The sequence below is a fragment of the Flagellimonas lutaonensis genome (assembly GCF_000963865.1).
GTDB lineage: Bacteria > Bacteroidota > Bacteroidia > Flavobacteriales > Flavobacteriaceae > Flagellimonas_A > Flagellimonas_A lutaonensis.
Map to the genome: position 1 here is coordinate 1,276,201 of NZ_CP011071.1, position 56,416 is coordinate 1,332,616.

A 56,416-nucleotide genomic window follows, 5' to 3' on the forward strand; every position below is an offset into this window, starting at 1 on the left:
AACGCAGAGAGATCGCACCGACCATCAAAATCGGTAATGGCACTCTTTGATTTGTCTTTGTTGTAGATGGCCACATTGACGACAGGGTTGCCGTTTCCGGCATCCATGACCACAATCTGCTGTGAAGAAACAGCCCAAGAAAAAAGTACAAAAAAAAGGAACGTCTTGGTCTCGCACATACTAATCGAACACTGCATTTAAAACGGCCAACGACTTGGGTTTTCTGAATCCGTGCAAATGTAGCCCAAAATACAGAATAACCACTTGAAGCAATTTTTGTCGGTTGGCACTGCTCATTTTTACCGTCAATAATGCATCAAAATTTATGCCCAAAAATTGTTTGAAGCATTCCAGGGTTTCACCCTCGATCACCGGATTGAGTGATGGCCGTGCCGAAAAGTTTCCTTCAAGCAAATCAAAATAGTCCTTCTCTTGATTCGAAGTATCGGGGTAGAACCCCAGATATTTCGTTAGGTTCAGCAGAAAAAGAATATGAAAATTGGAAATGTGGTCACTCTCGTCCATCCAGTTCAGGCTATATTCCAAGTAATTGAAAAGTGCCTCGTCCCTTTCTTCTTCTTGAATGCTGGAACCCAACATTTCGGCCAAAAATAGCACCAAACTGTTTTTGATCACATCAGAATGCAATGTCTTGTACGGACGAAGTACCTTGACTTCTCGAATAGTCTCCAGCGACCCCTTGTTTCTGTGGTTTACAACCATCTCTAACTGGGTAAGGGGCTGAAAATATGCTGGTTTCAGCTTACCTTTTTTTGAAGAAAGCACACCCTTGAGCAAATACGATTTGAGTCCGTCAGATTGGGTAAATGCCTTGACAATCAAACTGGTATCGCCATACTTGAGCGAAGAGAAAACAATGGCCTTGGTGCTTATTTGCATATGCCCCTATACTTCTGAAAAAGATGATGGACCTTTGGGTTGCATCACCCTAGGACTAAAGATAAAAAAGAAACCCGCTGTATTTTCAATACAACGGGCTCAGTGAATATTTGAATTAGCTATATTACTCCCTGGGCCAGCATGGCATCGGCCACCTTTACAAACCCAGCAATATTGGCTCCTTTTACATAGTTGCAATACCCATTGTCTTCTTTACCGTATTCGATGCACGAGTTATGGATATCGTTCATGATGCCCTTTAGGCGATCATCGACCTCTGAGCGGGTCCAACTGATTCGCAAAGAGTTTTGCGACATCTCCAAACCTGAAGTGGCCACGCCCCCGGCGTTGGACGCCTTGCCCGGTGCGAACAAGATTCTAGCCTCATGAAAAGCATGTATGGCCTCTGGAGTAGAGGGCATGTTGGCTCCTTCTGACACGCACATACAACCGTTTTTCAACAAGGTTTTGGCATGGTCACCGTTCAATTCGTTCTGTGTGGCACACGGCAGTGCGATATCGCAGGGCACCTCCCAAGGTGCCTTGCCCTTATGGTATTCTGCATTCGGGTACTGATCCACATACTCTGATATCCTTCCCCGTTTGTTGTTCTTCAGGTCCATGACCCAAGCCAACTTTTCTTCATCGATGCCCTCTTTGTCATAAATATATCCGCCTGAATCTGAAAGTGTCAACACCTTGCCTCCCAAGTGCAACACTTTTTCGGCGGCATATTGGGCAACGTTCCCTGAACCGGAGATGACCACATTTTTTCCTTCAAAAGACTCGTCTCGGGTCTTAAGCATACTATCGGCAAAGTATACCGTGCCATACCCTGTAGCCTCGGGACGTATCAACGATCCTCCCCAAGAAAGGCCCTTGCCGGTCAACACACCCGTAAACTCGTTGCGAATTTTTTTATAGGCCCCGAACAAGAATCCTATTTCTCGGGCACCTACCCCAATATCACCTGCCGGAACGTCTGTGTTGGGCCCAATATGGCGGCACAGCTCGGTCATGAACGCATGACAGAAACGCATTACCTCATCATCTGATTTGCCCTTTGGGTCAAAGTCAGAACCGCCTTTACCACCGCCCATGGGCAGCGTGGTCAAACTATTTTTGAACACTTGCTCAAACGCCAAGAACTTCAAAACACTGGCATTGACCGTTGGATGAAACCTAAGGCCACCCTTATACGGACCGATTGCCGAGTTCATCTGTATCCGATATCCTCGGTTAACATGTATCTCACCATCATCATCGACCCAGGCCACACGAAACGAAATCAACCGTTCCGGTTCTACCATACGCAACAAAATGTTCTTACCATTGTAAATCTCATGCTGTGCTATATAAGGAATTACCGTTTCGGCCACCTCTTGCACGGCTTGAATAAATTCAGGTTCATGACCGTTTCTGGCCTTGACCTCATCCATGAATGCTTTGATTTTCGCTTCCATATTTGGAGATGTGATTTTAGTTACCCTTTGCCACCGCTCAGGACAATTTTATTGAATTAGGAATATGGCGTCAAAATTATGCTATTTACATAATTTGGAGGTGCTTTTTTTAAAAATATTTCAAAATGAGGTCATCGCCCTATGGCCTGTTCAAGATCGGCGATAAGATCATCGATGTCTTCAATACCCACACTCAAACGAATCAGGGCATCGACAACCCCGCTTTTTTCCCGTTCTGTTTTTGGAATACTGGCGTGCGTCATACTTGCCGGGTGGCCAGCCAAACTTTCTACGCCGCCCAATGATTCTGCCAAAGTGAACACTCGCAGTTTTTCGACGATGTTGACAGCCTCTTTAAAGGTGCCGCCCTTTGGAACAAATGAAATCATGCCCCCAAAACCGTTCATCTGGCTTTTGGCAATTTCATGGTTCGGATGATCTTCAAAACCTGGCCAATAGACCTTTTCAATTTTAGGATGGTTTCTCAGATAATTTGCTATTGCCTCCCCATTCTCACAATGCCGTTGCATACGTACGTGCAGTGTTTTGATTCCGCGAAGGGTCAGAAAGCTGTCCATAGGCCCGCAGACGGCCCCACTGGCGTTTTGGATGAAGTACAATTTTTCGGCCAACTCTTTGTCGTTTACCACCAATGCACCCACGACCACATCGCTGTGCCCTCCCAAATATTTTGTGGCCGAGTGCATTACTATATCGGCACCCATTTCAAGCGGTCGCTGTAGATAGGGGGTGGCAAAGGTATTGTCAACGGCCAGTAGCAGTCCGTGTTTTTTGGCCAATGCCGCCATGGCCGCAATGTCTATTACGTTCATCATGGGGTTGGTAGGGGTCTCTACCCAAAGTAACTTGGTCTTGTCGTTTATCTTCCCTTCAACCGACTCCACATCTTGCATGGCCGTGAAGTGGAAAGTAATGCCATATTTCTCAAAAACCTGCCTGAAGAGTCGGTAACTGCCCCCATAAAGGTCATTGGTCGAGACTACCTCATCCCCGGGTTCGAGTAATTTTATTACCGCATCCATGGCCGAAAGCCCACTGGCAAAAGCCAATCCGTATCGGCCGTTCTCGATGCTTGCCAAGGCGTTCTCCAAGGCGGTACGTGTGGGGTTGCCACTTCGTGAATACTCGAAGCCCTGGTGCCCGCCGGGCGTGCTCTGTGCATAGGTCGAGGTTTGGTAGATGGGTGGCATCACGGCACCGTAGGCCTTATCAGGCTGTTGCCCCCCATGAATGGTCTTGCTATTGAACTTCAATTCCTTTTTTTCCATATTTTCTTTTGCTAATTTTTTGGTTATGATCAGTACATCGGGTTGTCGTTGACAGAAACGTCAGGTATTTTTTGAATGGCATCCCAGTGTTCCACAATCTTTCCATTGTTGTCAAATCGAAAAAAATCCATCGTCACATATTCTTCATTGCCCGGCCACGTCTGATGTGTGTGCAAGGCCACCAGGTCACCTTCTGCGATGCATCTGACAAATTCGATTGATTTTTTGGGATATTCCTTTTGCATTCTTTCAAAATAATCGATGAAACCTTCGGTGCCATCTGCCACATCGGGGTTGTGTTGTATATAGCTGCTGCCCACATAAAGTTCTACCGCCTTTTTAGGATTTCCCTCATAGGCAGTTTTGTAGAATGCGATGGCGTTTTCTTTGTTTTTCTCCAAATCCATGTTCCCTTTCAGCTAATTATGCCCCTACATTATAATTAAAGTCACAAATGTATCGTTAAGTTTTAGAGTATTCAATCAAATACTAAATTTGAAGTCCCTAACCCCTGTCATGAAAAAACCGATTGCACTTCTGGCGCTCCTTATGGCTTTCTTTGGTTGCGAAGAGACACACAAACTTACATTTGAACCCGTAGCGATTGAAAGTCCACGTTGTGCCGAATGTCCATCGGTTACGATCGAGATTCCCGAGGCATTGGACAACAGCGCTGTGGCCAAGGCGATAAACACCGCTTTGCGGGAAGAAATCATTTACCCCCTAAAATTCGACGAGGGCAAAGATGTGGCCACCATTGAAGAGGCAGTGGCCTCTTTTACCGAAGGCTTTCACCAAATACAACAAAAGTTTGGCGGGGAATCTGCCCCTTGGGAAGCGAAAATTCAAGGACGGGTAGTTTATGAAGACGAGCATATCATTACCCTATCACTGAACGCATACACTTTTACCGGGGGTGCCCACGGATACGGCTCGACCATATTTTTGAATTTTGACAAGGCCAAGGGCATTGAACTAATCCCATACCAATTTTTCAATGATGTGGAAGAATTCGAAGAATTCGCCGAGGCCAAGTTTCGGGAGCAAGAAAAGATACCCCGAGAAGGCAACATCAACCAGACCGGGTTCATGTTCGAAAAGAACCGTTTTCGATTGGCCGAGAACATTGCCTATACCGAAGAGGGGCTGCAGATCGTCTACAACCAATACGAAATAGCCTCATACGCCGATGGCCCCATTGTACTTACCATTCCCTTTGATGAGGCCAATACTTTTTTAAAGTATAAGGTGAAGTCGTAATACGTGGTTTGATCGCATTTATCGGCATCGTTTTAACGGAATTGAGTTTCTTTGCAAGAGGAAACCAAAAACGTGAAAATGAAAAAAATATACCACCTAGAGACCTGCAAAACCTGCCAGAAAATCTTGAAGGAACTTGAACCTTTGGATGGTGTCGAACTCCGCGAAATCAAATCAAAGGGCATCACGCAAGAAGAACTGGAAGAGATGCGGGCCCGCACAGACAGCTATGAATCGCTTTTCAGCAGAAGGGCCATGCTCTTTAGACAGCGAGGGCTAAACGACAAGCAGCTGTCTGAGAACGATTACCGTGATTTGATATTGGAGCACTATACCTTTTTAAAGCGACCTGTGGTCGTGGTGAATGACCAAATTTTTATCGGCAATGCCAAAAAGGCCGTAGAAGGTGCCAAAGCCGCCCTGCATTCATGAGCAAACGCACGTTGGCCTTTATGGCCGCCATTGGGGCCACCCTCATCTATGGCCTGAACCATACCATTGCCAAGGGGGTCATGCCCACATATGTTAAACCTTTTGGTTTCATTTTTTTACGGGTGGTGGGGGCCACCATTCTTTTTTGGGGCATCTCTTTTTTTGGTCCCAAAGAGAATATCGAGAAGAAAGATTGGGGTCGCCTGTTGGTCTGTGCCCTTTTGGGAATGTCTATCAACATGCTGTCATTTTTTAAGGGATTAGAGCTATCGACCCCGATCAACAGCTCGGTGCTCATCACCATCAGCCCGATCATTGTGGTATTGCTCTCTTTTTTCTTTTTAAGGGAACGGATCACCTTCAACAAGGGTTTCGGAATTTTCTTGGGGTTTGTGGGGGCCTTGGTGCTTATTTTGTTCGGGGCCGAGATACGCCAAGACGCCCCGAACATTCCATTGGGCAATACGCTCTTTCTTATAAATGCGACTGCCTACGGGGCCTATCTTATCATTGCAAAGAAATTGGTTGAGAAATACCATCCGTTCACGTTGATGAAATGGTTGTTCTTGATGGCCGTGGCCATCAATTTCCCCATCACGTTTTCAGAGTTTCTCGAAATCGAATGGACGACAATGCCTCTTTGGGTGTATGGCGTCATTGCTTTTGTGATTATTGGCACCACCTTTATGACCTACCTCTTCAACATTTTTGCCATGACCGAACTAAAGGCCAGTACCATTGGGGCCTTTATCTACGTTCAGCCCGTATTCGGTATTTTCTTTGCGATGGCCACGGGCAAGGATCAATTGACCCTGGTCAAGGTTTTAGCTGGATCACTGGTGTTGCTGGGGGTTTATTTGGCAAGTAAAAGGCTTAAACCAAGTCCTTAGGCACTTTTGCAAATTTTCGGGTATCCTCCTTGGTAAGGATTTTGAAGTCGTCTGCCTGTTCCATTTGGTCAAAGGCATCCAAAAAAACCTGTGGCAGAGCGGTCAGTTTTCGCTCTTTTAGGTTGATCCAAGCGCCCATCATCTCACAATGGGCAAAGTTCTTGCCATCGGCATCATAAAAATTATGGTGGAACTCGAAGAACATGCCGTCTTTGCTCATGCCCTTAAATTCCAAAGAAACCCGTACCGGTTTGCCCGGAAAGGCTTCCTTGAAATAGTAGACATGCTCATAAAAGACCACGGGGCCAATATTATGTGCCGCCATGCTTTTTTGGTTGAAGCCCAATCGGCCCAAATAAGCCATTCGCGTATGGGCCATAAAGTTTATGTAAGCGGTGTTCGCCAGGTGCCGGTTGGCATCAAGGTCGCTCCATCGAATTTCAAATTCCTTAAAAAACATAATTACTGTGCTTTTTTAAAAATAACCAAGGCCTTTTTTACTTCTCCTTGGAGAGAGGTCGATGCCGCAAATAGCGGTATCGGGTGTGGGTAAAACAATGGAGCACTATAGCTCAATTATTTTGTTATGCATGCATAATAATTTGTAAAAATAGCATAGTTTTGAAAAAGCACAGCACAGCTGAACAAAAATTTCAAAACAACACGAAATGAGCCAAAAAGCACCTTTTATTAACGACCTTTCACTCCCTGCCATTGCCGCGCCCATGTTTTTGATATCGGGGCCCAAACTGGTCATTGAGTGCTGCAAGAATGGTATCGTAGGTACCTTTCCGGCGTTGAACCAACGTACTAGTGAAGGGTTTGAGGAATGGCTCGTCGAAATTAAAACAGAGCTCAAACAATTTGAGGAAGAAACCGGCAAGAAACCAGCACCATTTGGGGTGAATTTGATCGTGCACCAGACCAATCCGAGATTGGAAGCCGACCTGAGGTTATGTGTCAAGCACCAAGTTCCGTTGATCGTTACCTCTTTGGGGGCGGTTCGCCAAGTGGTCGATGCCGTGCACAGTTATGGCGGGCTTGTATTTCATGACATCATCAAAAAAAGGCATGCCGAAAAAGCGTCCGAAGCGGGTGTCGATGGACTGATACTGGTTTCAGCCGGGGCCGGTGGCCATGCAGGCACCATCAACCCCATGACCTTGGTCGCCGAGGTGAAACAATTCTTTGACAAGACCATTATTCTTTCGGGCTGTATCAGTACAGGCCGTGATATTGCCTCGGCCATGCAGATGGGTGCAGACCTGGCCTACATGGGCACCCGGTTCATCAATGCCGAGGAGAGCAGGGCCCCATCAGCATATAAGCAGATGATCATTGAGGCAGGTGCCAGCGATGTTATCTACACCGCCGCAATTTCTGGGGTACACGCCAATTTTTTGGCGGCCAGTCTAAAAGCTGCCGGAATCACCGAAGAAGACCTTAAAAAAGACCGGAAAATTGATTTCGGCAAAGAACTCGATACCGAGGCCAAGGCCTGGAAGACCATTTGGTCGGCCGGGCAAGGCGTGGCCACCATACAGAACACCCTGCCCGTCAAAGATCTGGTGGCACAACTCAAAAAAGAATTCAAAACCGCAGTGGAAGAACAGTGTGCGTTGCTCAAGCGTTTTCCGAAAGACTGAGTGGTATGCTGATTCTTTGTACATTGGTGAAACCAAAATTTAGCAGGCCGCCATGTACATCAAAAGAAACATCAGCTGGGGCATCATTATGCGCTATGCATGGAAAAACTTGATTTTTTTCACTTTCTATGCCTCCCTTATTTTTAGCCTTTATTATTATTTGGATTGGACGCACATCGATATTCCGTTCCAGCCACTATCGGTCATTGGCATCGCCGTTGCTTTCTACATCGGTTTCAAGAACAGCCAGAGCTACGACCTTTTTTGGGAAGCCCGAAAAATTTGGGGCGGCATTGTAAACTATTCCAGAACCTGGGCCAACAACGTGCTCTGTTTTGTGCAGAACGACCGAAACGCCCAAATACAATTGATACACCGTCATATAGCATGGATCAACGCCCTGCGCATTCAACTGAGACAGCCCAATTCGTTTTCCATAAAGGAGAATGCGGCCGTTGAACGCCTCTTTGAAAAGCATGGCCAGCGCAACCCTGTTTGCAGCGGTATGGAGCTTTTGCTCGATCCAGCAGAGGTCGATGACCTTGAAAACCGAAAGAACGTGGCCACACACTTAGTAAAGAACCAAGGCCTACAGCTCAAAAAATTGTTGGATAAAGAAAAAATTACCGAATTCGACAAACAGGTCATGCACCACTGCCTCGAAGAGTTCTATAACCTTCAGGGAAAATGCGAACGCATCAAAAACACCCCTTTTCCTAGGCAGTATGCCTATTTCAGCACCGTGTTCACATGGATTTTTGTGCTGTTGTTGCCATTTGGGCTATTGAACGTGTTCGGGAACAAATTGGGCGAGGTTACGATAGGCAGCAATTGGTGGTACATCGTTCTTATGATTTTCTTTTCGGTTCTTATTTCTTGGATATTCACCACCATGGAAAAAGTCGGCAGCAATAGTGAAGATCCTTTTGAGGGTCGTATCAACGATGTGCCCATGACAGCCCTTTGCCGCACCATTGAAATTGATTTGCGCGACATACTCGATGAACAGAGCCTACCAGAGAAAACCAAACCCCTGCACAACATTTTGTACTGATGCCACTGGTCCCTGCCGATTACCGCCCACCGTTTTTGTTCAGAAATGGACATTTTTCCACCATTTACCATGGTCTTTTCAGAAAGGTCAATGGCCTAGTGCAACGCCGTGAACGACTGGAATTGCCCGATGGGGATTTTTTGGATTTGGATTGGAGCGAAAGTGCCGTCCCAACCCAAAAAGCGGTCGTTTTGCTGCACGGTTTGGAAGGCGACGCCCAACGCCCCTACATCACCGGAAGCGCCAAATACCTGAACCAGTATGGTTTCGATGCCTGTGCTGTCAATTTTCGGGGATGCAGTGGCGAACCCAACCGAAAATATAGGTCGTACCATTCCGGTGCCACCGAAGACTTGGTGACCATTGTGCACCATCTATTGAACCAAAAGCCATATTCAGAGATCTTTTTAATGGGCTATAGCCTTGGCGGCAACGTGGCATTGAAATATCTGGGTGAGGGCAACCCGGTGCCGAAGCAAATCAAAGGGGCTGTCACCGTTTCAGTACCCTGCGACCTGCATGATGCCTGTATTGAGCTATTGAAGCCCAAGAACATATTGTATGCCAGAAGGTTCAAAAAACATCTTATTGCCAAGTTGAAAGAAAAGCATCGAATGTTTCCAGAAAAGATATCAAAGGAGCAAATCAAGTCCATTGTAACCCTGAAAGATTTCGATGATGTCTATACAGGCCCTGCCCATGGTTTTAAATGCGCTCTGGATTATTACCGAAAATGCAGCTCAAAACAATTTTTGGTGCCTATTCAAATACCCAGCCTCATCATCAATGCAAAGAACGACTCTTTCTTAGGGCACGATTGCTATCCTTTCAGGGAGGCCGAGAAAAACCCTAACCTGCACCTTGAGATTCCTGATTTTGGGGGCCATGTGGGTTTTTGGGGGGCGCAAAATGTCACCTATGCCGAACGACGGGCGGTTGCGTTTTTTTCATCCATATGAGAATTCATTTGGTACTTGGTGTTATAGCGATCTGTTTTGGCCTAAAAAGATTGCCCCACTGCATTCGTCATGATGGCAGCTTTTATTTATATTAGTGGTTCTAATCGATTGAACAATGAAAAAACTGATTCTATTTATTGCATTGGGAACCTTTATCGCCAGTTGTGGTGGTAAAAAGGAGGAAAAAAAGGATGATGGTTTTCAAGTAAACCGTGCCAAAAAAGAAACCAAAAAAGAAGAGGCCAGTGAGGGCATACCCGTAGATTTGGACAATAAGGGTGTCGGGCCCATAAAAAATGTTGATTTCGACGATGAAATCAATGAAGAAATGGCTGCCCGCGGTGAAGAAAAGTTCAATACCATTTGCACCGCCTGCCATATGGTAGATCAGCGTATGATCGGCCCGGCAATGAAAGGGATATATGAGCGAAGAAGCCCTGAATGGGTAATGAACATGATCTTGAACCCTGATGGCATGCTCAAAGAAGACCCCATTGCCAAGGCCCTGTTGAAAGAGTATAACAATGCCATTATGCTCAACCAAAACCTGACAGAGGAAGAGGCGCGTGATATCGCAGAATATCTGCGGACACTATAAAATTTTATCACCAATTATGGAATATGCCGCTTCCGCTCCTCAGTTTGGATAGCGGCATTTTTGTAATACTTGAAAAACAACGCTCTATGAAAAAATACCTTCTGCCCTTCGCAATCATTTTTTCGATAAGTCTTCAAGCACAATCATTGATAGGCGCTTGGGAGGCCTCCACAGTCAAAGGCGGCAAACAGCTAAGAAATGTTGTCATCTTTGCCGATGGCTATCAGGCGGCCACGAATTACGATGCTGAAACGGGTGCTTTTGTCAGCACCAACGGCGGCACTTGGCAGTTAGATGGAAATACCTTGACCGAAACGGTCGAATTTGACACCAAAAATCCTGAAAGGGTGGGCAGCACATCTTCTTTCGAGATAACCGTGGACAACGATGAATTGCGTATCAACGATATGGACATGGTCTGGAAACGAATCGATGACGGCACCCCCGGCGAATTGGCAGGCGCATGGCTCATATCGGGCCGAAAACGCAATGGGGAAATACAAAAAAGAAACACCGGCCGCCCCAGAAAGACCATGAAAATATTGTCGGGCACCCGCTTTCAATGGATTGCCTACAATACCGAAACCAAAGAATTTATGGGCTCAGGCGGGGGAACCTATACGACCAAAGAAGGAAAGTACACCGAAAACATCGAGTTCTTCTCGCGTGACGATTCGCGCGTGGGGGCCAGCCTACAATTCGATTATGAGCTAAAAGATGGCGATTGGCACCATTCAGGGCTTAGCAGTAAGGGCCAACCCATTTATGAAATTTGGAGCATCCGTAAAAAGTAGTCGTTGCATGAAAAAAGTAGTATCAGCAGCTTTTTTTATTTTCACCTGTTTTACCATGAGCGCACAAGAACTCCCTTACAGGCAAATTCCCGACTATCCTTCAGAATACACAAGTGGCAATATCGTTTCGCGTATGGTTGACGGGCTGGGGTATCGCTATTATTGGGCTACCGAAGGATTAAGGCAGCAAGACCTCGATTACAGACCCTCTGAAGAGGGCCGTACCGTTTTGGAAACCCTTCAGCACATTTATGGCATGTCAGAAATGATTTTGAATACACCGAGTGCCACACCCAATGTTCGTCCAAAAGATTTCAGCGGCTATTCGTTTGAAGCGCTGCGCAAAATGACACTTGAAAATCTTCAGAAGGCCAGCGCCCTATACACCACAATGGCTTCAAACGATTTTGAATCGGCGAAGGTCATCTTTCTAAGGGGCGAAAAGCAATTCGACTTTCCGTTTTGGAACCTTTTGAACGGTATGCTATCCGATTGTGTTTACCATACCGGTCAAATTGTTCTCATGCGAAGGGCCAACGGTAATCCGCAGAACCCGAATGTGAACGTATTTTTGGGAAAGACCCGTGAGTGAACACTAGACCTTATCAACGACTACCTTATAAGTTGGGTCTTCCAGTACGTTCACTTCTATGATGTCATCGGCATTCTTCAACAGGCGACGGCAGTCTTTGCTCAAATGTCTCAAATGCACTTTTTTGCCCACTTTATGATAGCGTTCGGTGATTTTGTTCAAAGCCTCGATTGCCGACATATCCACTACGCGGCTTTCTTTGAAATCAATGACCACCTCATCGGGGTCGTTCAGCACATCAAATTTTTCTCCGAACAAGGTAGTGCTTCCAAAAAACAATGGCCCGTAGATTTCATAGTGTTTCACTCCGTTTTCATCGATATATTTTCGGGCACGAATACGCTTGGCATTGTCCCAGGCAAATACCAATGCCGAAATAATAACCCCGACCAGTACGGCCAAGGCGAGGTTGTGCAACAATACCGTTACCAAGGTAACCAGCACCATCACCAGCACATCTGATTTGGGCATTCGTCTAAAGGTGCGCAGACTGGCCCACTCAAAGGTGCCCAGGGCCACCATGATCATCAGTCCGGTCAAGGCTGCCATCGGTACTTTTTCAATGAGCTCAGAGCCGAACATGACAAACGCCAACAGCATCAATGAAGCTACGATGCCCGACAGTCTTGCACGGGCCCCATTGGAGATGTTGATGAGACTCTGCCCGATCATCGCACAACCACCCATGCCCGAGAAAAGTCCCGATAAAATATTGGCCGTGCCCTGTGCCACAGCTTCCTTGTTACCGCGGCCCCGCGTTTCCGTAATCTCGTCGACAATGTTGAGCGTTAAAAGGCTCTCAATGAGTCCAACGCCCGCCACCACTGCCGCATAGGGGAAAATAATCTGTAAGGTTTCCAGTGAAAACGGCACTTGGGGAATATGGAAAGGGGGAAATCCCCCTTTGATGGAAGCAATATCACCAATGGTTCGCGTTTCGACCCCAAAGAAAAATACGATACCGAACACCAACAATATGGCCACCAATGATGCCGGCACCACCCTGCTCAATTTTGGAAGCCCCCATATGACCAACATGGTCAACAGCACCAATCCAGAAAAGATATACAAGGTACTACCAGAGAGCCAATCGCCATCTGTGGTCTTGAACTGATCCAATTGTGACATGAATATGATGATGGCCAGACCGTTCACAAAGCCGAAAATAACGGGGTGGGGCACCAAGCGCATCAACTTGCCCAATCGAAGAAAGCCTGCTGTCATTTGCAGTATTCCGGCCAAGATCACCGTGGCAAATACGTATTCTACCCCAAAGTCTTTGGCCAGCGATACAATCACCACCGCCACGGCACCTGTGGCACCAGAAATCATGCCTGGGCGGCCCCCAAGAATCGAGGTAACCAAGCCCATTACAAATGCAGCATATAAGCCTGTCAATGGCGAAAGCCCTGCGATAAAGGCAAAGGCAATGGCCTCTGGCACCAATGCCAGGGCCACGGTGAGGCCCGAAAGTATTTCCGTTCGGTAATTTACTGGTTGTGAAAAATCGAAAAGGTTCAGGTACTTTTTCATGGCTTCGGTTTGAAGCCGGCAAAAATAGGGCTAATTAAGTTTCTGGCCTTAAAATGAACGATAAATGTGGCTTCTCTCCTTAGACAAGGGGAGGTGGATTCAAGCGTAGCGAAGAAGACGGAGCGGTCTGAAACAAATAAGAAACGTAGCCCACAATAGTATCGACCACCCCTTTCTACCGAAGTGCTTCGCTTTCGGGATTCATTCCCCTCCTCGATTGAGAAGGGGAGCTGTTAAAGATTACCAGTCTTTCAACCCCAATAACTTCTCGCCAAGAGGGCTCAGTTTGGCAGTTTCATAACGGTCACGTTCCCAATTTCTGGGATCACCGGGAAAAGCGTAGCCCTCAGGGGCGACCCTGTTTTTCCATGAATGGATGCGCCACTTGCGCAACTCTTCATTGTCTTCCTCGGCCGGCATCATTGAAATATACTGGGCAATACGCACCTTGTTCTTTGATTTGTTCGGTCGAATGCCATGCGGCTGAAGGCTGTTGAAAATGAGCAGGTCCCCTGCTTCCAAGGAAACTTTCACAATTTTGTCTTCCAACCCAGAAATATCGGGCTGAAAATGGTCGCGGTCTTTGGGTTGGGTCTGCTTCCATTTATCATAATTGCGGTAAAGCCATGGAATGCACTGAAAACCCCCCATATTTTCATCGAGCTGGTCGGCCAGTGCAAGAACCCCCTGCACATTTTGGGGCTTGGTCTCAGGGTCATAGTCCCAGTGGATAAAGCCTTTCTGTTCAAATCCCGGACGGTTGGGGAAATTTAGATTGGCCCTGTCAATGGTGACCCACAATTTTTCAGTGCCCCAGATATCGACAAAGGCATCATAGATTCGTTGGGTCTGGCGGTTGTTCCAGAGCAGCTGGTGGTTATAGACCTCGACCATCCCGGTACCTATCAATTCTTTCATCTGCATTTCTGCCCTTGGGGCCGTGTACCAAGTGCTTGGGTCGTTGGGGTCTTTTTCTTCAAACTCCCACAGAAAATCGGCCGTGGCCTTGGCCTGCTGCTTCGAAACGGCATTTTTGATAATGATGTAGCCGTTCTTGATCCAAAAATCCCAGTCCGCTTCAGAAAGTACGCGAAGGCGTTTGCCGTTTGAACGGTCGTTCAGTTTTTTCTTGCTGCTAGTGGCGGTTGAAGGGTTACCAGGTATTTCTTCATGGGCCTTGTTGGCCATTTCTATTTTCGAATTGGTCTGTTGCATAACATTGAGTATTGAAGATTTATAAGTAAAACTACTGGTACCAGTATGAAATCGCTACTGTAATATTGACCTATATTTGAATTATATTGACTTTTTTTGATTTTTTGGTAGTGTTTTGATTCAATATTGGTAAATTATAATCGTGAAAGTTCAACTTGAGACTATTGCTGAGAAAACAAATTCTCCCTTTCGACTGCTGCACAGTCCGAGGTTGAGCGATTTGTTCTATTGGCATTTCCACCCAGAATACGAGTTGGTCTACATTGAGGGGGCCAGCGCCACCAGACATGTTGGCAACCACATCTCACAATACAGTGAAAGTGACTTGGTGTTGATAGGCTCGAATATTCCGCACCTCAACTTTGATTATGGGGTGGCCACCGAATACACACATGAGGTGTTGCATATTAAGACGGATATAAAAAAGGAGGTCTTTGACAAGTATCCTGAAATGGGGGCTATCAAAAAGTTATTGCAAATGGCGCAATATGGCATTGCTTTTCATGGTGATACAAAACGCTGCATTGGGGCCCTTATGAAACAATGGCACCAGATGGACGGTTTTAGTTTTTTTACCAGTGTACTCGATGTATTGAACAGCCTTTCGAAAAGCACTGAATTTGAGCTCTTGCACACTTCGCCCTATATCAACAGGTTTAAGCAACGTGACCAAGAGCGGCTACGAACAATCCATACTTTTTTGGAAAACCGGTATGCCACCAAGGTCACCATCGATGAGGTAGCCGAAAAATGCAATTTGGGGCGGGAAGCCTTTTGTCGGTACTTCAAAAAAGAAACGGGCAGCACCTTTATCACGTTTTTGAACCAATATCGAATCAGCCATGCCAAGCGGCTATTGTTGGCGGGCAAAACGGTGACCGAGGCCTGTTTTGCCTGTGGGTTTGAAAGCCTGTCTTATTTCAACCGAACGTTTAAGGCCGTCAGCGAGGAAACACCCTCAAATTTCAAAAAACGGCATCGTTCTGTAAAAGTTTGAAAGAACCCACATATTGGGCAATTCGAGGCACTTGCCAAAATTAAAACTTCAAGGTAATTGCTGTTTACAAAGAGGTCACGTACTTTCGTAGGGGGTAAGTTCGATTATAAAATGAAACCTCGGACTAGGTGCATGTTTTGAAGATGTTCTTATGTGACCCCGACGCTTACGGTCGGGGTTCAATTCGATTACGCATCCGCCAAAATCGGATGCCATCTCATTGAAAAAGAAACCGCCCTGACGATAAATGTCAGGGTGGTTTCCAACTAAATAACCAACCAAAAAACTTATATAGATAGTCGATGACTACTGAATATCCTTACAATTTACGCTTCCGAACAACATTCATTTTCTTACCGCTCTTTTTTATCCTTTTCTTGCCCGTCTTGTGGTTTGACTTCAGGTACTGGATAAATCCTCTTCCGGTGAACTCATAGACCGTTTCACTGGCCACGTGGTAGAGCTCGATTGTTCTATCATCAATAACGTAGAGCTCAAAGTAATCATTGCCCAAAAAGTCATAATCGAGTGTTAAAGTTTTTAGGGTCTCATCATTGGTGTCAAAAATTTGATAGTCGCCTTCATAATCCCATTCCAAATTGGGCAGGGGCGTTGCGGGCGAATCTATTGATGATTGAAAATATCTGCCATTATCGGCAAAGAAGCGCAAGAAGTTCTCGTCATCAAAATCATTGATGGCCCCCATTTCACTGGTATAGGTTTTTTCCCAAGCTTCATACTCTTGCAGGAAATAATCGAGGTTGTCATAAAAAACAAGGTCGTAATCAAAGTTGTTTCGATGGTAGCCACGAAGAAAATAGGAGGTATCGCTTCTAGGGTCATACAGCTCCAATGTGCTTCCGTTCACGGCAAAAACATCCAAACGCCATAGCCCATCAACATCATGGTTGACCTCAACCGTTCCGGGCAAGGTGGCATACGAACCGACATCGATGCCCAAGCCATTTCCGTTCTTGCCAATTCCGGCAATATTGTTGTTGGCCCATAGTACCCCATTTTCAAAAGATACGGTGAAAGCCCGTTGCAAAAAAGGCACTTCACCATTACCCTTGGTGGCATTGATGTCGATGTACCAAAGTTCGTACGATTGCAATACCTGATCGGTATTGATGGCAGAGTCTACGATAAAATCATCGTCTAAAATCACTTCTGTATAACATGAGCTGGCCAATAGCCCTATACCCAATAATCCGAATAGTAACGTTCTTGCTCTCATAACTGTGTTGCTTCATGGTTCTGTTCTTGACAGACCAAGCACCGTGCCAAAAAACACAACTAGTTGAAAATCAATGCTTCATGCTGAATTTGATGATTTAGCTACTTTTGCGCAATAAATCAGTTTATGTCTCGAGAAGTAAAAATCGCTGTTTTAGGTGGCGGAAGTTGGGGTACGGCCATCGTGAAAATGCTGACCGAAAATCTGGATACGGTGTACTGGTACATACGAAATACCAATGCCATCGAATACATAAAAAAGGAAGGGCACAACCCAAATTATCTGACCTCTGTAGAATTACACACCGAATATCTCAAGCTGACCGACGACATCAACGAGGCGGTCAAGAATTCTGACCTTCTGATTTTTGCCATACCATCTGCCTTTCTCAGTGCCGAGCTCGACAAATTGAACAAGCCCCTGACAGACAAGATCATCTTTTCGGCCATTAAGGGCATAGTGCCTGAAACCGGATTGATAGTGGGCGAACACTTCCATGAAAAATACGGTGTTCCGTTCGAGAATATCGGGGTAATAACCGGCCCATGCCATGCCGAAGAGGTTGCCCTTGAGCGGTTGTCGTACCTTACGATTGCCTGTGCCGACAAGAGCAAAGCAAAACTGTTGGCCGAACATTTTGACAGCCATTATATCAAAACAAAGATATCAAACGATATCATCGGCACCGAGTATGCAGCCATGCTCAAGAACATCTATGCCATTGCCGCCGGCATTGCCCATGGCTTGGGGTATGGCGATAATTTTCAGAGTGTATTGATGAGCAACGCCATTCGAGAGATGAAGCGTTTTACAAAACGTATACACAATATCGATAGAAATATCAACCGCTCGGCCTATTTGGGCGACCTGTTGGTGACCGGTTATTCGACCTTTAGCCGTAACCGCCTGTTCGGCAATATGATCGGAAAGGGTTATACCGTAAAAAGTGCCATGATGGAAATGAACATGGTGGCTGAGGGCTACTATGCCGTGAAGAGTGCACACAAAATAAAATCGAAGTTCAAAAAGAAGGTTAAGACCCCCATTATCGACGCTGTTTACAGAATTCTATACGAAGGAAAGAACGCAAAGAAAACCATTAAGGAGCTCACCGATAAACTGGATTGACCCCCTTACACCTTCTCCAACGAAAAGTTGGAGTGCTTTTCCAGTTCTTCTTCCATTTTTTCTTTAAACATTCTCATCTGTTCCGCATCATAGGCATAGGCGTTTTTGATATCCTGAAGAACAGGTTCCATAAAAGTGCGCACACTGTCGATATCAAAATACAGGCGGCCCGTTCTTCGGATGAAGAAATCAATGGGGTTCAGCACCATTTCGTTTTCAATGGCGAATTTCAGCTCGGCCCGTATAAGTCGTACGTAATTGTCTTTGTTCTTGAAACCCGCATAGTGCTCCAATATTTGTTCGGTCTGCTTACCATAAGTGGTTACCAGATACCATGCGTCGTACTCTGAAAAACCATCTTTTTTGATACGGCCATACACCTCTGCGATGTATTTTTTCACGTGCTTTGACTTTTTGAAATCGCTGCCACAAAGCGGAATCTTATCGGTGGTACAGGGGCCAACTTCAATGCCATGATCTTCCTCAAGATTCTTGGCAACCCGGTTGACGACCCTTTCGGCCATTTTACGGTACCCCGTCAACTTTCCGCCCGCGATACTGATCAGTCCGGTATCAGAAGTAAAGATCTCGTCTTTGCGCGACAGCTCCGAAGCCGATTTGCCCTCTTCATGGATCAAAGGCCGCAGGCCTGCCCATGACGAAATAATGTCTTCAATCTCCAAGTTGATTTTCGGGAACATATTGTTCACCGCAGAAATCAGGTAAATGGCATCGGCCAAATCGGTGCGCACATCATCTTTGTCGGCATCATAGTTGGTGTCGGTGGTGCCGATATAGGTTATTTTTCCGCGGGGAATGGCAAACATCATGCGCCCATCGGGAATATCGAAATACACCGATTGCCTCACCGGAAGTTTTTCATGAGGAAACACTAGGTGCACGCCCTTGGTCAAGTGCAGTCGTTTTCCTTTTTTCGAATTGTTGACGCTGCGTAATTCATCTACCCAAGGCCCGGCCGCGCTGATGACGTATTTCGATTTGATCTCAAACTCATTGCCAGTGGGCACATCTTTCACTTTGACCCCGGCCACTTTGCCGTCCTGATATAGAAAATCGATCACTTGGGCATAGTTGAGTGCCTTGGCCCCGTATTGAAGGCTGGTCTTGATGTTTTCCAATGTAAGGCGTGCATCGTCGGTACGATATTCTGCATAATACCCTGCGCCGCTCAAAATCTTCTTGGGCAGTAAGGGCTCTAGCTTCAATGCCTGTTTTTTATCGAGCATCTGCCGCTTGTCTTCCCCTGATACTTGGGCCAGAATATCATATACCTTAAGCCCGATCGAGGTCAACCATTTGCCATACGAGCCGCCCTCTATCAGCGGCAACAGCATTTTTTCGGGAAGCACCAAATGAGGCGCCAGCTTATGCACTATGGCCCGTTCTGAACCGACTTCTTTCACTAGCCAAAAATCAAATTGCTTCAAGTAGCGGAGGCCTCCATGAATCAATTTGGTCGATTTGCTGCTTGTACCCGAGGCAAAGTCTCCTTTTTCGACAAGAGCGACTTTCATGCCGCGCGAGGCGGCATCCAGAGCTATGCCTCCTCCCGTGATGCCTCCACCAATAACGACCAGATCATAGCTTTCCTTTGACAGTTCTTCAATGGTTTTTTTACGGTCAAGGTTTGAAAATCGTACGGTTTTTTTCATTCAAAAGGCAATTATCTATAATACTCTCAAATGTAAGGGTTTGTAAAGCGCTTTCAAAAACCATGTGATTATGGTTTTGTAAACTCATATTCACGTTCTACCTTACAAACACGCACCTTGTACCAAGAGTACCATTCTTCAATACCACGCTTTTGTGCCAACTGGTGGTCTAGGTTTGCCTTCCAACGGGCAATGGCTTGGGTGCTCTCCCAATAGCTGATTGAAATGCCCAGACCGGATCGGGCACTCTCAAAACCGATGAACCCCGGTTGTTTTCGGGCCAAGGCCTCCATTTCTTCTGCCATTGCAGCGTATCCGTTGTCACCCTCGGTTCGGGTGTTCGTAAAGATTACGGCGTAATAGGGCGTGGTCTTCATTTATAAGATATATTCCTTTTCCATAAAATAATTGACCAAGGCCTCTTTCATCAATACCGATTGTTCACCTGCCTTCAAGGGGGGCAGTTGCTCTTTTACCTTGTAATGGGGCCAACCATCGTCATCAAAGAACTCAAATTCATAGTAGCCGTAAGGTTCCAACAACCGGCAGATGGCGATGTGCATCAAGTATAGCTTTTCGTCTTTTTTAAAAATGCGGTTCAATTGGCCAAGCTCTTGCACCCCCACAAGGTAAATGATGGTGTCTAGATCAAGTTTGTCGCCATCGGCGAATTGGGCCGAAAGCTTTTCAACCAATACCTGCCATCGTTCTTTTAAAAGTGTGTCCCGTGCCATGCCCCAAAGGTACAAATCAATGCCCTATATTTGGGGTGTGGACTTTTTAGATATTGTACTCGGTATCCTTTTGGCGTGGGGTCTCTACAAGGGGCTCAAAAACGGGCTGTTTGTTGAAATTGCCTCGCTCATAGCATTGATAGCCGGTATTTACGGTGCCATCCACTTTTCGTACAAAACTGCGGAGTATCTTTCGGATAACATGGACTGGGACGAACGCTATATCAAGATTACCGCTTTTGTCATCACCTTTATCATAATTGTAGTGGTGGTACACCTGGCCGGAAAGTTTTTGACCAAGATTGCCGATTTCGCCATGTTGGGACTGTTGAACAAAATTGCCGGCGGTATTTTCGGAACCCTGAAAGTGGCCGTGATTTTAGGAGCCTTGCTCATCTTTTTTGAGAGGGCCACCGCATCGGTCAATCTTATCAATGAACCTACCAAACAAGAATCCGTGCTCTATGGCCCCATCAAGGATATAGGTGCCCTTGTTTTTAATATAGTGCTCAAAAAAGAAGGTGATGAAGAGCATGAAATAGAGTAAATGACCGATGCTTTGTGCATTTCTTCCGCAAAATGATACCGCTTGTCGAGAAAGGCGACACTCAAAAAACAAAAAACAGTACTTTACACTTCTGCGAAATTTCGCTTTGAAGAACCCCCGAACTCTTCTTTGAACTGCCTTTTATTTGTAGAAGTTGAATATGATGAAAAAGACGGCAGTTGTTGTTGGCAAAATCAGTGTCCTGTTAATTTTGTTCTTATCAGGTTGTGCCCCAGAGGAGGTAGATTCCATCGAAAAGGTCGAATCTATCAATGTTACCGAGTTGGAAACGCACCTAATGGCCTCTGTCAACGACCATCGCCAATCTATGGGCCTTGCCACATTACATTTTAGTTCGGTAGCCTACGCTGCAGCCAACGACCACAACGACTATATGATATCAAAGGGCGACCTCAGCCATGACAATTTTGATTTGCGCGCTTCAAGAATATATGCCGAAGCAGATGCCAAAGAGGTGGCCGAAAATGTGGGAAAAAATTTTAGAACGGCAGAAGAAGCACTGCAATGGTGGCTCAACAGCCCCAACCATAAATCTTCGCTCGAAGGTGACTTTACCCATACCGGCATCAGCGTAAAAAAAGATAGCGACAACAATCTTTATTACACCCAGATATTCTTTAAATAGGCCGAATGTTTAGGTAGGTTGAACCTTCTTTTTTACCTTTATGTAAAGTAATCGAAGATGGCCATAGCTCCTCCTTTCAACTTGCATGAATGGATCGAAAACAACCGTGAAACCCTTAAGCCCCCGGTAGGCAATCGCAATCTGTACAAAAATGCCGATGATTACATTGTAATGGTGGTCGCCGGGCCCAATGCCAGAAAAGATTACCACTACAACGAGACCGAAGAGCTATTTTACCAGCTAGAGGGGCATATTGAAATACACATACAAGAAGACGGACAAAAAAAAACCATGAAATTGGGGCCGGGCGATATGTACCTGCACCCTGCAAAGGTGCCCCACTCACCGGTTAGGCACGAAGGCTCTATCGGATTGGTTGTAGAACGAAAGCGGGCCGATATGCATGTAGACGATGGCCTGTTATGGTTCTGCGATAACTGTAACCATAAACTGTACGAAGCCTATTTTACCCTCAACGACATCGAGAAGGATTTTTTGGCGCATTTCAAACATTTTTATGGTTCAGAAGAACTGAGAACCTGTGGTAATTGTGGTACGGTAATGGAAGCCGACGAACGCTTTGTTGCCGAAGATTGAATCTATGCTGATCGTTGCCAAAATAATCGTTGCCTTTGTGGCCTTATTGCATCTCTACTTTTTATGGTTAGAAATGTTTGCATGGACGACAAAGGCGCGAAAGGTATTCAAGAAATTTCCGCAAGACCTGTTCGAACCAACTAAAAACATGGCGGCCAACCAAGGTTTGTACAATGGGTTTTTGGCCGCCGGTCTTATTTGGTCGTTATTGATCGAAGACCCCAATTGGCAACGGAATGTGGCGCTCTTCTTTTTGGGGTGCGTAACAATTGCTGGAATCTATGGGGCCATCTCGGTATCTAAAAAGATCTTTACCGTACAGGCACTTCCGGCCCTATTGGGAATCTTACTGATCTTGGCCACATACTTTATAGAAGCATTGGGCATCAGCGTCATTCTTTGTAGCTTTGCTGCTCCATTTGTTATCAAAACAACAAAACATCTCAAAAAAGTTATAAATGTCAATCGTAGCAACAGATTTCGGAATAGAAAAAGCCCTACAACAATTAGGGGTGCAAGATATGAACCCCGGAACCTCAACAGGTTCGGAGAACTTTGGTTCAGGTGAACCCATTGCCTCGTACTCACCGGTTGATGCCCAGCTTATCGGCAAAGTGACCTCGACCACTGAAGAAGAGTATGGAATGGTAATGGAATCAGCGACCAAGGCCTTTCGCCAATGGAGAATGGTCCCCGCCCCCCAGCGCGGTGAAATTGTACGGCAGTTTGGCAACAAATTGAGGGAACTTAAAGAGCCCCTTGGCAAGCTGGTTTCCTATGAAATGGGCAAATCATATCAAGAGGGTCTTGGCGAGGTACAAGAAATGATAGACATCTGTGACTTTGCCGTTGGGCTATCGCGTCAGTTGCATGGTCTTACCATGCACTCTGAAAGACCGGGCCACCGCATGTACGAACAGTACCATCCACTTGGCGTGGTGGGCATTATCTCGGCCTTTAACTTTCCAGTGGCCGTTTGGGCCTGGAACACTGCCCTTGTATGGGTCTGTGGTGATGTTTGTGTGTGGAAACCTTCAGAAAAAACCCCACTGTGCGGCGTTGCCTGTCAAAATATTATCGCTGAAGTGCTAAAAGAGAATAAGCTTCCTGAAGGTATCTCTTGCCTTATAAATGGCGATTACAGAGTGGGTGAGATGATGACACACGACAAGCGCATTCCCTTGGTGTCTGCCACAGGATCTATCCGTATGGGTAAAATTGTCGCGCAGGCGGTTGCGGCACGATTGGGCAAATCATTGCTCGAATTGGGCGGAAACAACGCGATTATCGTCACGCCCGATGCCGATATCAAAATGACCGTTATTGGAGCTGTTTTCGGTGCTGTCGGCACTGCCGGCCAGCGTTGCACCTCGACCAGACGTTTGATCATACACGAATCCATTTACGAGAAAGTAAAAAATGCCTTGGTCGATGCCTACCAGCAATTGCGTATCGGCAATCCACTCGATGAAAACAACCATGTAGGGCCTCTTATCGATACCGACGCGGTGAAGATGTACGAAGCCGCTTTGGAAAAAGTGAAAAAAGAGGGTGGAAACATTGTTGTGGAAGGAGGCGTCTTGACCGGTGAAGGCTATGAAAGCGGGTGCTATGTAAAACCTGCCATTGCCGAGGCAGAGAATTCTTTTGAGATAGTTCAAGAAGAAACCTTTGCGCCCATTTTGTACCTTTTAAAATATTCAGGAAGCGTTGAAAATGCCATTGAATTGCAGAACGGCGTGGTACAAGGGCTTTCATCGGCCATCATGACCAACAACCTACGGGAGGCCGAGAAGTTTTTGTCAGTCGCAGGAAGCGATTGCGGTATTGCCAATGTGAACATAGGCACCTCTGGTGCTGAGATCGGCGGGGCCTTTGGCGGTGAAAAAGAAACGGGTGGCGGCCGCGAGAGCGGATCCGATGCATGGAAAATCTATATGCGCCGACAGACGAACACCATCAACTACACCACAGAACTACCATTGGCCCAAGGCATCAAATTTGATTTATAAAAACATAAAAGACCCATGGTCGCTTAGCTCCTCCATCCCATGTTAAGCGAAACTGGCTCAAGCGACCATGGGTTTTCTACAGCCAAATGGGCCCGACACTCCTTTGTTCCGGATGCAACAGAAGGTTCGGTTGGCTATTGGTCTTTGGCTTTTTTCTTTTGCACAGTAGCGGTATCGCCAACAGTCCAGCTGCCCCTCAATAGGTTCTGTGCCCCTAAAATGAGCAGCATACAGCCAAAGGTCAAAATAGTAAGCATCGTGGTCTTCATGATAGTGTTTTTTACTGTTCTACGGTTCTGGCAATCCAATCCGAAATAATCTATGGTCCGCATGGTAAAGCAATCCCCGTTCACCCTAAAGTCTTGGTGGGCCGATAACCCCATTTTTCAAAAAAGCTGTCATTGCTTTGATAAGCATGGAATTTAACGGGTCGTCTCTACTAAACTATGCCATAAAGAATTGTTTATAAGGAGTTTATCTGTGTGGGGAAGAAAAAACTGTGTGATTGATACGTTTTTATGTGCAGTAAGTAAATCGTGCTGTTTCTAAAAAACAAATACTTGCTCTTTGAAAAGTTTATGCATAAAAACCACCTCTCCTTTTGAAGTTCAGGAGAGATGGTTTTTAAACCAACTTAACTAACTCAAACTTAATGATTGAAAACCCTATTTCAGTGCCGGAACTTTGTCGGGAGAAATAGGGTCCTTACCTAATCTTACTGTAAAGCTCGGTATCTTCAAGCAAAGAATTAAGCAGTTCGTTGTACTTGGGCGAAAAAAATGTATGGTTGGCATTTTTTGGTTGATTGCCTGTTTTTTGACATGAAGAGAAAAGTGCCTCTAACTGTTTGAAAACTAAGATTAAATTGAAAAATTTTAACTTTTTTATAAGATTTTTAATATTTTGTATAGCTGAACACTAATTCTTTGACCCATGGGCAAGCGTTTGGCCTACTTAATCGGCATGGTAATAGCCATTTTGGCAGGCATATATTTTTACACAAACCATTGCAATTGTTGTGATGGCGGGGGCGTTGAAAACACAACCATCAACGAATAGTTTTCTAAAGCGTAAAACAGGGTTTTCACCGCCTAGTTTAATTTTTCACTTAAAGACTTGGAAATGGATTTTGGGAACATAAACATCTGGTGTTGGTTGATTCCGCTTTTGGTAGGGGCTATCTGTGGAATACTTGGCTATCTCTTGGGAAAAGGCAGCGGTACCGCCATTGACCAATCAACTGAGCTCACCACCCTGCAGAAGAAAAATACCCAACTGCGCTCAGAGCTCGATGCCTGTAACGAAAAAGTGTCCAAGCAATATCAAAACGCCCAAAATACCCCAACTGAAGCATCTTCCATGGCTGCCGCACCAACTGCGCACACCTTTGATGCAGAAGCGGCAAAGGTGGCCTTTGGAAAGAAAGTCAAGCAAGATGACCTCAAGATTGTGGAAGGCATCGGCCCAAAAATCGAGCAGCTTTTCCATTCATTCGATATAAAAACGTGGAAAGCACTCTCTGAAACCTCGGTGGCCAAATGTCAAGAGGTGCTTGATTCAGGAGGTGATCGCTATCGCATTCATGACCCCTCTTCATGGCCCATGCAGGCAAAAATGGCCTACGAGGGCATGTGGAAAGAATTGGTCAAGTGGCAAGATGACCACAAAGCAGGCAAGTTTTAACTAAAACCAACCCAAGGAAGAGCCGGCCAATAGGTCGGCTTTTTTAGTTTCTGCCATTTTCGTTGGTGTAAAGGGTATGAACGGGGTCGCTTTGCCAAAATTGCTTCGTTTCAACATCCATAATGGTCAGTGGGCCTTTGAACGCCGCCCCTGTGTCTACGTTCCAGACATTGGCCGCGTTTTTGGGTACGGCTGGTCCAGTCTTGGAAATAGGCGTATGCCCAATAAAAATTTCATGGTAATTCTTCAGCCGCTGTGGAAAATTCTTATTGTCCCTTTTAAGGTGCGGACCAACTGCCTGCGCCAATTCCCAAAGGGTTCTGTCCCAATAGAACATCTTCTCAAAATATTCATGTTCTATGCCCTTTAGATTGGTAAAACCGGCGTGCAGATAAAGTCTATTTTCGCCGTCTAGATAGGTGTTTTCCAAATCGTCGTAAAACCGTAAATGCCGCTCTAGTCTCTCACGGTCAATGCCGGAATAAGAATCTTTGGTCGCTTGCCCCCCGTGCATCAGCCATGTAGGGTTTTCTTCTCTTGTCAAAAGCCACTCTCGGCACAGATCATCATGGTTTCCCCTAATAAAGATGCAGTTGTGCGTCTTTTTTAGTCCAATCAAAAAATCAACGGTTTCGACCGCCTCGCTCCACCCGTCCACATAATCCCCTAGAAAGATGATCTTGTCACCGGTACTGACCGCTGCCCGATCAAGTACTTGACGCAGGGCCCTATTTGCCGAGTGTATATCACCTACCACCAAAGTCCTCATATTGCAAAAATCATAAATAGCGGGTTCATGTCAAACAGGTTGCCCCATTAGATTTCAACAAAATACAATACCGTTTACAACCATTTTCCCTTGTCTTGCACAACCATTCGGGTTTTTACTCAATTTCGTTTTACATCCTATTGAACATTTTCATTTTTTGTTAACTTTTTATTGTTGATATTTTTTTAATATTCTGTTTTTCAGTTATTTAATATGCTTTTCCTGTACACTTTATGATTGTTGTCATGTTCGAGGTTGCCATCATTTTCATACTTTTATCACACTTTTCCTCTTTTTCTTTTGAACAAAATTTTAGTACATGCAAACAAAAACTGCCCAACCATCAAAAAAAACATATTCGCAAGACGAAGCTTTTCAAGCCTCTTTGGCTTATTTCAAGGGCGATGAGCTTGCCGCCCAAGTTTGGATAAGCAAGTATGCACTCAAAGATTCAGAAGGCAATCTCTACGAGAAAGATCCAGACCAGATGCACCGTAGAATTGCGAAAGAGATTGCCAGAATAGAGACAAGGTATCCCAACCCGATGAGCGAACAGGAAGTGTTCGACCTTATCAAAGGGTTCAAGTACATTGTGCCGCAAGGAAGCCCTATGGCCGGCATCGGCAACCCTTTCCAAATCGCCTCACTATCAAACTGTTTTGTGATTGGCAACGATGGTATGTCAGATTCCTATGGGGGCATTATGAAGGTTGACCAAGAACAGGTTCAATTGATGAAGCGCCGAGGTGGTGTGGGCCACGACCTTTCACATATTAGGCCCAAGGGCTCACCAGTAAAAAATTCTGCCCTTACCTCAACCGGTTTGGTGCCCTTTATGGAACGGTACTCAAACTCGACCCGAGAGGTGGCACAAGATGGCCGAAGGGGCGCTTTGATGCTATCAGTGTCAATCAACCACCCAGATGCCGAAGATTTTATAGATGCCAAAATGGTACAGGGCAAAGTGACCGGCGCCAATGTTTCGGTTCGCGTCGATGATGCGTTCATGAAAGCCGTCGAGGCCGGTGAAAAATATACACAATGCTTTCCGATACATAGCGAGAACCCAAAATATTCAAAAGAGATCGAGGCCAAAAAACTATGGGAAAAAATCGTGCACAACGCATGGAAATCGGCTGAACCCGGGGTTTTGTTCTGGGACAGCATTATAAGGGAGTCGGTGCCCGACTGTTATGCCGATTTAGGCTACAAGACCATTTCTACCAACCCTTGTGGCGAGATCCCTTTGTGCCCCTACGATTCGTGCCGCCTGTTGGCCATCAATCTATTTTCGTATGTAGACCAACCGTTCACTGCCAAAGCCAGTTTTGACTTCGAGCTTTTCAAAAAGCACATTGCCGCTGCCCAGCGTATCATGGATGACATCATTGATTTGGAGCTTGAAAAAGTTGATGCCATCTTGCAGAAGATCAACGAAGACCCCGAACTCGAAGAAACCAAGGCCGTAGAAAGAAGATTGTGGGAGAACATTCGAAAAAAAGCGGCCGAAGGCCGTAGAACGGGTATCGGCATTACCGCCGAGGGCGATATGTTGGCATCATTGGGCTTACGGTACGGTTCTGAAGAGGCCAATCTCTTTTCTGAAGAGGTACACAAAATCATTGCACTAGAGGCCTATCGTGCCTCGGTGAACACCGCAAAAGAACGTGGCCCCTTTGCCATATTTGATGCTGAAAGGGAAAAAGAAAACCCGTTCATCCAGCGCCTGAAAGCAGCCGACAACAAGCTTTACTACGAAATGTTGGAATATGGCCGCAGGAATATTGCACTTTTGACCATTGCCCCGACAGGCACCACCAGCCTTATGACGCAGACGACCTCGGGCATAGAGCCTGTTTTTCTTCCGGTCTACAAGCGTAGAAGAAAGGTAAACCCCAACGATAAGGATGCAAGGGTCGACTTTGTTGACGAAGTGGGCGATTCATGGGAAGAGTATGTTGTTTTTCACCACCGATTCAAGCAATGGATGCAGGTCAACGGTATCGATACCGACAAACAATACACCCAAAAAGAGCTGGACGCCCTGGTGGAGCAATCGCCCTATTACAAAGCAACTTCCAACGATGTGGATTGGTTGAGCAAGGTACACCTTCAGGGAGCGGTACAAAAATGGGTAGACCACTCGATAAGTGTGACCATCAACCTACCGAACGATGTTTCTGAAGAGCTTGTCGGAAAGCTTTATCTGGAAGCTTGGAAAGTCGGTTGTAAGGGGGTTACCGTATATCGCGACGGGTCCAGGTCTGGGGTGCTCATTTCAAACGATGACAAAAAGGAGGAAAAAGGCACGAGTCTTACCCCTTTCCCCACCAAACGCCCAGAAATATTACAGGCAGATGTGGTTCGTTTTCAGAACAACAAAGAAAAATGGATTGCCTTTATTGGCTTGATCGACCAAAAACCGTATGAAATTTTTACCGGTCTGGCCGATGATGAAGACGGTATTTTGCTGCCCCGATGGGTCAATGAAGGCCTAATCATCAAAAACCGTAATGAAGACGGCACCTCGCGTTATGATTTTCAGTACAAGAACAAAAGGGGTTACAAGACCACCATTGAAGGCCTTTCGCATAAGTTCAACCCAGAGTACTGGAACTATGCCAAACTGATATCCAGTACCCTAAGACACGGCATGCCGATAGAAAAGATAGTAGACCTTATCAACAGCCTGCAACTTGACAGTGAATCGATCAATACCTGGAAGAATGGTGTGGCCCGGGCCCTAAAGCGTTACGTGGCCGATGGCACCTTGGCAAAGGGGCAAAGCTGTGAGAACTGCAAGTCAGAAAACCTCATATACCAAGAAGGCTGCCTTACCTGCAAAGACTGCGGGTCATCTAAATGCGGATAGTTCATTGAAAACACAATAGCACTGTCCTTCGGCACTTGGAAATTTTGGTCGAAGGACATTTTTTCACTTATCTTGCCAATTACAAAAACAACACAATGGCAGAGGTTTTTTGTGTCGGCGAACTGTTGATTGATTTCGTCGCCGAAAATCAGGGCAGCAACCTTTCAGAAGCAGTCGAGTTCACCAAGAAAGCAGGTGGCGCACCCGCCAATGTGGCCTGTGCCATAGCCAAACTTGGCGGTAAGAGCTCTTTTATAGGTTGTGTTGGCAACGACCCCTTTGGACATTTTCTGTTGAATGTGCTCAAAGATGAAAATGTGGATGTTTCGTTGGCCCAACGCTCCAAGACCTTTACAACACTGGCCTTCGTTTCATTGGCAGAAGATGGTGAACGTGACTTTGTTTTCAGCCGTGGTGCCGATCGGGAGCTCAAGTACGATCCATCCATCAAAAAAAAGTTTGACCACAACATATTGCATCTGGGGGCGGCCACCGCAATGCTGGGCGGCCCTTTGGAAGAGGCCTATAACCACTACCTTTTTGATGCCCTGACCAAAGACTCTTTCATAAGTTTCGATCCCAATTACCGGGCCGATCTTTGGAAAGACAACCAAGTTGCCTTTGTCAAGAAATGCATGCCATTTGTCCAAAAATCGCACCTCTGCAAGTTCAGCTTGGAGGAAGCCCAGCTAATATCCGAAAAAAAAGATATGCACGAAGCCTGTGATGCGTTGCATGACATGGGGGCCAACATCGTAACAATAACCCTTGGTGGCGACGGTACGCTTTTGAGCACCACCCAACAAAAACAAACGGTGCCCAGTATAGCGGTGACACCCGTTGACACCACAGGGGCTGGAGATGCTTTTATAGGCTGTCTGCTTTACCAGATTTCAGAATTGGCAAATTTTGAGTCGGTATTTTCCGATTTCGATTTATTGCTGAAAATGGTCCGAACGGCCAACAAGGCAGGCGCCATCACAACCACAAAATATGGGGCCATAGCCGCACTGCCCCACAAATCACAATTGATAGATTAGCATGAACCAAGCCGCCATACATCGGTTAATCTCATTTGGCCTGGACAAAAAAGACCCTGAACTACTTTTTGACAAGCGGTTTACGGCCAATCTGACCTTGATCAAAGACCTGTTCTTTTTGCTTTACGACGAGGCCACACATAAAAAGCACTTTGAACGACTGTTGAAGTTATTGCCCGAGCTCTTCGCGCAACGCCCCGAAGAACTTCGTTTGCAAGATGTGGAACGGATAGAAGCGGGCAACTGGTACCAATCTGAAAAAATGGTGGGCATGCAGCTCTATGTCGACCATTTCAACAAAGATTTAAAAGGGGTTGCGAACAAGCTTTCCTACTTTAAGGATCTGGGCATAAACTTTCTTCACCTCATGCCCATAACCACCCGCCCCGAAGGTGAAAACGACGGGGGTTATGCCGTTAATAGTTACCATGAAATCGACAAAAGATACGGTACCAAAAAAGATTTGCTGGCCCTGACCAAAACAATGCGTGGCGAGAACATGTATTTGATGCTCGACTTTGTGGCCAACCACACCTCCAATGAATTTTCATGGGCCAAAAAAGCAAGGGAAGGAAGCAAAAAGTACCAAGAATATTATTATACTTTTTCTGACCGCACCATCCCCGACGAGTTTGAAAAGAACCTGCCCGAAATCTTCCCGGAAACAGCTCCCGGAAATTTCACCTATGACCCAAAAATGAAAAAATGGGTGATGACGGTTTTCAACCCATACCAGTGGGACTTGAATTACACGAACCCCGATGTTTTTCTCGAAATGCTGACCAATCTATGTAAGCTGGTCAACATGGGGGTCGATATTGTTCGGTTCGACGCATTGGCCTTTCTTTGGAAAAAACTGGGCACCATTTCCCAGAACCTCCCCGAGGCCCATGCCGTCATTGCGCTGTTCAAAATGTGCCTTCAAGTGGTGGCCCCCGGAACCATATTTTTGGCAGAGGCCATTGTGGCCCCTCATGAAATATTAAAATATTTCGGCGAAGGCCCGACCAAGGGCAACGAATGTGAGGTGGCCTACAATGCATCTCTCATGGCATTGCTATGGAACTCGATTGCCACCAAGAAAACCAACTTGCTTTACAAGAGCTTGGGCAATTTGCCCGACAAGCCCAGAGACTGTACCTGGATCAACTATATACGCTGCCACGATGATATTGGTTTGGGCCTTGATGACCGTTTCATTGCCGAGTTGGGCTGGAATCCACAGGGGCACCGCAAGTTTTTGCTCGATTATTACTGTCAGTGCCTCGAATGGTCTCCCGCTAAAGGGCTGCTCTTCATGTATAATCCAAAGACCGGCGATGGGCGCATAACGGGCAGTGCCGCATCACTGTTGGGGCTTGAGAAGGGCCTTGAAGAAAATGACCCCGAACGTATACGAACTTCAATCGACAAAATCATCATGCTGCACGGCATTGTTCTCTCTTTTGGCGGTATGCCCTTGATTTATGCAGGTGATGAAATCGCGACCTTGAACGATTATTCCTTTTTGGGTGATGATGCCAAAAAAGATGACAGTCGCTGGGTAAACCGGCCCACGCAAAACTGGAACACAGTTGGCCAACTCGACAACAAAGACCTACCCCAATCAAAAGTCTACCACGGTATAAAAAATCTTATTTCCATTCGAAAAAGAACCGCTGTTCTTTCAGACGAAAACAATTTAGAACTACACCATACCGGCAACCAGCATATTCTGGCTTTTGAACGGAATGGAAACAAGCAAGGTGTTTTGGTCGTATGCAATTTTGACGAATCGCCGCAAGTTATAAACGGTGGTTGGGTAGCCAAGTTGGGGTATCTAAAAGAGGCCTGTTACCATGATATGGTCACCAACAAAAAATATGAGGTGAACAGTGGTTTTATAGAAGTAAAACCATACCAAATCTTATGGTTGAAAAAGCTTTAGTTGTAAGTGACCTTTCTAATAATGCGGAGGGTCTCCTTTAAAGACAGGTATACTTTCTGGTCGGCACTTTTTAACAGCGAACGGGCATTTTCCATAAGCTCTTTGGCCTCTTCGAACCCATTTAGATAACATAACAGCAACGTATCGGGCAAATGTTTTAAATCGTGTTTTTCCGCCGCGTTCAGCTCAATGTTGTTTTTCAATTTTTCCAGAACCGCCTGATTGGCATTGAATATATGGTGCAGGGTCTTCTTATCGTATTGTGGCGGCTCAAACACCAACTTGCTGTTCAGTTGATAGGTGCCGTTTTCTGAAAAAGTAATGGTCACCTCTTCCAGTGGATAATAATTTTGCAATTTGCCCAGCCCAAGCTGCACATACTCGAGAATCGTAAACGAGTCATCATCATAGTCTATGCTGATTTCATCAAGTGCCGAATAGAACAGTTTCACCTGCTCGTTGATCAATTCAATGTCGACCCGCGAATAATATTCCTGACCTTTGACCTTTTTTTGGTGTCCCGCCCAGCAAACCACAAATTGCTCTTTAAAAACCTTATAATGGCTAGTGAGATTGGCATGCCGGTTATTGATAAAGTCTATGACCCCGTCAAGGGTCAGTTCTATGTTGTTGCGGGCATGCTGCTCAAGTTTGGCAACCGTTTCTGAGTTCACATCTTTGATCTCGATGTCAAAGACCTTTCGCATACTGATACTTCCTTCCCTAAAAAAGACAGAGCCACCATAATATTTCCAGATGTTCTTTCGGAGGGAGCAAATCTTGCCATTTGACCTGATGGTCACCAAACCCACTACTTTTCCCTCGGGCAAATGGGGAAACTGGATATTCTCATAAGATATCAACGGTGGATTTTCTAAATAGGCGTTGACCAGGTTCTGAATTTTACTGTCGTCAAAAAAATCGACACCGACGATTTTATTGTCCTCATCCTCCACCCCGACCACGATATACGAATTGTTCTTCGGGTTGCTATTGGCCAGCGCACAGACATGCTTCAGAAACTTGGCCTTTCCCTCTTTTTCGCCAATGGAGATAAAACGTTTTTTGTCGTAAAAACTGTTCTCGTCGTTATGAGCTAGAAGGTTCTTGACAAGAAGGCGTTTGTTGATCATTTCTTGTTGATAATAGTTGAACTGGCCTGGTCAGTGGGCATTACAACCAAATCGGCAATGTTCACATGGGGGGGTCGGCTAATCGTAAACCAGATGATCTCGGCCACATCTTCCGGTTTTAAGGGTCGATAGCCTTGGTAGACCTTTTCGGCCCTTGTTGAATCGCCCTTGAAGCGCACCTCGCTGAACGCTGTTTCGACCAAACCTGGATTGATGGCCCCCACTCGAATACCATGGGCATTAAGGTCGATGCGCATGCCTTGGTTAATGGCGTCAACGGCATGCTTGCTAGCACAGTACACATTGCCCTTCGGATATACTTCTTTGCCGGCAGTGGAGCCGATGTTGATGATATGGCCCGCCTTTCGAGCAACCATTTGGGGCAAAACCGCTTTAGAGACATAGAGTAGGCCCTTCACGTTAATATCGAGCATGGCGTCCCAATCATCCATACTGCCCTCTTGAATAAGGTCGAGTCCGTGGGCGTTGCCAGCATTGTTGATCAAAATGTCGATGGTCGAAAAGGGTTCCGGCAACGAGCCAATGGCCTCGAAAACGGCCTCTCGGTGGCGGACATCAAAACTCAGGGTGGCAACTTTGGTATGCTCTTTTAGTTGTTCTTGAAGTGCATCCAATCGTTCTTGGCGCCGGCCACATAGTATCAAAACAAAGCCTTTTTCTGCCAATAGTTCGGCTGTGGCCTTGCCAATACCACTGGTTGCGCCGGTGATCAATACTGTTTTTTTCATAACTTGAATTTACGGAACCTCATGTCCGAGACTGGCCTCCAAAAGCATGAACCAGTCTTCGAGCCCAAGTTCAATTTGCGTGGCTTGCCTTGCCATAGACAAGCGCTCTTTGTTTGTTGTGCCCACTACCGGAAAAACCTTGGCCGGATGCCTCATCAGCCACGTCAACAACAACACATCGGCAGCAACACCGTACTTTTTTACCAATGTTGAAAGCACTTTCGTCAACCGGTGTTTTTGTTCGCTGTTGCCAGAAAAAAATCCTCCCAGCGGACTCCAGGCCATGGCTTTTCGCTTATTGATGATGCAATCGTCAAATGTGCCATCATACATTGGGTCGCAGTGCAACAATGAAAACTCGACCTGGTTGGCCTCGACCGGCACATGGGTCTCTATCAAGGCAATTTGTGAGGGGGTAAAATTAGAGACCCCGAATTGCTTGATCTTTCCATCTTTCATCAATGTCTGAACAGCCTGTGCGATTTCATCAGGGTGCATCAAGGGGCTGGGTCTATGCAAGAGCATCAGGTCAAGGTAATCTGTCTTGAGTTTTTTCAAAGACTCTTCGACTGACCAAATAATATATGCCCTGTCGTATTGGTAATGCTTTACCATGTTGTTTCGCCCTTGGGTCATTTGAATGCCACACTTGCTGATAAACTGTACCTGCTCTCTGGCGATTCCACTTTCTGCAAAGGCATCCCCGAACACTTGCTCATTTTGGTAATCGCCATAAATATCGGCATGGTCGAAAGAGGTGATGCCGATTTCAAGGCAATGTTGCATCAGGTCGACCATTTCTTTTTGTGAAAGCTGTTTGCCCCAACTTCCCCAGGTCATGGTGCCAGCGATAATTCTTGAAAACATGAATGCTTGTTTGGTGTGTTCTGAAAATATAAAATTAATCCCTTAAATACTTCATAAAACTTGGGCTTTCGTGATATTTTTAACCATTAATTAACAGGCCGATTTTAAATAAATCTTCATTTTGCGGTCTATTTAATTTGCTCATACAACTTACGTTACGATTTTTATTATATGGAGGAAAATACTACGGTTGACATTAGCGCTGTGAACGAGAAAATTGAGAAGGAGAGTGCGTTTATTGATTTGCTCAGGCAAGAAATAAACAAGGTCATTGTAGGACAGAAAGTAATGGTCGAGCGGCTGCTCATCGGTCTGTTGGGCCAAGGCCATATTTTGTTGGAAGGAGTGCCCGGCCTAGCCAAGACCTTGGCCATCAACACCCTTGCAAAAGCCGTCAAGGGAAGTTTTAGCAGAATACAGTTCACGCCCGATCTTTTGCCCGCCGATGTTATCGGCACCCTTATTTACAACATCAAAGAGAACGACTTCTCTATTAAGAAAGGTCCGATTTTCGCCAATTTTGTTTTGGCAGACGAAATCAACCGGGCACCTGCCAAAGTGCAGTCGGCCCTGTTGGAGGCCATGCAAGAGAAACAGGTTACGATCGGTGATGAAACCTTTAACCTGAACCCCCCCTTTTTGGTGATGGCCACACAAAACCCCGTTGAACAAGAGGGTACCTATCCATTGCCTGAAGCACAGGTTGACCGTTTTATGTTGAAGACCGTCATCGACTATCCGAAATTTACCGAAGAACAACTCATTATTCGCCAGAATTTGAACGGAATCTTGAACGAGGTCAAGCCCGTCATTACCCTAAAACAGATTCTACAGGCGCAAGAAGCTGCCCGTCAGGTGTATATGGATGAGAAAATCGAGAAGTACATTCTCGACTTGGTGTTCGCGACCCGTTATCCTGAGAAATTCGGATTGGAGAACCTCAAGCCACTGATAAGTTTCGGTGCTTCGCCACGAGGCAGTATCAATTTGGCGATTGCCTCAAAATGCCATGCCTTTATAAAGCGCAGGGGCTATGTAATACCCGAAGATGTACGGGCCGTAGTGCATGATGTACTGCGACACAGAATCGGCATCACCTATGAGGCCGAGGCCGAAAACGTCACTTCTGAAGAAATCATCAACCGAATCGTGAATGAGGTTGAAGTACCCTAGGGTTCGTCGTTTCGCGTTCAACGTTCCAACCTAAAAACATTGAACCAGTACGGTGCAAAATTGAACCTGAATGGATACCAAAGAACTACTTAAAAAAGTACGAAAGATAGAGATCAAGACACGTCGGCTGTCAGATCATATCTTTGGCGGTGAGTACCACTCTACCTTTAAGGGTCGCGGTATGACGTTCAGCGAAGTGCGTCAATACCAGTTCGGTGACGACGTGCGTTCTATTGACTGGAATGTGACCGCCCGTTACAACGAACCTTTTGTGAAGGTTTTCGAAGAAGAGCGTGAACTCACCATGATGCTTTTGGTAGATGTCAGCGGTTCAGAATTCTTCGGCACCACCAACCAGTTCAAAAAAGAATTGATAACAGAGATATCTGCGACCTTGGCCTTCTCGGCCATGCAGAACAACGATAAGGTCGGTTTGATTCTATTTGCGGAGGAAGTAGAACTTTTTATCCCTCCCAAAAAAGGGAAAAGCCATGTTCTGAGGATCATTCGCGAACTGTTGGAGTTCAAACCGAACACCTCGGGTACGAACCTCGGTGAGGCCCTCAAGTTTTTGACCAACGTGATGAAGAAAAAGGCCATCGTGTTCGTGCTTTCCGATTTTATTGCAGATGATTACGACAACACCCTCCGAATAGTTGGTAACAAACACGATGTAACGGGTATTCGGGTGTATGATGAAAAAGAAAAGGCCATTCCCAACCTAGGGGTGGTTCAAATGCTCGATCCTGAGACAGGTGATGTGCGCCTGGTGAACACCAAGTCGAAAAAAGTTCGGATGGACTATGCCAAATACCACCGCAACAAAGTGGACTATTTTACCGACTCTTTCGCCAAATCGGGTAGTGGCATCATTCATTGCAGGGTCGATGAAAGCTACGTGAGAAAACTATTGGGCTATTTTAAACAAAGGGGCTGAAATGAAGGTTGAAACACGGATCAAGAAATATGAAGGGGTGCCAAAGACAATGTTGGTGCTGTTTCTTATATGCTGTTCGGTTCAACTTGTACGGGCCCAGTCAAAGGTCAGTGCCGAAATCGACACCGCTTCCATAAAAATCGGTGAACAGATCCGGTACAAGATCACGGTAGAGACCGACACCACCGATATGGTGTTTTTCCCTGAAGACCAGACCTTTTCACCTCTCGAGATGGTCGAGGCCCTTGGCATCGATACGGTAAAGAGCGAAGACCGAATGGTGCTGCAGCGCCTGTATGCCCTGACGCAGTTCGATAGCGGCACCTATACCATTCCGCCGCAGCGTATTGCCATCAACGAAAAACCTTTTTTCACCGATTCTTTCAGAATAGCGGTCGCCACGGTGCCGGTAGACACCCTGAAGCAGAAAATGTACGATATAAAGCCGCTGATAGAGGTTGAAAAGAACAACGCAAAGACCATAGCCATCATAGTGGGCATCCTTTTGGCACTTCTGCTCATCGGAGGACTGGTCTATTGGTTCTTCCTTCGAAAAAAGCCCTTGACCGAAGAAGAAAAAGAAGCGTTGCTGCCCCCTTATGACAGGGCATTGCTCGAACTGAAAAAGTTGGATAATTCGCGCTATCTCATTCAAGACGAATACAAAAAATATTACTCAGAACTCACCAACATCGTTCGTTCGTACCTTGAGGAAGAGGTACACGTTTCTGCTTTGGAAAGCACCACCAACCAGCTCATAGAACGCTTGGAAATGCTCAAGGATGCCGGTGAACTCAAGCTTGACGAAACTACCATTCAACAGTTCAAAAAGGTACTTGAAACGGCCGATTTGGTGAAGTTTGCCAAATCAAGGCCCGAGACCAAGGCTGCCGAAGAAGACCGTAAACTGGTCGAACAGATTGTGGTAAAGACCAAAGAGGCCCTGCCCGAACCCACAGAAGAAGAGCTTCTGCAAGACGAGGAATACCTACAAGAGCTTGCCAGGCAAAAACGACGCAAGAAAATCTATTGGGCAGCCGCCATAATGGCGGGCATTCTATTTTTTGGATCCGCCGCTTCCATTGCCTACTTCGGTTTCAAAGAGGTAAAAGACACGGTGCTCGGCCATCCCTCAAAAGAATTGTTGGAAGGTGAGTGGATCAGTAGCTCTTATGGTTTTCCCCCAATCGAATTGGAGACTCCTGAGGTGTTGGTACGGCAAGAGGTTGCCATTCCGCCCGAGGCAAAGGCCAAGATTGATGACACCCAGACCTTTGTGTACAACAATCCGAAGGGGGTTTTCACCATAGCTGCCTCATCTACCACTTTTACCGAGCCCAAAGAGCCCGATTTTGAGAAAACGCTGGAGCAGATCTTAAAAAGCTACGAAGAAAAAGGCGCTAGAAACATCATCACCAAACAAGAAGAGTTTGTGACCAAATCTGGTGTGCAGGGCTTAAAAGTATATGGAAGCGGACAGTTTAAGGTGCCCGATTCAGACAATTTGGTGCGTGGCAAATATGCTATCATCAGTTTTGGCGGTAAGGGCTTTCAACAGCAGATATTGCTGAACTGGCTCGACGGCGATGAGTATGCTGAAAAGATTGTGGAACGAATTTTGGCTTCGGTCGATGTAAAAGCACAGGTGTGATGTGGCAGAATATTGAATTTGCGAATCCTGAGTTTTTTTGGCTGCTATTGCTGTTGCCGATAGCGATACTCTGGTTCTTTCTCAAGAGAAAGGAAGAAATGGCCACACTCAAGATTTCGAGCCTTAAGGGATTTGCGCATCCTTCTTTCCTTTCAAGATTGAAACCTGCCCTCTTTGTGCTGCGATTACTGTCTTTGGCATTGATCATCACGGCCTTGGCCCGCCCACAGACAGAAGATATTTCAACCCGCACAAAAACCACCAAGGGTATAGATATTGTCATGGCCATCGATGTATCGTCGAGCATGTTGGCAAGAGACTTGAAACCCAATCGGTTGGTGGCCCTTAAAGAAGTGGCCGCAGACTTCATCAAAAAACGGCCCAACGACCGGATCGGTCTAGTGGCCTTTGCGGGCGAGAGCTATACAAAAACACCCATTACCAGTGATAAGTCCATCGTACTGAATTCATTGCGCGACATTTCATACGGTGAACTCGAAGACGGTACTGCCATTGGCATGGGACTGGCCACATCGGTGAACCGATTAAAGGAAAGCAAGGCCATAAGCAAAGTGATTATTCTGTTGACCGATGGGGTGAACAACTCAGGATTCATAGAACCCCAAACGGCCGCCGACTTAGCCGTTGAATACGGCATAAAGACCTACACCATTGGGCTGGGCACCAATGGCAATGCCCTGACCCCCATCTCATATAACCGTGATGGTTCTTTTCGCTACGGCATGCGGCAGGTAGAAATCGATGAAGCGCTGTTGCAAGACATCGCCGAACTTACCGGAGGCAAATATTTCAGGGCCACCGATAATGAGAAGCTCGAAGAAATCTATGAAGAGATAAACAAATTGGAAAAAACAGAAATTGAAGAATTCAAATACTATAAGTACGAAGAAAAGTTCAGGCCCCTTATTTTTTTGGCAGGAGGCTTGCTATTAATCGAGTGGGTGCTGAGAAGCACCGTTTTTAGAAGTTTTATCTGATCATGATCCAGTTCGACGAAAAAATATTCTTTTATCTGTTGGCCATCTTGCCCGTTATGGTATTGGTCTTCGTTTCGCTGCAATACTGGAAAAACAGAAAGCAAAAACAGTTTGCCGAAAAGAAATTGCTGAAGCGATTGGCCCCGAACCGGTCTATCTTTAAATCAACCCTGAAGCTCATTTTGCTATTGTTGGGTCTGTTTTTTTTGATTATCGCCCTGGTCAATCCAAAGATCGGAACCAAGCTCGAAACCGTAAAGAGAGAGGGGGTCGATATTGTTTTTGCCGTTGATGTATCAAAAAGCATGTTAGCAGAAGACATTGCCCCCAACCGGTTGGAAAAAGCCAAGCGCTTGGTATCTGAGATCATCAACCAATTGGCCAGCGACCGAATCGGCATTATCGCCTTTGCGGGCCAGGCATATCCGCAACTGCCCATAACCACCGACTACGGTGCTGCCAAAATGTTCTTGCAGGCCATGAACACCGATATGCTCTCATCGCAGGGCACGGCCATCAATGCCGCCATTGAGTTGGCCAGCACCTATTACGATGATGCCGAACAGACCAATAGGGTATTGTTTGTTATCTCTGACGGTGAAGACCATTCTGAAAGTTCGACCTTGGATGCGGTCGAACAGGCTGTCGAAAATGGCATTCGCATATTTACCATTGGGGTCGGTAAGGCCAAGGGCGCGCCCATTCCCATCAAACGAAACGGGGTGGTCGAAAGTTTGAAAAAAGATGCCAATGGCGAGGTGGTCATCACCAAATTGAACGAAACAGTGCTTTCAGAAATCGCCAGCAAGGGCAACGGTGAGTACATAGATGGTACCAACACAGAGGCTGCCGTGGAGTACATTAAGGAAGAGTTGAACAAAATGGACAAGAAAGAGTTCGAGGCCAAGCAATTTGCAGAATACAAAGACCAGTTTCAGTGGTTCTTGGGCATAGCGCTTTTCTTCCTATTTTTAGATATTTTCGTTTTGGACAGAAAAACGAGGTGGCTTAAGAAATTGAACCTTTTTAATGAACAGGACTATGAGTAGGATGCCTTCAATTTTCATATTCACCTTACTGGCGTGGCAGTTCGGTTTTTCACAAGAGGAAACGAACGGCGTGGACGAAGAGGCGGTCGTGGCTTCACAGAACCTGACCTACGAGGCAAACCAAGAACTGCGCTCGAACGATTTTATAAACGCCGAGGTCGATTACCGTAAGGCCATTTCAAAAAACCCCGAAAACGTGGCCGCGCCTTATAACCTTGGCCGGGCCTACTACAACCGTGAGAGTCTGGGCGAGGCCTTTAACCGTTTCAAGCAGGCTGGTGAAAAAGCCATCGATAAGTCTGTCAAGCACAGGGCCTACCACAATATGGGCAATGTGTACATGAAGAACAAAGAATATGAGAAAGCCGTGGAGGCCTACAAAGAGGCCCTTCGCAACAATCCGAACGATGAAGAGACCCGATACAATCTGGCCTTGGCAAAAGAACTATTGAAAAAACAGCAAGACGAGCAGAAAAACGACCAAAACCAAGACGACCAAAAAGAGCAGGACCAAGAAGAGCAAAAAGACCAGAACCAAGACCAGAACAACGAAGGTGAGAACGACCAGAACGATGAAGGCGAGCAGAATGACGAGCAAAACAAAGACAAGGGTGACGAGGGCGACAAGGGCAACGACAAGCCCGAAGAAAACAAAGAGGGCGAGGGCGACAAAAAGAAAGAACAAGAACAACAACCAAATAAAGGCGACCGACCAGACGAGAAAAAGCAACCAAGGCCCAACCAGTTATCAAAACAGCAGATCCAGAATCTGTTAGAGGCCATGCAGAACGAAGAGAAAAAAGTACAAGAAAAGCTAGAGGCCAAAAAAGTAAAAGGAGCCAAGGTCAAAAACGAAAAAGATTGGTGATGAGATTATGTTACCTGACATATGTGTTGCTGTTTTCGCTCTTGGCGGTGCCGAACCTATGGGCACAAGACGATGAGGTGAGCTTTCAGGTAAACCTCAGCAAAGAAAAGCTGGGCGTGAACGAGCGGTTACGGGTCGAGTTTACCATGAACAAAGATGGCGACAATTTTGTTCCGCCCGATTTTGAGGGCTTTAATGTCATCATGGGGCCCACCCAGCAGATCAGCTCTTCATGGTTCAATGGAAAACGAAGCTTTTCAAAATCGTACGCCTATATTTTGACCCCCACAAAACAGGGTGTCTTTACCATCAAGCAAGCAAGTATTGAAATCAGTGGTAAAACCTATAAAACGGTACCCAAAAAAGTGGAGGTGACCGCTGCCGTCGACAACCCCAACGCACCCCCCTCCGCTGATGACATTGCGTCAGAAAGTCTTGATTTGGTCGCTGAAATCTCAAAAGGCTCACCGTATCTGAACGAGGCGGTAAGTGTGGTGTACAAGTTATATATAAGTCCGAATATACGGGTGACCAACTACCGCCCCATCGACAATCCGAAATACAATAATTTCTGGAGCCAAGACATCCCCGTTACCAAGTACAATACGGTCAACACCACCTATAAGGGCAAGCCGTTTCGCAGTGTCGTGCTCAAGCGCATGGTGCTCTATCCGCAGAAAACAGGCAAGCTTGAAATTGAACCTTTGTCACTGGAAATCTATGTGGATGTGCCCACCAACCGAAGAGACTTCTTTGGAGGTAGAATATACAAGCAGACCAGTAAGATTGTTTCAGCGGGTAAAAGGGTGCTGAATGTAAAACCGTTGCCAGAAGCAGGAAAACCGGCAAACTTCAGTGGGGCTGTGGGCGAGTTTGACTTTACCGTAAGCACTAGCAAGTCTTCTTTGAACGCCTCAGAATCGTTACAGGCCAAAATTGAGATCAGTGGAAAGGGAAACCTGAAGCTGTTTCAGTTGCCAGACCTTGAGCTTCCGAGTGCTTTGGAGGTCTATGAACCGGAATTTGAGGAAAAGGTGCGAACCACCACTTCTGGTATGGAAGGGAAGGTGGCCAACAGCTATACCATTGTGCCTTCCTACAAGGGAAAATATCCCATCCCGAGCATTTCATTCAGTTACTTCAATCCGAAAACTGAAAAATACCACATTCTCGAATCGGAAGAAATTACCCTCGATGTATTGCAGGGCCCTACCGACACCTCTACTCCAGTGGCCGCTTCGGGCGGAAGCCCCAAATACGTGGTGCCCACCGGCAAACAGTTCCATTTTATCAAAACGAGCACCACCCTGACCAACATCGGCCAAGATATTTTTCTTGGCTCGACCCGTTTTTACCTATTCTTGATTTCGCCCTTATTGCTTATTCCCATAGCCATTTTGGTGTTCAAAAGGAGGGAGGCCATTGCCAGTGATGTTGAAGGAAACCGGTTGAAACGGGCCGACCGGCTTGCGAAAAAATTCCTTTCAAAGGCTCGAAAAGAACTGGGCAACAAAGACAACTTTTACGTTGCCCTCGAGAAGGCGCTGCACAACTATTTGAAAGCAAAATTGAAGATAGAGACCAGCGAGTTCAGCAAAGAAAAAATTACGACACTGCTCGCCGAAAAAAATGTGGATGATGATACAATCAACGGTTTTATTGCCCTCTTAAAGAACTGTGAAATGGCCCGGTACAGCCCCTTTTCAGATGTGCAGATGCAACAAGACTATGATAAGGCCAGTGAGGTTATCTCAAAAATCGACAAGCAGCTATGAGAATGTTTACATTCAACTTACTGATGGTTCTTTCGCTCTTTGCTGCCCAGGCACAGACCAAGAACTTGTTCGATGAAGCAAATGAAGCCTATAATGCCGGCGATTATCAAACGGCTATTGCCCTGTACCAGAAAATCATTGAAGAGAATCATCATTCTGCAGAACTTTACTTCAATCTTGGCAATGCCCATTACAAACTCAATGAAATTGGCCCCAGTATCTATTATTATGAAAAAGCCCTGCTACTGGATCCGAATGACAGTGAGATCAAGAACAACCTTGCCTATGCGCAGAACATGCGGTTAGATGCCATTGAGAACATGCCAAAAACAACCCTCAACAAATTTTATGATGATGTATTGGGAGTATTTTCTTTTGATCAGTGGGCAAAATTGGCGGTAATACTATCAATGGCATTTGTAGCAACCTACTTGTTCTACTATTTCTCACGTTCGGCCTTAAAGAAGCGGATAGCCTTTATTTCAAGTATGGTAATCCTTTTTTGGGGCATTGTTTGCGTAACCCTATCGTACCTCGGTTACCAACAATATAAAAACGACAACCCGGCCATAGTCTTAGCCGAAGAGGTCAAGATTACATCAGAACCCAACAGCCGTGGCCAAGTTGTATTTACCCTTCATGAGGGCACCAAGGTCAATATATTGGACCAGTTTGAAGGGTGGAGCAAGATCAGAATCGCAGACGGGCAAACCGGTTGGTTGCCGGCAGAGCACATTAAGGCGTTGAAAGACTTTTGAAATTTTTTAACTAAAATCTAAGGGCTTCTCGTTATATTTGGGTTTCTCTGAAAAAATAAAATGCGACGTTATATTGCCATTTATTTTTCAATTCTTTTGCTCGCTTCTATTGGGGTGCCCTCAATAGCCCATATGGTCGGCGATGAGATGAACATTGGTTTTTTCAACTCTCCTGAAGAAGAAGAGAACCAAACTGCCTATGAGCGCATATTCAGGGAACACTTTTCAGAGTATGCCCTCTCAACCTACATTTGGGACAATTCGAAAGATGATAGTAAAATCAGAACATTGGATTTTATCAAGGTCCAAAAAGGTTTTTTTGACCATATAACACCTCCTCCGAAGGCAGTTTAGTAGTTGCTTTCGTATTCTAATTTCTTTAATTTTTAACAACTGATCCCCATTGGGGAAATAACAACCTATCATTGGTTCAACCAATAAAAAGCAAACTGATATGATCACTACCACAATTGACAAAGAAACACAGAGTGCCCTTACCCCTGATAATGTTATCGATGACTTGATTCAGGGCAACCAAAGGTTTGTAAAAGACTCTATGCAGGCAAGAGCCTACCAAAAACAGCGCGAAAGTACCGTGAGTGGGCAATATCCCAAAGCCGCAGTTTTATCGTGCATCGATTCAAGGGTGCCGGTAGAAACCATTTTTGACCAAGGCATAGGCGATTTGTTCGTGGCTCGTGTAGCGGGTAATTTTGAAAATACCGACATCTTGGGAAGCCTTGAGTACTCATGCAAGGTAGCCGGCAGCAAATTGATCTTTGTGTTGGGCCATGAATCATGTGGCGCAGTAAAGGCGGCATGCGATGGTGTCGAATTGGGCAATATCACCCCCATGTTGAGCAACATACTTCCCGCCGTCAAGCTTTCGGCCGAACAGGTCGATGGCGAGGCCAACTCATCAAATCCAGATTTTGTGGCCAAAACGGTCGAGAACAACGTGAAGCTGACCATTGAGCGAATTCGCAAAAGAAGCCCCATTCTCAAAGAAATGGAAGAGGTAGGCGACATAATGATCATTGGGGGCGTCTATTCGTTGTCAACGGGCAAAGTGACCCTTGTTTAAGAGTGAAACAACCGATCATTCCTTAATTTAAAAAAACCACAGCATGTTCAAACATATAAAAGGAGACCTCTTTGGAGGAATCACAGCAGGTATTGTAGCATTGCCACTGGCCCTTGCCTTTGGTGTAAGCTCAGGACTCGGCCCCAGTGCAGGTCTGTACGGTGCCATATTCATCAGCTTTTTTGCAGCCCTTTTTGGGGGCACCAACACGCAGATTTCAGGCCCGACAGCACCTATGACAGCCGTGAGTATGGTTATTATTGCCAGTATTTTGGCGGTACATGACGGTGATATAGAAAAAGCATTGCCCATTATTTTGGCGGTCTTTTTATTGGCTGGCCTGATGCAGATCGGTCTGGGTATTATCGGTTTGGGCAAATACATCAAGTACATTCCCTATCCCGTGGTTTCAGGGTTTATGACCGCCATTGGTGTCATTATCCTGGTTACCCAAATTTTGCCGGCTGTGGGTTATTATCCCAAAGAAGATGAAGAATTTGTAATCCAATACAAACCAATGGCGGAGGAGGTTATCCTTGAAAATATTTTAAAAGAAGAGGCCGGTGAAGGAATATTGGTTTTGGAAAACTTTGAGGAAACCATTAATAGGGCAAAATTGATTACTGAAGAAGATATGATGAAAGAGGCCAAAACCCTGGCAGCCAAAGATGCTTCCGGCGTTATTGGTACCCTAAAGGTATTGCCAAGGGCCCTCAAGAACATCAATTGGCTCGAACTGGCCTTGGCTTTGGCCACTATAATCATCATTTATGGGTTCAAGAGAATAACCACAGCTGTACCCAGTACTTTGGTGGCCTTGATCGTAGTTTCCGGCATTGCTTACGGATTTGGGCTCGATTATCGCCCCATAGAACAAATACCTGAGGGCTTGCCCATTCCGCAGTTAGAGATTTTTACCCAGTTCAAACTCTCTGCCATGACGCCCTACATATTTACAGCCCTTACGTTGGCTCTGTTGGGCGCCATCGACTCGTTGTTGACCTCGGTGGTTGCCGACAACATGACGAACACCAAGCACAAACCCAACAAAGAATTGGTCGGGCAGGGTATCGGTAACAGTATCGCAGCTATTTTTGGCGGTATCCCCGGTGCAGGTGCGACCATACGTACCGTGGTAAATATCAAGTCGGGTGGCAAAACACGCCTGTCGGGTATGATTGCCGGTCTGTTGCTATTGGTCATTCTATTGGCCTTAGGGCCAGTAGCTTCCCAAATTCCGGCAGCAGTTTTGGCAGGCATTTTGGTAACGGTAGGTATCGGCGTGATGGATTATAAAGGATTAAAGGCCATTCCATATCTCCCCAAGGACATAAAATTGGGCCCCCTGAAACTCAGTTCAGAAGTCCTTATCATGTTGACGGTACTTATTTTATCGTCTGTCTGGAATTTGGTCTATGCCGTGGGCATCGGTCTGGTAATCGCCTCTTTGATGTTTATGAAGAAGATAGGCGACCTCACGGCAAAACGCTCTGTTGTGAGCACCTTGCGTGAGCAAACTTGGTCAGACGAGCGCGACTTCCCAGAAAAGCTAAAAGAAGAAGTTTTCATCAAACATGTCAAAGGACCCTTGTTCTTTGGATCTACCAGCGATATACAAATGTTGGCCGATCAGATTCCGGAAACGGCAGAGGCGGTTATCATCAGACTTGACCTGATGCAGTATATGGATCAATCGGGTCTTTATGCCATGGAAGACATTTTGCAAGACCTAAAGCGAAACGGTATTACCGTTTTGTTCGTTGGCCTACTGGATCAACCCAGATACATGATGGAACGTATCGATATCATTCCCGATTTAATCCCCGAAGAGCACATCTTTGAAAACATTGATGAATGTATCGATTGGGTAAGGGAAAATATAGAGGATAAATATTGAGGCTCAGCATTCTGTTTGGCCTTGGTTTGTTTTAGGCCGCAATTCACTAAATTTGTCGGCTATTAAGGCCTTCAGGTGATGATCAATACCATAAAAGAACATTTGAAAAAAGTTGAAAGCTTCGATGCTACATCAAAAGATGAGATCGAAGCTTTCAGAATTCAATATCTGGGCAAAAAAGGGCTGTTGAACGCATTCTTTGCCGAGTTCAGAAATGTGCCCAATGATCAGAAAAAAGAATTTGGTCAAGCAATCAACCAGTTGAAAAACGCGGCCACTGAAAAGGTCAATGCACTAAAGAGCTCTTTAAGCGATTCAAGAGAAAAGGCCGGTAAGTATGGTGACCTTACCCGGCCCGGCGAACCCATTGAAATTGGTGCCCGGCACCCTATTTCAATAGTAAAAAACCAGATTATCGATGTTTTTTCGAGAATTGGCTTCAATGTGTCAGAAGGGCCCGAAATAGAGGATGACTGGCATAATTTCACGGCATTGAACCTGCCCGAGTACCACCCTGCCCGCGATATGCAGGATACTTTTTTCATTCAAACCGACCCTGATATCTTGTTGCGCACCCATACTTCATCGGTACAGGTGCGGTATATGGAAAACCACAAACCCCCGATTCGAACGATTTCTCCGGGCCGCGTTTACCGAAATGAGGCCATATCGGCGCGTTCACATTGCTTTTTTCATCAAGTGGAAGGCCTCTATGTAGACAAAAACGTTTCATTTGCAGACCTGAAACAAACGCTGCAATATTTTACCTCAGAAATGTTCGGGAAGTCAAAAATACGTCTTCGCCCCTCTTATTTCCCGTTTACGGAGCCCAGTGCAGAGGTAGATGTTTACTGGGGGTTAGAGACCGAGACCGATTACCGCATGACCAAGGGTACGGGCTGGCTAGAGATTATGGGGTGTGGTATGGTTGACCCCAATGTGCTTCAGAACTGCGGTATTGACCCAGAAGTCTATTCTGGCTTTGCCTTTGGCATGGGCATTGACCGCATTGCCCTATTGTTGTACCAAATACCCGACATTCGTCTGTTGAGCGAAAATGATGTGCGGTTTCTAGAGCAATTCAAGAGTGCCCTATAGGTTACACCAAAGGTATTTTCAGTTGTCACATGAGAAAAGATATTGAAATACCCATTGCAGAGAATGTATATGTTGCGGCGGTGAACGAGTGGGATGAAAATTTCCTCTCCAAGGATTGGTATGTATACCTGATCAACAACCGCCTGACCCCCATTGAGGGAATTATCATCGTTTCAAAAGGGTACAAAAACGACACCAAGACCTCTACCCTGAGGAGAAGCCTCGAATGGCTCGATGGGGAATCATATCAAAAGATAGAGCTCATCACCGAAGAGCTGGTTGCCATTGAAAACGAGTTTTTTGTCACCTTTTTTGCAGACAAGAAGCTCTACGAACGAAGATTTATTTTCGAACCCTATACCATTGCCGAAAAGAACGCTGCCCCACTTCCCATATTGGAAAGTGAGGGTATTTTGGCCAAATGACGGCCCCGCCCCGTTTTGATATCAACGGAGCGGATACCCCTTGGCCGCCCACCAAGGCCTGACCTCAATGGCCAATCGGCCTGCCTGAACCGCTGGATCCAAGTTTGCGAGGCTATCGGCCATTTGTAAGGTGGGCACATTGTAAATAGTGATACCGCGCACCTCCCCTTCATCACCAAAGGGTCCTGAAATATCGGCGAAACCTTCATCGTACATCCGTTTCAAATGGGCAAGATGAAGGCGCTGAAGACTATCGGCCTCTGCTTTGCTTTGTGAACGTACGGGACCGCTCTTTAGAAAGGCCATGAAATATTGTTGCATCAGAATGGTGTCTTTGGTTTCTTCATCGATATAATCAAATAGTTGGTACCCCTCAGAGGTCAGTTGTTCCTTCAGCTCCAATATGGACTTTTCGGCTTTTCCAGAAGCCACTTCCGTAGGCGGTATTTCTGCTGTTTTCTGCTGTTTGCATGAAATTGTCAGCAATAAGGCCATTGCAAGTACATATGTCAATCTTTCCATTGCGAATAAGGGTTTTGGGTCAGTTGTGAATTGTAATATTGTATCGCCCCGGTGACTTCTTTTCCGAGCCAGCTGGGTTTTTCGAACACCTCGTCTTCATGGGCCAGTTCAACCTCGGCAATAACGAGCCCTTTGTTTTCGGCCAAAAATTCATCAACCTCGAAAACATGGTGCCCACAAGGCACTGCATACCGTATCTTTTCTAAAATATGACCCTCGCAAAGGTCTATAAGATTGGCCGCCTCTGAAGCCGATATCTCGGTTTCCCATTCAAAACGTGTGGTTCCCGATTGGTTACTGGCACCTTTTACGGCCAAGAATCCTTTACCGTCCCTGACCCTTACACGTACTGTTCGATCGGGGTGTGTATTCAAGAAGCCCTGCACAATTCTGGTCTGTGTTTGGGCCTCTTTTTTGTAAGCATCAGAGGTCACCAAAAATTTACGTTCGATTTCAAGGTGTTCCATCAAAATAAATATAACCTAATTTTGGATATGGAGTTTGATTTCCCGCTTCGAAAGATTATCCATGTCGATATGGATGCCTTTTATGCTTCAGTGGAGCAGCATGACAATCCGGAGCTGAAGGGAAAGCCTATCGCCGTGGGCGGGGGCTCTAAACGGGGAGTGGTCTCTGCCGCAAGCTACGAGGCCCGTAAATTTGGTGTACGCAGTGCCATGGCGGGTTATTTGGCCAAACGCAATTGCCCTGACCTGATATTTGTAAAACCCCGATTTGACCGATACAAGGAAGTTTCGCAACAGATACGCAGCATTTTTTTTGAATATACCGATCTTGTCGAGCCACTTTCACTGGATGAGGCTTATTTGGATGTCACGGAAAACAAAAAAGGAAACCCGTCGGCCACCTTGATTGCCAAGGAAATCCGCGAAAAAATCTTCGAACGCACCGGATTGACCGCCTCTGCAGGAATATCGATCAATAAGTTCATCGCCAAAGTGGCCAGCGATTACCATAAGCCCAACGGGCAGAAAACCGTAAATCCGGAAGAGGTGGTCGAATTCTTGGAAGATCTCGACATTCGAAAATTTTACGGTGTGGGCAAGGTCACTGCCGAAAAGATGTACCGCCTCGGCATTTTCACCGGCAAAGACCTCAAGGCCAAAACAGCTGAATTTTTGGAAGCCAATTTTGGTAAAAGCGGAACGTACTATTATCATGTGGTGCGCGGCATACACCACAGTACCGTAAAACCGCACCGCACCCCAAAATCTGTAGGGGCCGAGCGTACCTTCAGTGAAAATCTGAGCAGCGAAATCTTAATGTTGGAACGTCTTGAAAATATTGCCAACGAACTGGAGCGCCGACTGAAAAAATCAAAAATCGCCGGAAAAACCATCACCCTAAAAATTAAATACAGTGATTTTACTTTACAGACCCGCAGTAAGACACTGCCCTATTTTATTTCAGACAAAGCCCTGATTCTTGAAACGGCCAAAGAACTGTTATCCCAAGCCCCATTACAAAATTCGGTTCGTCTATTGGGCATTTCCCTGGCAAATTTGAACACTGGGCACAAAAAAAACGAGACCAAAGAAAATTCGGTTTCGGTTCAATTGAAATTTGAATTTTAACGAAAAATAACTTGTAGACAAACCGGTCTTTCTTAACTTAGAGGGCATGTCTACCCCTGATGTTGCACTTCACATTCTTAAAACGGCTGGTTCTCTCTTTTATAGGAACGGATATCACAACACAGGAATCAACGAAATCATCAAGCACGCCGATATAGCCAAGGCTACACTTTACAATCATTTTGAGTCGAAGGATGCCATTTGTATCGCCTATCTCGAACACAGGCACCGTAGCTTTATTTCGGCATTGAAATCGTATGCAGAAAACGTTATGTTGGCAAACCTGCGTTGATGGCCATTTTTGATTATGTAATTGATGCCTATCGCGGTGATGCTTTTTATGGTTGTTGGGCCTCACGAATTTATGGTGAACTTAGGCCGGAAAGTCAAAACATAGCCGAGGTCATCCGTCAGCAAAAGAAAGACCTCTTGGTGTTTTTGGAAGAATTGGTGCGCCGCAATTTTGTCAATATCTCGAAAGCGGAGGTCGAGAAAATTTCTGGCGGCCTCTACCTTCTCTACGAGAGTGCCATGTCAGAAAGTTATCTTCACCAAAGCGATTGGCCCATCTATTTGGCAAAGAACATGGCCGCTGACTTGTTCAGCGGAGTGCAATTGGCAGAAAAAAAACCCAATCCAGAAGGTGGCTTTTCGAACAATCTGCACTAGCCATTTGAAAACCCTTGCTGGCATGGCCCTTTCCCAGAAAAAATTAAAATTGTCCTCAGAAACTACAGCTTTCAATCTCTGTAACACGTAGGGTGTTCACCATTCCCTTAGCTTTTATGGGCATGGCCGCCAAGCTGATCAACATATCGCCTACTTCAAGAAAGCCTTTCTTGCATGCGATGGCATTCACGTCTTCAATGGTTTCGTCGGTAGAAACAAATTTGTCGTAATAAAAAGCCTTAACGCCCCATAAAAGGTTCAATTGTGTGAGTATGCGCTTGTTGGATGTAAAGACCAGTATGTGGGCACTAGGCCGCCATGCCGAAATCTGAAAAGCCGTATAACCACTGTTTGTTAGGGTAGAAATGGCCTTTGCCTGTATTTCATTGGCCATTAATGCAGCATGATAACAGACCGATTTGGTAATATAACGGTTTGTGCGTATATGGGGCGGGTTCTGTGGAACGGTTATCAGACTTGAGCTTTCAACACTTTGTAGGATGCTTGTCATTTTTTCGATTACCTGCACGGGGTAATTGCCAACCGATGTCTCACCTGACAACATCACGGCATCGGCACCGTCCATTACTGAGTTGGCCACGTCGTTCACCTCGGCCCTTGTCGGGGTCAAACTGGTAATCATGGTTTCCATCATCTGGGTGGCGATAATGACCGGTATTCGGGCCTTTTTGGCACGCAATACCAACTGCTTTTGAATGAGGGGCACTTCTTGTGCGGGCACCTCTACCCCAAGATCGCCACGGGCGACCATAAGCCCATCACAATAGGCCACAATTTTGTCGATGTTCTCAACGGCCTCTGGTTTCTCTATTTTGGCGATGATGGGTATCTTGTGTTCAGAGTTTTCCTTTATCAGATTTTGAAGGTCGATGAGGTCTTGACTGTGTCGAACAAAAGAAAGGGCGATCCAGTCTACTTCTTGTTTGATGGCAAAAACAGCATCTTTTATGTCTTTTTCAGTCAGTGCTGGCAGCGAAATGTTGGTATTCGGAAGATTGACCCCCTTTTTTGATTTGAGCGGGCCGCCTTGTATGACCTTGGCGCGCACCTCATCCTTTCCATTGGACGACAACACCTCAAAAATCAATTTTCCATCATCAAGAAGTATCCGTTCACCGGGTTTTACATCCTTCGGAAAATCTTTGTAGTTCATGTAGACCCTTTCGGCATTGCCCTCAAAAGGTTCGCCCGTTACAAACAAAATTTCGTCGCCCGGGGCCACGACGACCTCGCCGCCCATTACCCCCACACGCAGCTTCGGACCTTGCAAATCGGCCAAAATTGCCGTATTGGTCCCCATCTCTTCATTGAGGTCACGAATCATATTGATTCTTTCGACCACATCATCATAATTGGCATGGGAGAAATTTATACGAAATACATCGACTCCCGCCTCTACCATACTTTTAAGCGTTTCACGTTTGCTCGTGGCCGGCCCTAAAGTTGCAACAATCTTGGTCTTTTTTTTAGTTGGCATTCTCAAAAAATTAGGTTTGCTTTCGATTTTAATAGATCAACATTCAATCGGTACGCTGTGATGATATTGGGGATGGCATTTATTTCTCTTATGATTTGATCGACCGCTACATCACCATCAGCATTTATTTTCAACAAGTAATCAACTTCTTTCTTTTCTTGGACCAAATAATGTTTTTGAACAGGGGCGTTGAACTTGAAAAGACCCTCGGCAGAATCGTCGCCCACCACCATGCACTTGTTTCTGAACAAGGTATATTCAAAATCGCTCACCTCGTCAAAAAACCCAAACACCGGATAGGTAGCCCCCTGCCCTATTTGGTGGTCGCTTTTGTTGCGCTTCAGCCGAAGCCCTAAATGTTTGTTCAAGACGTAGGCCATCGCATAATCATCCAAGCTGCTGTGCACTGCGATCAACTCGAATGAATCATAGAACTGATCCGCCGATATCTTATGTGTCGTCAACATTAAATTCTAGCGAACGGTAAATATACGGCTATTTGGCACAACTTAACCGCTTCAAGACCATGTTTGGAGAGCCCATTGATTACGAAAACGTTTGCGCTGCCATTATTCTATGACTGGGTCGCCTCAATCTTGTTCTGAAGGGCAAAATAAGCCCTTTTTGATGCTTTCTCCTCTGCCTTTTTCTTTGATGTGGCCCTAGCCTTTGCAGCTATCCTGTCTTCGATGGAAAGCTTTACCGCAAAATGCTTCAGTTCGTCATTTCCGGTATCTTCGTACACATCGTAATGAAAGTTCTTTTTCTGTTTCTGGCACCACTCGATCACCAAACTTTTGTAACTGATCACCTTGCCCTCAAGTTGCTCAATATCAACGTAGGGCTCTATGACCCGCTGGTTGATGAACTTTTCACAATAATGGTAGCCCCTATCTAAATAAATGGCCCCTATCACCGCCTCGAAGACATTGCCATGTATGTTCTCGCCAAAGTGGGATTTTGGTATGCGGCTTTCAACAAGATTCAGTAGCTTCAGATCTCTTCCAAGCTCGTTGAGGTGCTTTCTGCTTACGATCTTCGAACGCATTTTGGTCAAATAGCCCTCATCGCCATCGGGCACCTCGTTGTAAAGATGTTTTGAAATAATTGTGCCGAGCATGGCATCGCCCAAAAACTCGAGGCGCTCATAATTCAACGGATTGCCGTTCAAGTCTTTTTTGTTAAGCGACCGGTGCAAGAACGCTTTCTTGTAAATATTGATATTCTTGGGCTTAAAGCCCAGTATCTTTTTCATTTCCAAAAAAAAATCCCCATCCGCCTTCGAATGGGAATTGAATATTTTGGTCGAAAACTTCATCGTTTTCTTAACTGATTTTTCTAAAAAGTACGCAGGCATTGTGGCCGCCAAAGCCAAATGTATTGCTCATGGCGACATTGACCTCACGGGCCTGTGCCTTATTCAAAGTCAAGTTAAACTTTGGGTCTATGTTTTCGTCGACCACACTGTGGTTTATAGTCGGTGGCACCAAATTATGCTCCATTGCCAAAATGGAGGCAATGGCCTCTATAGCACCCGCAGCACCCAAGAGGTGGCCCGTCATAGACTTGGTCGAATTGATATTTATTTTATGTGCGTGGTCGCCAAAGACTTTTGATATGGCCTTCAGCTCGGCAACATCACCCAACGGTGTCGATGTGCCGTGCGTATTGATGGCATCGACCTCTTCTGGTTTGATGCCGGCATTTTCAAGACAATTTTCCATCACCTTGACCACTCCTATGCCTTCAGGGTGTGGTGCCGTCATGTGATAGGCATCACTTGAAAGTCCGCCACCGATCACTTCGGCATAGATTTTGGCGCCCCTTGCCTTGGCATGTTCGTATTCTTCCAGTATCAGGGCTCCAGCTCCTTCGCCCAGTACAAAACCATCCCTTGTCGCGTCAAAGGGCCTTGAAGCCGTTTCAGGACTGTCATTTCTTGTCGATAGGGCGTGCATGGCGTTGAAACCACCCATGCCAGCAATGGTCACGGCAGCTTCACTACCGCCTGTTACCACCACTTCGCAATGGCCCAACCGAATGTAGTTGAGGGCATCTATCAGCGCATTGGCAGATGAGGCACAGGCCGATACCGTGGTATAGTTTGGCCCCATGAAGCCATACTTGATCGAGATATTGCCAGGGGCAATATCTGCTATCATCTTTGGAATAAAAAATGGATTGAAACGTGGTGTGCCATCGCCTTCGGCGTAGTTAATCATTTCGTTCTGAAACGTCTCAAGCCCTCCGATACCGGCGCCCCAAACAACCCCTACTTTGAATTTGTCGACTTTATCAAGATCCAAGCCTGAATCTTTGATTGCCTCTTCGGTAGACACTAGGGCATATTGGGCAAAACGGTCGAGTTTGCGTGCTTCCTTACGGTCGAAATGGTCTTCTGGGTTATACCCTTTCAACTCGCATGCAAACTTGGTCTTGAACTTTTCAGTGTCAAAATATGTAATGGGGGCAGAGCCACTTTTTCCATTCTTCAATCCGTCCCAATAGGCTTCAACATTGTTGCCAATCGGGGTCAAGGCCCCCAAACCGGTAACTACAACTCGCTTTAACTGCATTGAACTGATTTTTGACCTCTATTCAGCCTGAAATTAAAAAAAATTATCCATGTGGTTCAATCACCACATGGATAATCTAAAAATCTTAGGAATATATCATAAGATTACTTTGCTTCTTCTATATAGCTAATGGCTTGACCAACCGTGGCAATGTTCTCGGCCTGGTCATCAGGAATTTGAATATCGAATTCTTTCTCAAACTCCATAATAAGTTCAACAGTGTCCAAAGAATCTGCACCCAAATCGTTGGTGAAGCTTGCTTCTGGTACTACTTCGTTTTCGTCAACACCGAGTTTATCAACGATAATGGCCTTAACTCTTGATGCAATGTCTGACATAGTTATATCGGTTTTTAAATTTAATCGTTGGCAAAAATAGTAAACTTTGGTTTAAATACACTATTTGTCGATAAAATGTACTGTATATTACGGGGTTAAATTCTTTGACCTTACCTTTACCGCCCATAGGATGTTGCCCATAATTTTCTGTTCAGGTAATGAAGAAACTGGTTGTTTTTGCCTCTGGTTCTGGCACCAATGCCGAGAACATCATCAAATATTTCGAATCGGGCCCATTGGCAAGGGTCTCGTGTGTCTTGACAAACAAA

At 45.8% G+C, this 56,416-nt stretch carries 60 protein-coding genes and 1 pseudogene (2 of these 61 running past the window's edge); 37 read left to right on the forward strand and 24 right to left on the reverse strand.

Annotated elements, in window-relative coordinates:
* The 5 genes from VC82_RS05890 to VC82_RS05910 form a co-directional block, all read right to left on the reverse strand.
* Window positions 1-197: the 5' portion of a TonB-dependent receptor gene (locus VC82_RS05890; protein ID WP_045801547.1), read on the reverse strand. Its footprint begins 2,236 nt before the window's first position; only the first 197 of its 2,433 coding nucleotides appear in the window; the start codon lies at window positions 195-197; its stop codon lies beyond the left edge, outside the window.
* Window positions 181-900, reverse strand: a complete 720-nt coding sequence (gene recO / locus VC82_RS05895) for a DNA repair protein RecO (RefSeq protein ID WP_045801548.1) — start codon at window positions 898-900, stop codon at window positions 181-183. The genes VC82_RS05890 and recO overlap by 17 nt, the downstream gene beginning before the upstream one ends.
* 119 nt (window positions 901-1,019) lie before the next feature.
* The gene (gene gdhA, locus VC82_RS05900) at window positions 1,020-2,363 is read right to left on the reverse strand and encodes an NADP-specific glutamate dehydrogenase (protein ID WP_045801549.1); all 1,344 of its coding nucleotides are present in this window, start codon (window positions 2,361-2,363) and stop codon (window positions 1,020-1,022) included.
* Window positions 2,364-2,494: 131 nt separating this feature from the next.
* On the reverse strand, window positions 2,495-3,652 hold the full coding sequence (locus VC82_RS05905) for a cystathionine gamma-synthase (protein ID WP_045801550.1): 1,158 nt from the start codon (window positions 3,650-3,652) through the stop codon (window positions 2,495-2,497).
* A gap of 29 nt (window positions 3,653-3,681) precedes the next feature.
* A complete protein-coding gene (locus VC82_RS05910; protein WP_045801551.1) occupies window positions 3,682-4,059 on the reverse strand; it encodes a nuclear transport factor 2 family protein in 378 nt (125 codons plus the stop codon).
* Window positions 4,060-4,168: 109 nt separating this feature from the next.
* Here VC82_RS05910 and VC82_RS05915 point away from each other — a divergent pair, with 109 nt between their 5' ends.
* From VC82_RS05915 to VC82_RS05925, 3 genes are all read left to right on the forward strand, one after another.
* The gene (locus VC82_RS05915; protein WP_045801552.1) at window positions 4,169-4,912 is read left to right on the forward strand and encodes a DUF3298 and DUF4163 domain-containing protein; all 744 of its coding nucleotides are present in this window, start codon (window positions 4,169-4,171) and stop codon (window positions 4,910-4,912) included.
* Window positions 4,913-4,990: 78 nt separating this feature from the next.
* On the forward strand, window positions 4,991-5,344 hold the full coding sequence (locus VC82_RS05920) for an arsenate reductase family protein (RefSeq protein WP_045803283.1): 354 nt from the start codon (window positions 4,991-4,993) through the stop codon (window positions 5,342-5,344).
* On the forward strand, window positions 5,341-6,234 hold the full coding sequence (locus VC82_RS05925) for a DMT family transporter (protein WP_045801553.1): 894 nt from the start codon (window positions 5,341-5,343) through the stop codon (window positions 6,232-6,234). Before VC82_RS05920 ends, VC82_RS05925 begins: the two co-directional genes overlap by 4 nt.
* Here the strand turns inward: VC82_RS05925 and VC82_RS05930 are convergent.
* The gene (locus tag VC82_RS05930) at window positions 6,218-6,694 is read right to left on the reverse strand and encodes an acyl-CoA thioesterase (RefSeq protein ID WP_045801554.1); all 477 of its coding nucleotides are present in this window, start codon (window positions 6,692-6,694) and stop codon (window positions 6,218-6,220) included. The two genes, VC82_RS05925 and VC82_RS05930, sit on opposite strands and share 17 nt — an antisense overlap.
* Window positions 6,695-6,902: 208 nt before the next feature.
* Between VC82_RS05930 and VC82_RS05935 the strand changes: the two genes are divergently transcribed.
* The 6 genes from VC82_RS05935 to VC82_RS05960 all read left to right on the forward strand — a co-directional run bounded on the left by VC82_RS05935 (window position 6,903) and on the right by VC82_RS05960 (window position 11,877).
* Window positions 6,903-7,880: an NAD(P)H-dependent flavin oxidoreductase gene (locus VC82_RS05935; RefSeq protein ID WP_045801555.1), complete on the forward strand. Its 978-nt coding sequence runs from the start codon at window positions 6,903-6,905 to the stop codon at window positions 7,878-7,880.
* A gap of 52 nt (window positions 7,881-7,932) precedes the next feature.
* A complete protein-coding gene (locus VC82_RS05940) occupies window positions 7,933-8,934 on the forward strand; it encodes a bestrophin family protein (protein ID WP_045801556.1) in 1,002 nt (333 codons plus the stop codon).
* Window positions 8,934-9,893: a YheT family hydrolase gene (locus tag VC82_RS05945; RefSeq protein ID WP_045801557.1), complete on the forward strand. Its 960-nt coding sequence runs from the start codon at window positions 8,934-8,936 to the stop codon at window positions 9,891-9,893. The genes VC82_RS05940 and VC82_RS05945 overlap by 1 nt, the downstream gene beginning before the upstream one ends.
* 115 nt (window positions 9,894-10,008) lie before the next feature.
* On the forward strand, window positions 10,009-10,491 hold the full coding sequence (locus tag VC82_RS05950) for a c-type cytochrome (RefSeq protein ID WP_045801558.1): 483 nt from the start codon (window positions 10,009-10,011) through the stop codon (window positions 10,489-10,491).
* A gap of 86 nt (window positions 10,492-10,577) precedes the next feature.
* Window positions 10,578-11,285, forward strand: a complete 708-nt coding sequence (locus VC82_RS05955; protein WP_045803284.1) for a hypothetical protein — start codon at window positions 10,578-10,580, stop codon at window positions 11,283-11,285.
* 7 nt (window positions 11,286-11,292) lie between these two features.
* On the forward strand, window positions 11,293-11,877 hold the full coding sequence (locus tag VC82_RS05960; RefSeq protein WP_045801559.1) for a DinB family protein: 585 nt from the start codon (window positions 11,293-11,295) through the stop codon (window positions 11,875-11,877).
* Window positions 11,878-11,880: 3 nt separating this feature from the next.
* Here the strand turns inward: VC82_RS05960 and VC82_RS05965 are convergent, their stop codons facing one another.
* Both VC82_RS05965 and VC82_RS05970 read right to left on the reverse strand, forming a co-directional pair.
* Complete coding sequence (locus VC82_RS05965; protein WP_045801560.1) at window positions 11,881-13,410, reverse strand: SulP family inorganic anion transporter; 1,530 nt, start codon at window positions 13,408-13,410, stop codon at window positions 11,881-11,883.
* A 240-nt stretch (window positions 13,411-13,650) separates the two neighbouring features.
* On the reverse strand, window positions 13,651-14,625 hold the full coding sequence (locus VC82_RS05970; RefSeq protein ID WP_045801561.1) for a phytanoyl-CoA dioxygenase family protein: 975 nt from the start codon (window positions 14,623-14,625) through the stop codon (window positions 13,651-13,653).
* 142 nt (window positions 14,626-14,767) lie between these two features.
* Here VC82_RS05970 and VC82_RS05975 point away from each other — a divergent pair, with 142 nt between their 5' ends.
* Window positions 14,768-15,622: a helix-turn-helix domain-containing protein gene (locus VC82_RS05975; RefSeq protein WP_045801562.1), complete on the forward strand. Its 855-nt coding sequence runs from the start codon at window positions 14,768-14,770 to the stop codon at window positions 15,620-15,622.
* A gap of 319 nt (window positions 15,623-15,941) precedes the next feature.
* Here the strand turns inward: VC82_RS05975 and VC82_RS05980 are convergent, their stop codons facing one another.
* Window positions 15,942-16,859 (reverse strand): hypothetical protein, encoded by a 918-nt coding sequence (locus tag VC82_RS05980; protein WP_045801563.1) that lies wholly within the window; start codon window positions 16,857-16,859, stop codon window positions 15,942-15,944.
* Window positions 16,860-16,985: 126 nt separating this feature from the next.
* Here VC82_RS05980 and VC82_RS05985 point away from each other — a divergent pair, with 126 nt between their 5' ends.
* On the forward strand, window positions 16,986-17,987 hold the full coding sequence (locus VC82_RS05985) for an NAD(P)H-dependent glycerol-3-phosphate dehydrogenase (RefSeq protein WP_045801564.1): 1,002 nt from the start codon (window positions 16,986-16,988) through the stop codon (window positions 17,985-17,987).
* Window positions 17,988-17,992: 5 nt separating this feature from the next.
* Here the strand turns inward: VC82_RS05985 and VC82_RS05990 are convergent, their stop codons facing one another.
* The 3 genes from VC82_RS05990 to VC82_RS06000 form a co-directional block, all read right to left on the reverse strand.
* Window positions 17,993-19,660, reverse strand: a complete 1,668-nt coding sequence (locus VC82_RS05990) for a glycerol-3-phosphate dehydrogenase/oxidase (protein ID WP_045801565.1) — start codon at window positions 19,658-19,660, stop codon at window positions 17,993-17,995.
* Window positions 19,661-19,728: 68 nt separating this feature from the next.
* Entirely contained in the window at window positions 19,729-20,037 is a 309-nt protein-coding gene (locus VC82_RS05995) for an antibiotic biosynthesis monooxygenase family protein (RefSeq protein WP_045801566.1), read from the reverse strand.
* Window positions 20,038-20,394: a hypothetical protein gene (locus VC82_RS06000; protein WP_045801567.1), complete on the reverse strand. Its 357-nt coding sequence runs from the start codon at window positions 20,392-20,394 to the stop codon at window positions 20,038-20,040. It abuts the gene before it with no gap.
* Window positions 20,395-20,431: 37 nt separating this feature from the next.
* On the opposite strand from VC82_RS06000, the gene VC82_RS06005 reads away from it, so the two are divergent.
* The 5 genes and pseudogenes from VC82_RS06005 (at window position 20,432) to amaB (ending at window position 24,196) form a co-directional block, all read left to right on the forward strand.
* Entirely contained in the window at window positions 20,432-20,941 is a 510-nt protein-coding gene (locus VC82_RS06005) for a CvpA family protein (protein ID WP_045803285.1), read from the forward strand.
* A gap of 160 nt (window positions 20,942-21,101) precedes the next feature.
* Window positions 21,102-21,587, forward strand: a complete 486-nt coding sequence (locus tag VC82_RS06010; protein ID WP_245616000.1) for a CAP domain-containing protein — start codon at window positions 21,102-21,104, stop codon at window positions 21,585-21,587.
* Between the two features lie 57 nt (window positions 21,588-21,644).
* Complete coding sequence (locus tag VC82_RS06015) at window positions 21,645-22,184, forward strand: 3-hydroxyanthranilate 3,4-dioxygenase (RefSeq protein WP_045801568.1); 540 nt, start codon at window positions 21,645-21,647, stop codon at window positions 22,182-22,184.
* Between the two features lie 4 nt (window positions 22,185-22,188).
* Window positions 22,189-22,542, forward strand: a pseudogene (locus tag VC82_RS15790) (DUF1304 domain-containing protein); the annotation flags it as partial.
* A gap of 100 nt (window positions 22,543-22,642) precedes the next feature.
* Window positions 22,643-24,196: an L-piperidine-6-carboxylate dehydrogenase gene (amaB, locus tag VC82_RS06025; protein ID WP_045801569.1), complete on the forward strand. Its 1,554-nt coding sequence runs from the start codon at window positions 22,643-22,645 to the stop codon at window positions 24,194-24,196.
* A 134-nt stretch (window positions 24,197-24,330) separates the two neighbouring features.
* Here amaB and VC82_RS06030 read toward each other — a convergent pair whose 3' ends face one another.
* The gene (locus tag VC82_RS06030; RefSeq protein ID WP_045801570.1) at window positions 24,331-24,579 is read right to left on the reverse strand and encodes a hypothetical protein; all 249 of its coding nucleotides are present in this window, start codon (window positions 24,577-24,579) and stop codon (window positions 24,331-24,333) included.
* A 739-nt stretch (window positions 24,580-25,318) separates the two neighbouring features.
* On the opposite strand from VC82_RS06030, the gene VC82_RS06035 reads away from it, so the two are divergent.
* Window positions 25,319-25,879: a hypothetical protein gene (locus tag VC82_RS06035; protein WP_045801571.1), complete on the forward strand. Its 561-nt coding sequence runs from the start codon at window positions 25,319-25,321 to the stop codon at window positions 25,877-25,879.
* Window positions 25,880-25,922: 43 nt separating this feature from the next.
* Here the strand turns inward: VC82_RS06035 and VC82_RS06040 are convergent, their stop codons facing one another.
* Window positions 25,923-26,648: a metallophosphoesterase gene (locus VC82_RS06040; protein WP_045801572.1), complete on the reverse strand. Its 726-nt coding sequence runs from the start codon at window positions 26,646-26,648 to the stop codon at window positions 25,923-25,925.
* A gap of 319 nt (window positions 26,649-26,967) precedes the next feature.
* Between VC82_RS06040 and VC82_RS06045 the strand changes: the two genes are divergently transcribed.
* From VC82_RS06045 to VC82_RS06055, 3 genes are all read left to right on the forward strand, one after another.
* Complete coding sequence (locus tag VC82_RS06045; RefSeq protein ID WP_045801573.1) at window positions 26,968-29,520, forward strand: adenosylcobalamin-dependent ribonucleoside-diphosphate reductase; 2,553 nt, start codon at window positions 26,968-26,970, stop codon at window positions 29,518-29,520.
* 95 nt (window positions 29,521-29,615) lie between these two features.
* Complete coding sequence (locus VC82_RS06050; RefSeq protein WP_045803288.1) at window positions 29,616-30,560, forward strand: carbohydrate kinase family protein; 945 nt, start codon at window positions 29,616-29,618, stop codon at window positions 30,558-30,560.
* A 1-nt stretch (window position 30,561) separates the two neighbouring features.
* Window positions 30,562-32,487, forward strand: coding sequence for an amylosucrase (locus VC82_RS06055; RefSeq protein ID WP_045801574.1), 1,926 nt, complete (start codon window positions 30,562-30,564; stop codon window positions 32,485-32,487).
* On the opposite strand, the gene VC82_RS06060 is transcribed toward VC82_RS06055, so the two are convergent.
* From VC82_RS06060 to VC82_RS06070, 3 genes are read right to left on the reverse strand one after another with little or no spacing between them, the layout of a single operon-like run.
* Window positions 32,484-33,620 (reverse strand): ATP-binding protein, encoded by a 1,137-nt coding sequence (locus VC82_RS06060; RefSeq protein ID WP_045801575.1) that lies wholly within the window; start codon window positions 33,618-33,620, stop codon window positions 32,484-32,486. The genes VC82_RS06055 and VC82_RS06060 overlap by 4 nt on opposite strands.
* On the reverse strand, window positions 33,617-34,369 hold the full coding sequence (locus VC82_RS06065; protein WP_045801576.1) for an SDR family NAD(P)-dependent oxidoreductase: 753 nt from the start codon (window positions 34,367-34,369) through the stop codon (window positions 33,617-33,619). Before VC82_RS06065 ends, VC82_RS06060 begins: the two co-directional genes overlap by 4 nt.
* A gap of 9 nt (window positions 34,370-34,378) precedes the next feature.
* Entirely contained in the window at window positions 34,379-35,236 is an 858-nt protein-coding gene (locus tag VC82_RS06070; protein ID WP_045801577.1) for an aldo/keto reductase, read from the reverse strand.
* Between the two features lie 171 nt (window positions 35,237-35,407).
* On the opposite strand from VC82_RS06070, the gene VC82_RS06075 reads away from it, so the two are divergent.
* The 13 genes from VC82_RS06075 (at window position 35,408) to VC82_RS06135 (ending at window position 48,949) form a co-directional block, all read left to right on the forward strand.
* Window positions 35,408-36,409, forward strand: a complete 1,002-nt coding sequence (locus VC82_RS06075; protein WP_045801578.1) for an AAA family ATPase — start codon at window positions 35,408-35,410, stop codon at window positions 36,407-36,409.
* Window positions 36,410-36,479: 70 nt separating this feature from the next.
* Entirely contained in the window at window positions 36,480-37,346 is an 867-nt protein-coding gene (locus VC82_RS06080) for a DUF58 domain-containing protein (RefSeq protein ID WP_045801579.1), read from the forward strand.
* A gap of 1 nt (window position 37,347) precedes the next feature.
* Entirely contained in the window at window positions 37,348-38,997 is a 1,650-nt protein-coding gene (locus tag VC82_RS06085; RefSeq protein ID WP_045801580.1) for a BatD family protein, read from the forward strand.
* Window positions 38,997-39,995 (forward strand): vWA domain-containing protein, encoded by a 999-nt coding sequence (locus VC82_RS06090; protein ID WP_045801581.1) that lies wholly within the window; start codon window positions 38,997-38,999, stop codon window positions 39,993-39,995. The genes VC82_RS06085 and VC82_RS06090 overlap by 1 nt, the downstream gene beginning before the upstream one ends.
* Window positions 39,996-39,997: 2 nt before the next feature.
* Window positions 39,998-41,044, forward strand: coding sequence for a VWA domain-containing protein (locus tag VC82_RS06095; RefSeq protein ID WP_045801582.1), 1,047 nt, complete (start codon window positions 39,998-40,000; stop codon window positions 41,042-41,044).
* A 1-nt stretch (window position 41,045) separates the two neighbouring features.
* The gene (locus VC82_RS06100; RefSeq protein WP_045801583.1) at window positions 41,046-41,912 is read left to right on the forward strand and encodes a tetratricopeptide repeat protein; all 867 of its coding nucleotides are present in this window, start codon (window positions 41,046-41,048) and stop codon (window positions 41,910-41,912) included.
* Window positions 41,912-43,687, forward strand: a complete 1,776-nt coding sequence (locus tag VC82_RS06105) for a BatD family protein (RefSeq protein ID WP_045801584.1) — start codon at window positions 41,912-41,914, stop codon at window positions 43,685-43,687. The genes VC82_RS06100 and VC82_RS06105 overlap by 1 nt, the downstream gene beginning before the upstream one ends.
* The gene (locus tag VC82_RS06110) at window positions 43,684-44,445 is read left to right on the forward strand and encodes an SH3 domain-containing protein (RefSeq protein WP_045801585.1); all 762 of its coding nucleotides are present in this window, start codon (window positions 43,684-43,686) and stop codon (window positions 44,443-44,445) included. The genes VC82_RS06105 and VC82_RS06110 overlap by 4 nt, the downstream gene beginning before the upstream one ends.
* A 60-nt stretch (window positions 44,446-44,505) precedes the next feature.
* Entirely contained in the window at window positions 44,506-44,799 is a 294-nt protein-coding gene (locus tag VC82_RS06115) for a hypothetical protein (protein WP_045801586.1), read from the forward strand.
* A 100-nt stretch (window positions 44,800-44,899) separates the two neighbouring features.
* On the forward strand, window positions 44,900-45,529 hold the full coding sequence (locus VC82_RS06120; protein WP_045801587.1) for a carbonic anhydrase family protein: 630 nt from the start codon (window positions 44,900-44,902) through the stop codon (window positions 45,527-45,529).
* A 43-nt stretch (window positions 45,530-45,572) separates the two neighbouring features.
* Window positions 45,573-47,426, forward strand: coding sequence for a SulP family inorganic anion transporter (locus VC82_RS06125; protein ID WP_045801588.1), 1,854 nt, complete (start codon window positions 45,573-45,575; stop codon window positions 47,424-47,426).
* Between the two features lie 78 nt (window positions 47,427-47,504).
* Window positions 47,505-48,524, forward strand: coding sequence for a phenylalanine--tRNA ligase subunit alpha (locus VC82_RS06130; RefSeq protein ID WP_045801589.1), 1,020 nt, complete (start codon window positions 47,505-47,507; stop codon window positions 48,522-48,524).
* A gap of 29 nt (window positions 48,525-48,553) precedes the next feature.
* A complete protein-coding gene (locus VC82_RS06135; protein WP_045801590.1) occupies window positions 48,554-48,949 on the forward strand; it encodes a hypothetical protein in 396 nt (131 codons plus the stop codon).
* Window positions 48,950-48,970: 21 nt separating this feature from the next.
* On the opposite strand, the gene VC82_RS06140 is transcribed toward VC82_RS06135, so the two are convergent.
* Both VC82_RS06140 and VC82_RS06145 read right to left on the reverse strand, forming a co-directional pair.
* Window positions 48,971-49,471, reverse strand: coding sequence for a YciI family protein (locus VC82_RS06140; protein ID WP_045801591.1), 501 nt, complete (start codon window positions 49,469-49,471; stop codon window positions 48,971-48,973).
* Window positions 49,459-49,938: a CYTH domain-containing protein gene (locus tag VC82_RS06145; RefSeq protein ID WP_045801592.1), complete on the reverse strand. Its 480-nt coding sequence runs from the start codon at window positions 49,936-49,938 to the stop codon at window positions 49,459-49,461. The genes VC82_RS06140 and VC82_RS06145 overlap by 13 nt, the downstream gene beginning before the upstream one ends.
* 27 nt (window positions 49,939-49,965) lie before the next feature.
* On the opposite strand from VC82_RS06145, the gene dinB reads away from it, so the two are divergent.
* Genes dinB through VC82_RS15735 form a run of 3 tightly spaced genes read left to right on the forward strand, consistent with a single transcriptional unit; the run spans window position 49,966 to window position 51,735 of the window.
* Complete coding sequence (gene dinB / locus VC82_RS06150; protein ID WP_045801593.1) at window positions 49,966-51,066, forward strand: DNA polymerase IV; 1,101 nt, start codon at window positions 49,966-49,968, stop codon at window positions 51,064-51,066.
* Window positions 51,067-51,112: 46 nt separating this feature from the next.
* On the forward strand, window positions 51,113-51,358 hold the full coding sequence (locus VC82_RS15890) for a TetR/AcrR family transcriptional regulator (protein WP_084598172.1): 246 nt from the start codon (window positions 51,113-51,115) through the stop codon (window positions 51,356-51,358).
* Entirely contained in the window at window positions 51,358-51,735 is a 378-nt protein-coding gene (locus VC82_RS15735; RefSeq protein WP_084598173.1) for a hypothetical protein, read from the forward strand. Before VC82_RS15890 ends, VC82_RS15735 begins: the two co-directional genes overlap by 1 nt.
* Window positions 51,736-51,790: 55 nt before the next feature.
* Here VC82_RS15735 and pyk read toward each other — a convergent pair whose 3' ends face one another.
* The 5 genes from pyk to VC82_RS06180 all read right to left on the reverse strand — a co-directional run bounded on the left by pyk (window position 51,791) and on the right by VC82_RS06180 (window position 56,147).
* Window positions 51,791-53,233 carry a pyruvate kinase gene (pyk, locus tag VC82_RS06160; RefSeq protein ID WP_045801594.1) on the reverse strand — a complete coding sequence of 481 codons (1,443 nt, stop codon included), beginning with the start codon at window positions 53,231-53,233 and terminating at the stop codon, window positions 51,791-51,793.
* A 2-nt stretch (window positions 53,234-53,235) separates the two neighbouring features.
* On the reverse strand, window positions 53,236-53,700 hold the full coding sequence (locus VC82_RS06165; RefSeq protein ID WP_045801595.1) for an IPExxxVDY family protein: 465 nt from the start codon (window positions 53,698-53,700) through the stop codon (window positions 53,236-53,238).
* Between the two features lie 107 nt (window positions 53,701-53,807).
* Window positions 53,808-54,551, reverse strand: coding sequence for a ribonuclease III (rnc, locus tag VC82_RS06170; protein ID WP_045801596.1), 744 nt, complete (start codon window positions 54,549-54,551; stop codon window positions 53,808-53,810).
* 7 nt (window positions 54,552-54,558) lie between these two features.
* Complete coding sequence (fabF, locus tag VC82_RS06175) at window positions 54,559-55,809, reverse strand: beta-ketoacyl-ACP synthase II (protein ID WP_045801597.1); 1,251 nt, start codon at window positions 55,807-55,809, stop codon at window positions 54,559-54,561.
* Window positions 55,810-55,913: 104 nt separating this feature from the next.
* Window positions 55,914-56,147 carry an acyl carrier protein gene (locus VC82_RS06180; RefSeq protein ID WP_010519573.1) on the reverse strand — a complete coding sequence of 78 codons (234 nt, stop codon included), beginning with the start codon at window positions 56,145-56,147 and terminating at the stop codon, window positions 55,914-55,916.
* Window positions 56,148-56,305: 158 nt separating this feature from the next.
* On the opposite strand from VC82_RS06180, the gene purN reads away from it, so the two are divergent.
* Window positions 56,306-56,416 carry the beginning of a phosphoribosylglycinamide formyltransferase gene (gene purN / locus VC82_RS06185; RefSeq protein ID WP_045801598.1) on the forward strand. Its footprint extends 459 nt past the window's final position, so 111 of the gene's 570 nt are visible here — the first part of the coding sequence; its start codon is at window positions 56,306-56,308; its stop codon lies beyond the right edge, outside the window.

Coding starts and splice junctions, on each gene's coding strand:
- recO (WP_045801548.1), bottom strand. CDS start 900: ATGCAAATAAGCACCAAGGCCATTGTTTTCTCTTCGCTCAAGTATGGC.
- gdhA (WP_045801549.1), bottom strand. CDS start 2,363: ATGGAAGCGAAAATCAAAGCATTCATGGATGAGGTCAAGGCCAGAAAC.
- VC82_RS05905 (WP_045801550.1), bottom strand. CDS start 3,652: ATGGAAAAAAAGGAATTGAAGTTCAATAGCAAGACCATTCATGGGGGG.
- VC82_RS05910 (WP_045801551.1), bottom strand. CDS start 4,059: ATGGATTTGGAGAAAAACAAAGAAAACGCCATCGCATTCTACAAAACT.
- VC82_RS05915 (WP_045801552.1), top strand. CDS start 4,169: ATGAAAAAACCGATTGCACTTCTGGCGCTCCTTATGGCTTTCTTTGGT.
- VC82_RS05920 (WP_045803283.1), top strand. CDS start 4,991: ATGAAAAAAATATACCACCTAGAGACCTGCAAAACCTGCCAGAAAATC.
- VC82_RS05925 (WP_045801553.1), top strand. CDS start 5,341: ATGAGCAAACGCACGTTGGCCTTTATGGCCGCCATTGGGGCCACCCTC.
- VC82_RS05930 (WP_045801554.1), bottom strand. CDS start 6,694: ATGTTTTTTAAGGAATTTGAAATTCGATGGAGCGACCTTGATGCCAAC.
- VC82_RS05935 (WP_045801555.1), top strand. CDS start 6,903: ATGAGCCAAAAAGCACCTTTTATTAACGACCTTTCACTCCCTGCCATT.
- VC82_RS05940 (WP_045801556.1), top strand. CDS start 7,933: ATGTACATCAAAAGAAACATCAGCTGGGGCATCATTATGCGCTATGCA.
- VC82_RS05945 (WP_045801557.1), top strand. CDS start 8,934: ATGCCACTGGTCCCTGCCGATTACCGCCCACCGTTTTTGTTCAGAAAT.
- VC82_RS05950 (WP_045801558.1), top strand. CDS start 10,009: ATGAAAAAACTGATTCTATTTATTGCATTGGGAACCTTTATCGCCAGT.
- VC82_RS05955 (WP_045803284.1), top strand. CDS start 10,578: ATGAAAAAATACCTTCTGCCCTTCGCAATCATTTTTTCGATAAGTCTT.
- VC82_RS05960 (WP_045801559.1), top strand. CDS start 11,293: ATGAAAAAAGTAGTATCAGCAGCTTTTTTTATTTTCACCTGTTTTACC.
- VC82_RS05965 (WP_045801560.1), bottom strand. CDS start 13,410: ATGAAAAAGTACCTGAACCTTTTCGATTTTTCACAACCAGTAAATTAC.
- VC82_RS05970 (WP_045801561.1), bottom strand. CDS start 14,625: ATGCAACAGACCAATTCGAAAATAGAAATGGCCAACAAGGCCCATGAA.
- VC82_RS05980 (WP_045801563.1), bottom strand. CDS start 16,859: ATGAGAGCAAGAACGTTACTATTCGGATTATTGGGTATAGGGCTATTG.
- VC82_RS05985 (WP_045801564.1), top strand. CDS start 16,986: ATGTCTCGAGAAGTAAAAATCGCTGTTTTAGGTGGCGGAAGTTGGGGT.
- VC82_RS05990 (WP_045801565.1), bottom strand. CDS start 19,660: ATGAAAAAAACCGTACGATTTTCAAACCTTGACCGTAAAAAAACCATT.
- VC82_RS05995 (WP_045801566.1), bottom strand. CDS start 20,037: ATGAAGACCACGCCCTATTACGCCGTAATCTTTACGAACACCCGAACC.
- VC82_RS06000 (WP_045801567.1), bottom strand. CDS start 20,394: ATGGCACGGGACACACTTTTAAAAGAACGATGGCAGGTATTGGTTGAA.
- VC82_RS06010 (WP_245616000.1), top strand. CDS start 21,102: ATGATGAAAAAGACGGCAGTTGTTGTTGGCAAAATCAGTGTCCTGTTA.
- VC82_RS06015 (WP_045801568.1), top strand. CDS start 21,645: ATGGCCATAGCTCCTCCTTTCAACTTGCATGAATGGATCGAAAACAAC.
- amaB (WP_045801569.1), top strand. CDS start 22,643: ATGTCAATCGTAGCAACAGATTTCGGAATAGAAAAAGCCCTACAACAA.
- VC82_RS06030 (WP_045801570.1), bottom strand. CDS start 24,579: ATGGGGTTATCGGCCCACCAAGACTTTAGGGTGAACGGGGATTGCTTT.
- VC82_RS06035 (WP_045801571.1), top strand. CDS start 25,319: ATGGATTTTGGGAACATAAACATCTGGTGTTGGTTGATTCCGCTTTTG.
- VC82_RS06040 (WP_045801572.1), bottom strand. CDS start 26,648: ATGAGGACTTTGGTGGTAGGTGATATACACTCGGCAAATAGGGCCCTG.
- VC82_RS06045 (WP_045801573.1), top strand. CDS start 26,968: ATGCAAACAAAAACTGCCCAACCATCAAAAAAAACATATTCGCAAGAC.
- VC82_RS06050 (WP_045803288.1), top strand. CDS start 29,616: ATGGCAGAGGTTTTTTGTGTCGGCGAACTGTTGATTGATTTCGTCGCC.
- VC82_RS06055 (WP_045801574.1), top strand. CDS start 30,562: ATGAACCAAGCCGCCATACATCGGTTAATCTCATTTGGCCTGGACAAA.
- VC82_RS06060 (WP_045801575.1), bottom strand. CDS start 33,620: ATGATCAACAAACGCCTTCTTGTCAAGAACCTTCTAGCTCATAACGAC.
- VC82_RS06065 (WP_045801576.1), bottom strand. CDS start 34,369: ATGAAAAAAACAGTATTGATCACCGGCGCAACCAGTGGTATTGGCAAG.
- VC82_RS06070 (WP_045801577.1), bottom strand. CDS start 35,236: ATGTTTTCAAGAATTATCGCTGGCACCATGACCTGGGGAAGTTGGGGC.
- VC82_RS06075 (WP_045801578.1), top strand. CDS start 35,408: ATGGAGGAAAATACTACGGTTGACATTAGCGCTGTGAACGAGAAAATT.
- VC82_RS06080 (WP_045801579.1), top strand. CDS start 36,480: ATGGATACCAAAGAACTACTTAAAAAAGTACGAAAGATAGAGATCAAG.
- VC82_RS06085 (WP_045801580.1), top strand. CDS start 37,348: ATGAAGGTTGAAACACGGATCAAGAAATATGAAGGGGTGCCAAAGACA.
- VC82_RS06090 (WP_045801581.1), top strand. CDS start 38,997: ATGTGGCAGAATATTGAATTTGCGAATCCTGAGTTTTTTTGGCTGCTA.
- VC82_RS06095 (WP_045801582.1), top strand. CDS start 39,998: ATGATCCAGTTCGACGAAAAAATATTCTTTTATCTGTTGGCCATCTTG.
- VC82_RS06100 (WP_045801583.1), top strand. CDS start 41,046: ATGCCTTCAATTTTCATATTCACCTTACTGGCGTGGCAGTTCGGTTTT.
- VC82_RS06105 (WP_045801584.1), top strand. CDS start 41,912: ATGAGATTATGTTACCTGACATATGTGTTGCTGTTTTCGCTCTTGGCG.
- VC82_RS06110 (WP_045801585.1), top strand. CDS start 43,684: ATGAGAATGTTTACATTCAACTTACTGATGGTTCTTTCGCTCTTTGCT.
- VC82_RS06115 (WP_045801586.1), top strand. CDS start 44,506: ATGCGACGTTATATTGCCATTTATTTTTCAATTCTTTTGCTCGCTTCT.
- VC82_RS06120 (WP_045801587.1), top strand. CDS start 44,900: ATGATCACTACCACAATTGACAAAGAAACACAGAGTGCCCTTACCCCT.
- VC82_RS06125 (WP_045801588.1), top strand. CDS start 45,573: ATGTTCAAACATATAAAAGGAGACCTCTTTGGAGGAATCACAGCAGGT.
- VC82_RS06130 (WP_045801589.1), top strand. CDS start 47,505: ATGATCAATACCATAAAAGAACATTTGAAAAAAGTTGAAAGCTTCGAT.
- VC82_RS06135 (WP_045801590.1), top strand. CDS start 48,554: ATGAGAAAAGATATTGAAATACCCATTGCAGAGAATGTATATGTTGCG.
- VC82_RS06140 (WP_045801591.1), bottom strand. CDS start 49,471: ATGGAAAGATTGACATATGTACTTGCAATGGCCTTATTGCTGACAATT.
- VC82_RS06145 (WP_045801592.1), bottom strand. CDS start 49,938: ATGGAACACCTTGAAATCGAACGTAAATTTTTGGTGACCTCTGATGCT.
- dinB (WP_045801593.1), top strand. CDS start 49,966: ATGGAGTTTGATTTCCCGCTTCGAAAGATTATCCATGTCGATATGGAT.
- VC82_RS15890 (WP_084598172.1), top strand. CDS start 51,113: ATGTCTACCCCTGATGTTGCACTTCACATTCTTAAAACGGCTGGTTCT.
- VC82_RS15735 (WP_084598173.1), top strand. CDS start 51,358: ATGGCCATTTTTGATTATGTAATTGATGCCTATCGCGGTGATGCTTTT.
- pyk (WP_045801594.1), bottom strand. CDS start 53,233: ATGCCAACTAAAAAAAAGACCAAGATTGTTGCAACTTTAGGGCCGGCC.
- VC82_RS06165 (WP_045801595.1), bottom strand. CDS start 53,700: ATGTTGACGACACATAAGATATCGGCGGATCAGTTCTATGATTCATTC.
- rnc (WP_045801596.1), bottom strand. CDS start 54,551: ATGAAGTTTTCGACCAAAATATTCAATTCCCATTCGAAGGCGGATGGG.
- fabF (WP_045801597.1), bottom strand. CDS start 55,809: ATGCAGTTAAAGCGAGTTGTAGTTACCGGTTTGGGGGCCTTGACCCCG.
- VC82_RS06180 (WP_010519573.1), bottom strand. CDS start 56,147: ATGTCAGACATTGCATCAAGAGTTAAGGCCATTATCGTTGATAAACTC.